Origin of the sequence: Saccharopolyspora karakumensis, assembly GCF_004349225.1 — a bacterium.
GTDB lineage: Bacteria > Actinomycetota > Actinomycetes > Mycobacteriales > Pseudonocardiaceae > Saccharopolyspora > Saccharopolyspora endophytica.
Genome location: NZ_SMLA01000009.1, coordinates 1 through 56,799 on the forward strand (window position 1 = coordinate 1; position 56,799 = coordinate 56,799).

Below are 56,799 nucleotides of genomic sequence, written 5' to 3' on the forward strand. Positions count from 1 at the left end.
ACTGCCCAAGACCCGCTCCGGCAAGATCATGCGCCGCCTGCTGCGCGACGTCGCCGAGAACCGCGAAGTCGGCGACGTCTCCACGCTCGCCGACTCCTCCGTCATGGACCTCATCTCCCAGGGCCTCAAGTCCGGCGACGACTGATCGTCCACGCAGTTCGCGGGAGGGCGTCCGCATCGCGCGGGCGCCCTCCCATTTTTTTGCGCACCTTCCCTGAGCTGCAGATACAGCAGTGCGGAGGTGATTGAACGGGCAAGTGATCGTCCGAACGGATGTTAGGCTCGGCTACTGGTGTGCCGGGAAGTCTGGTCGGCGACGGAATCGTGCTGTCCACGAACGGAGCCGCTTTGTCCGACGCCCGCAACCGCGCCCGCACCTTCGACTTCGGGGCCTACCTGCGCACCGAGACCGTCGGTGGCATGGTGCTGCTCGCCGCCGCGGCCATCGCGCTGCTGCTGGCGAACTCCCCCGCGAGCGCCTTCTACACCGCGATCCGCGACTTCGAGGTCGGGCCGCACCTGCTGCACCTCGACCTCAGCATCGGCGAGTGGGCCAAGGACGGCCTGCTCGCGATCTTCTTCTTCGTCGCCGGTCTGGAGCTCAAGCGCGAGCTGGTGATCGGCGAGCTGTCCAACATCCGCAGCGCGCTGCTGCCGGTGATCGCCGCGGTCGGCGGGATGGTCGTGCCCGCAGGGTTGGCGTTCGCGGTCAGCGTCGGCGCCCCCGGTCACGAGACCGCGTGGGCGATCCCGGTGGCCACCGACATCGCCTTCGCGCTCGGCGTCCTCGCGCTGACCGGGTCCTGGATGCCGACCGCAGCCCGCGTGTTCCTGCTCAGCCTGGCCGTGGTCGACGACCTAGGCGGCATCATCGTGATCGCCGTCGTGTTCACCTCCGGCCTGAACCTGCTGGCGCTGCTGGCCGCCGTCGCGCTGTGCGCGCTGTACTGGTTCCTGCAGCACAAGCGCATCCGCTCGCCGTGGATCTACGTCCCGCTGGCCATCGCGACCTGGATCGCGGTGCACAGCTGCGGCATCCACGCCACGATCGCCGGCGTCGCGCTGGGCCTGCTCACCCGCGTCCGCACCGACCCCGACGAGGGGGCGTCCCCGGCGATGCGGCTGGAACACCGGTTGCAGCCGTGGTCGGCGGGCCTGGTGGTGCCGGTGTTCGCGTTCTTCGCGGCCGGGGTCCCCGTCGACGGCGAGGCGCTGACCTCGATGTTCGAGGACCGGGTGGCGATCGGCGTGATGGTCGGCCTGGTGGTCGGCAAGTTCGTCGGCATCTTCGTCACCTCGTTCATCGCGGTGAAGCTGCGCATCGGCGACAAACCGAGCTCGGTGTCCTGGACGGACATGGGCGCGCTGGCGATGCTCGGCGGCGTCGGGTTCACGGTCAGCCTGCTCATCACCGAACTCGCGCTGGAGGGCGCGGCCGCCGAGCGCGCCAAGGCCGCGGTGCTCATCGCCTCCGCGATCGCCTCGCTGCTGGCCGCCGCGGTACTGCTCCGCAGGGGGCGCAAGCTCAACGGTGAAGCCGCTGATGAGCCCGGTGGGAATGTCACTCACGGGTAACGCATCGCGAGTCGCTGGGCGAGGGTGTGATCTCCCGTGGCACGATGGTTCGCGTGAACAGCGCCCAGAAGAGCACCAACGGCAGCCGCGAAGGTGCGGAGTGGAGTTCGGTCAACTCCATCCCGTTGTCCGAGGAGGGCACAGCTCCCGACGGGCAGTCCATCGGCGCGTTGGTCAAAGACGCAACGACTCACCTGTCCACGCTGGTCCGCTCCGAGGTGGAGCTCGCCAAGTCCGAGATCGCCGGTGAGGTCAAGAAGGCGCTCAAGGGCAGCGTCTTCTTCATCCTGGCGCTGTGCGTGCTGGGCTTCAGCCTGTTCTTCCTGTTCTTCACCGCCGCGGAGGGCCTGCACGCGCTCGGCCTGTGGCGCTGGGCCGCGTTCGGCATCGTCTTCCTGGCGATGCTGCTGGTCGCCGGTCTCTTCGGGCTGCTCGGCTACCTGAAGGTCCGCAAGCTCCGCGCGCCGAAGCGCACGATGGCCTCCCTCAAGGAGACCAAGAACATCACCAAGCGCCGCCAGGCCGAGGAGCCTGCCCAGGGCTGACGGATCGGGCGCTCACACCCACGTCGAAAAACCGCGGCGGACCCAGGTCCGTCGCGGTTTTTCGCACCTCGGGGCCCTGCTCCGGAGTGCGGGAACCTCGTCGGCGGGCGTTCCGGTCCGAACTGTCCGGACAAAAAGGACATCGATCGTGGACGGTTCGGGCCAAGACCGCCCCCGGGCGAACTCCCGCTCCCGGATCAGTTCGTGCAGTTGCCCGTGGAGACCGGGGTGCGCAGCTGCGGAGCCGCCTCCACCTCGTCGGCGACCTCGTCGGCCGTGAGGGCGAAACCCGTCTCCGGGTCGTCGACGGCGGCGCCGAAGACGACACCGACCACGTCCCCCTCGGGGTTGATCAGCGGTCCACCGGAGTTGCCGCTCTGCACCCGCCCGCGCACCGTGTAGACGTCGCGGACCACGGTCGCGTTGTCGTAGATGTCCGGACCGCGCAACCGGATGCGCTCCCGGATGCGACCGGCCGAAGCCGTGTAGGGCCCGTCGAGCGGATAGCCGAGGGCGATCGTGTCGTCACCGGGGTGAGCCGACTGCGACGCGAACGTCATCGCCTCGGCGTCGAGGTCCGGGACCTCCAGGATCGCCAAATCGACGTCCGGCTTGTACATCACGACCTCGGCGTCGAAGTCGCCGCGACCGATCTCGATGGCCACCCGGTCGGTGCCCGCCACGACGTGCGCGTTGGTCATCACCCGGTGCGGCGCCACGACGAAACCGGTGCCCTCCAGCGCACGGGCGCAGGACGTCGCCCTGCCGCGGATCTTGACCACGCTGAGCTGCGCGTTGCGCACCACGTCGCTGCCGGCCAGCGCCGGGTCGGGCGGTGCGATCTCGGCGACCGGGGTCTCCGAGAACGGCTCCAGGGCCTCCGGGAAGCCCGACATGCCGAGCATCTTGCGCAGGTCGTTGGGCAGCGCCCTGGCCTGCGGGGGCATCACCGAGTTGACCGCGCCGAGCACCTGCGAACGGCTCAACGCCGCCGCCAGACCGGGCAGCGCGGTCGCCGAGGTGAACGGCAGCGCCACCAGCCAGGCCACCACCAGCACGGCGATGAACTGCAGCACCGAGCCCAGCGCGTTGTCGACCCCTGCTATCCGTGGCGAGGTGATCCGGTCCCGCAGCTCGCGGCCGGCCCACATCCCGAAGGTCTCACCGAAGGCGACCAGCAGGACCACGATGCCGACGCCGAAGGCCAGCCGGGCGACCGGGCTGTCCAGGGTGTCCAGCAGCAGCGGCGCCACCTTCAGCCCCACCACGGCTCCGACGAACACGCCCACGAAGGACAGCAGCGCGGTGACCAGACCGCTCCGAGCCCCGGAGACCGCGGCGAGCAGTGCCAGCAGCACCACCAGCAGGTCGACCCAGTTCACCCACTCACCCCTCGCGATGGACGATCAGCCGCACCACCGTCTCATGGTTCGACAACAGAACGGCCAAGCCGGGCTTCCAAGGAGGTCTTCGCCACCCCTCAGGAACGCCCCAGGCCGATGTCGTCGGACTCCTCGGCCGCCCGCCAGGCCTCGTCCAGCTCGCGCACGTCAGCCCGGTTCCAGCTGCGCGACCAACCGGCCAGTTCCAGCAGTCCGGCCAGCAGCCCGCCGGTGAAGCCCCAGACGAGCATGCCCGGGACCAGGAACGCCGGACCGGCCATTCCGCTGGTCAGCCGCACCCTCACCCGGTTCTCGGGGTCGGTGAGCCAGGAGATCGGCACCCGGGCCACGGCCGCGGTCTCACCCGGGTCGACCGCCGCGACCGGCGACGGCTCGACCCAGTGCGCGAGCACCGGGGTCACCCGGAACCCGCTGTGCGGAACGTGCAGTTCCGGCAGGGTCGCGACGGGCCGGACGCCCTCGACCCGCACCCCCACCTCCTCGACGGCCTCACGCAGCGCGGCGTCCACCGGGCCGGAATCGACATCGTCGAGCGCGCCTCCCGGGAAGGCAACCTGACCGGGGTGCGAGTTGAGCCCGTCGGCGCGGCGCAGCAGCAGCACCTCGGGCCCCTGCTCGCCTTCGCCGAGCAGGATCAGCACCGCGGCGGCGCGGGCGGAGGACGGCGGCGCGTCCTTCGGCCAGCCGAAGTGCCCGGGGTCGAGGTCGGCGGTGCGCTTGACCAGCGTCCGCATCCATTCGGGCAGGTCAGCAGGATCGACCAGCGGTCCGTTGTCGCTCACTGACCCCCCAGGGTTCGTTCGACGGCGGCCCGAACCTCGTGCGGGGATTCGAACGCGACCGGTGGATCGATGCGCCGGACCTCGCCGGAGGCGGTCACCACGTAGCTGACCGGCAGCACGTTGGGAGACCGCAGCGCAGCCCGCGCGCGGTTGTCGCCGTCATGCACGTTCGGGAAGTGAACGCCGAGCGCGCGCAGTAGGTCAAGACCTTCCGCCGCGCCGCTGTCGACCTGCACTCCCAGCACCCGGACGGCTCCGGGCTCGGTGCTGTAGGCCTGCAGCGCGGGCAGCTCGGTGCGGCACGGAACGCACCAGGTGGCCCAGAGGTTGATCAGCGTCGGTCCACCCGAGGCGGCCGCGGCCAGGTCGACGGGCTGCCCGTCGGCCAGGCACTGCAACGTCGTGCCGGCCAGTTCGGCGGGTCCGCCGGTCCCGGCCGGGCACGGCTGCAGCGCGGCGGCGGCGCGCTGCTGCGGATCGATGCGCTCCGCCGGTGGTGGTGGCGCCGCGGTGGGGCCCTGCTGCTCGTGGTCGCGCGGCCAGAGCGCGACCGCCGCGAGGACGGCGAGCACGACGACCACCACGGTCCACTGGATCTCGGACCGGTAGGCACGGAGGTTCACGCCACCGGCTCCTTGGCCGCCTGGCTCTCGATGGTCTTGTCCGGGACCTCGTCGACGATGCCCGCCAGCTCCAGCAGTCGCGGCGTCTCCGGACCCCTGACCAGCTTCGCGGCCTCCACGTGGTCGATCGGACCGGCGCCGTAGGAGGGGCAGTCCTTGGCCAGCAGGCACGCGCCGCAGGCCGGTTTGCGGGAGTGGCAGACCCGGCGGCCGTGGAAGATCACCCGGTGCGACAGCATCGTCCACTCCTTGCGGGGGATCAGCTCGCCGATCGCGTGCTCGACCTTGACCGCGTCCTCCAGCTCGGTCCAGCCCCACCGGCGCACCAGGCGTCCGAAGTGGGTGTCCACGGTGATGCCCGGGACGTCGAAGGCGTTGCCGAGGATCACGTTGGCGGTCTTGCGCCCGATCCCGGGCAGCTTGACCAGCTGGTCGAGCTTCCGCGGGACCTCGCCGCCGTGCTTGTCGACGAGCGCGGCGCCCAGCCCCATCAGCGACGACGCCTTGTTCCGGTAGAAGCCGGTGGACCGGATCATCTCCTCCAGCTCGGTCCGCTCGGCTCCGGCGTAGGCCTCGGCCGTCGGGTACCGGCGGAACAGCGCGGGCGTGACCTCGTTGACCCGCTTGTCGGTGCACTGGGCGGACAGGATGGTCGCGACCGCCAGCTCCAGGGGCGTGTTGAAATCAAGCTCGCAATGCGCGTCCGGATAGGCTTCGTCGAGGGCGCGCAGCATGCGCCTCGCTCGCCGGACGAGCCCCAACCGGGTCTCCTCCTTCTTCCTGGACCGGGATACGACCTGGTCAGGAGATGGTCCAGCGGACTTGGCGCGGGTGTTTCGGGCAGGCTCCGGCACCCCACCAGACTACGGAGGAGCACGGACACGGAAAGTGGCGGTACTGTCACCGGCCCTGCGAATCGACCCCCGGGTGAACCGGCGTCGAAGGTATGAGCGAGGATTCACACCATGATGGCTGCCTGGTTCGTCATCGTCGTACCGCTCGTGATCATGTTCTTCACGCTCTTCATGGAGCGCGTGGAAGCCCGCCTGCGGCATGTGGCGGTGCAAGAGAACGAGGTGGAGGAGTTGCTGGAGAACGCCCGGCCTGATGAGGTGCGGGCGCTGTTCCGGCAAGGTATTGGACGTGCGCTGGAGCTTTTCCAGCTACGCAGGGTGGGACGCGCCGGTAGGCTGCGTACTCGCCGTTCGCGCGACCAGTCTTAGAATCACTGGTAGTGATCGGCGGCACATCGCCAGACACGCTGACGCGGGTCCGGCACCACAGACAGCCGCCGCGTCTCAACATGGAGGGACGAGGTGGACGAGACCCTGGCCCGAGCCGGCATCTTCCAAGGCGTGGAGCCGGCCGCGGCGGAGGCACTGGCACAGTCGCTGGAACCGATCGAGTTCCCGCGCGGACACGTGATTTTCGCCGAGGGCGAGCCGGGTGACCGGCTCTACATCATTCAGTCCGGCAAGGTGAAGCTCGGACGCAAATCCCCGGACGGCAGGGAGAACCTGCTGGCGATCATGGGGCCGTCGGACATGTTCGGCGAGCTGTCCATCTTCGACCCCGGGCCGCGGACTTCGACCGCGACCACGGTCACCGAGGTGCGCGCGTTGAGCATGGACCGCGGCGCTCTGCGGCAGTGGATCGCCACTCGCCCGGAGATCGCCGAACAGCTGCTGCGCGTGGTGGCTCGCCGCCTGCGCCGCACGAACGGCATGCTCGCCGACCTGATCTTCACCGACGTCCCGGGACGCGTCGCCAAGGCGCTGCTGCAGCTCGCGCAGCGCTTCGGCAGCCAGGAAGCGGGTCTGCTTCGGGTCACCCACGACCTGACGCAGGAAGAGATCGCGCAGTACGTCGGCGCCTCGCGGGAGACCGTGAACAAGGCGCTCGCGGACTTCGCGCACCGCGGCTGGCTGCGTCTCGAGGGCAAGAGCGTGCTGATCCTGGATCCGGAGCGCTTGGCCCGCCGCGCTCGCTGAGCGGCGACGTCACACATATCGCGAAGCTGACGCGCGTCGGCCGAAGAGTCCGGGGCTCCTTCCCGGGTTCTTCAGCCGACGCGCGTCCTTTGCGTGCGCGCGGCCCGGTCGGAGCGCGTCCGTGAATTTCACGTTGAGCCTCGAGCGCAACGCACGTCACCCCCGCCACGTCCAACGGTCGGACGCAGAGGCGAAAGGGGACTGGGGATGAATTCCGCGATGGTGATCGCGCTGGTGGCGGCGGTCCTGGTGGTCGTATTCCTGATGACGGTGCGGACCGCGATGAGCAAGTCGAACCGGATCGACGGCCGTCGCCGCAAGCGGACCGGCGGCTCGTTCGTCGGCATCACCAGCAGCCACGACGGCGGCTGGGGCGGCTTCGACGGCGGCGGCTCCGGCGGTGACGGCGGCGGAGGCTCCGGAGGGGGCGACGGCGGAGGAGGCGGCGGAGGCTGCTGACCGCTTCTGCGCACCGCCCGATGAGCTGGTGCATGTGAAGGGGCTGGGCGCCACCCCCGACGTGGCGCTCCAGCCCCTTCACATTTCGCGTGGTTCGTCCCCCGACGACTAACCACGCTTCCCCGATCCCCCGATGCTTCGGCCCCGAATCCTCGGCACCGGAGGCGTCTGTGTGGAGTTGTCTCCCCTTCGAAGATGCTGGAAGTCCGTGCTGTCCAGCAACCCCCTTTCACCAACCAAGACGTGCGTCCCGAGGGGACGGTTGCACACATCACCCGTTCTGAGTAACGAACGTCACTCAGCCAGCACCTAGCAGGCGAAAAACAGGTTGGTACCGGCGTACCACAATCGGCATACTGGTACGCGTGTCCACATCCACGTCGCTGGCCGACTACCGCGCCGCCCTGACCACCCCCGGAGCCCGCACGCCCGTCGTGACCTCGCTGCTGGGCCGGTTGCCGATCGCGATGATCGGCATGGCCCTGCTGCTGTACATGCAGCGGGAGAGCTCGTCGTTCGCGATCGCGGGAGCGGTCTCGGCCGCCGAGCTGATCGGCGTGGCGATGGGCTCGGTCGTGCAGGGCAGGATCGTCGACCGGATCGGCCCGTCGAAGCCGCTGTACATCACCTCAGCGCTGTTCACGGCCTCGGTGGTGGCGACGCTGGCCGCGATCGAGCTGGGCGCCTCGACACCGCTGGTGGTGGCGGGGGCGTTCGCGATGGGCCTGCTGCAGCCCAACATCGGTTCGGCCTCGCGCGCCCTGTGGGGGCACCTGCTGCCGGCCGGCCGCGTCCGCGAGGCGGCGTTCTCCTACGAGGCGATCAGCCTCGAGGTCTTCTTCATCCTCGGACCGGGCCTGGCGGGCCTGCTGGTGGCGATGCCGTGGGCGGGCACCGGCGTCGTGGTCGGCTCGGCGTGCATGGTCCTGGGCAGCGTCGGCTTCGCCTCGACGCGCGCGGCCCGCACGCAGCGACCGGACCCGAGCGAGCACGCGGGCGCGATGCTGGGAGCGATCGCGGCCCCGGGGATGCGCACGGTCGCGCTGGCCGCGCTGGGCTTCGGCATGGTGATCGGCTTCATCGAGGTCGCCGTCCCGGCCGCCGCCGTCGACGCGGGTCAGCCCACGATGGGCGGGCTGCTGATGAGCCTCGCCTCGGTCAGTTCGGTCGCGGTCGGCGTGGTCTACGGCGTGCACCCCTGGCCGCGGCCGATGCACCTGCGGTTGCCCGCGCTGCTGCTGGGCTTCGCGGGCCTGGTCGCGCTGCTCGCCCTCCCGACGACGCTGCTGGGCCTGGCACTGATGCTGCTGGTCGCGGGCTGCCTGATCACCCCGCAGTCGACGGCCCACTCGGTCGCGGTCGAGTTCGCGGCCCCACCCGGCACGGCCGCGGAGGCGTTCGGCTGGGTGGTCACCTCGGTGACGCTGGGCTCGGCCATCGGCCAGTCCGTCAGCGGTCAGCTCGTCGAGCTCGCCGGGCCCCCGACCGCGTTCCTGGTCGCCGGAGCAGCAGGAGCCGCCCTCGCCGCGGTCCTCTACGTCCGCCGCAACACCCTCCTCCCCACCCGGACCAACCTCACCCTCGCCGGCAGCTGATCCGGCTGCGCCGAACAGCGTCAGATACGTTCTCGCGCCCGAGCAGGCGTGAGTCCGAACGGGTGGCCTCGTTTCGATTACACAATCAGCGGTGACGCGGATGAATACCGTCGGAACACCATGAAACGGTGCTGCGGTGCCAAACCGGCGGCACGGTGTTGACACATCCGAACGCCCTGGGGAGGAGGACGGTCGTCCACGACCGACCGCCGGTGCTTGAAGTTGCACATTGGCCTGCGCACACTCTGCTCGGTTCGCTCGATCAACGTGGCCGCTCCCTGGTGAGCGAGCTCGGTGCACCAAAGAGCTACCAGCCGGGCGACACGATTCTGGCGCAAGGCGACTGCCCATCCCATGTTGTGCTGCTGCTCAGCGGAGTCGCCAAGGTGACCGTTCGGGACACGAACGGCGACCTGACTCTGCTGGCCTTGCGGTTCGGCGGCGACCTCCTCGGCGAAATGGGCGTGCTCGAACACCGACTCCGGTATGCGGATGTCACGGCGTTCGGCCATGTTCGCGCGAGACGGATCGAAGCGACCCTCTTCGCCAACCTCCTGCGCGAGCACTCGTCGGTGACCTTGAAGCTGTTGCAGGTCCTCGGACACCGGCTCCGGTGGGCCGACGAACGCCGTCTCGACTTCTCGAACCACGACGCGAAAACGCGCGTAGCGCGGGTCCTGGAGCAGATCGCGGAGTCCTACGGCGGTCTCCGCGAACTCGATCGGTACGAGATACCGCTAGGGCAGGAAGAGCTCGCACAACTCGCCGGAGCCGGGAAGCGAGTCACCCAGGACGCGCTCAAGGAGCTCGATCGAATCGGGGCGATCACCCAAGGCTACCGGAAAGTAACCATCACAAACCGCCCTGAATTACAGAGAGTCGCAAAAAAGGAGAGCTGAAGCCGCACTAGTGCGTCTTCTTCATCCCTATGTCGTAGCAACATCTCCTTTACGTAGCTGACTGTGTCTCCCGGCTACGTGAAAGGGGCTTTTGAGTGATGACGGAACTAGTTCGCCGCCGACTCTGCCTAGCCGTAGACGCTGAGAAGTACGGCAGCCAGGATGACCAACGGCAGCATGCCATCCAGAAGGGCCTGCACGCCGTGCTCGACTTCGCAGCGCAGCGCTGCGGACTCGACCGCAGCCGTTGGGATCGGCAGCCGCAGGGTGACGGAGAGTTCGCCGTCCTACCCGATGACCAGCCCGAAACCGTGGTCGTCGACGACTTCGTCCGCGAATTGGCGCGTGCCCTCACTCGCCACAACAAGGATTTCAAGCCCGAAGCTCGGCTTCGGCTGCGGTTGGCGATCCATGTCGGCGTTGCGATCCCGGCCTGCAACGGCTACTCCGGCCAGGGCGCTGTGGTCGTGCACCGGATCCGCGACTGCGAGCCGCTGCGCCGAGCTCTGGCCGACATCACTGATACCGACCTGGTCGTCGCCTTGTCCGACCGCATCTACCAGGACATCGTTCAACACGGTCACACCGCGCTCGTACCGGAGGACATGCAGCCGATCGCAGTGAGGGACAAGGAGTTCAACGAGCACGCCTGGCTCTACGTTCCGATCACGCGTGCGATCCCCTCGGCGCCCGCTTCACCCACCTCTTTTCCTCAAACCTTCGTCGTCAACAGGTTCTGCGGCCCCTGTCCACGCAAACTTCGCCAACTTCGGCGTTCTGCGCTAGAGCCGAGGAGCCTGGATGTCATCTGGAGAGCCCCGGCCAACGCAACACGAATCCGAGACCGACACCCACGCGCACGCACCGGCGAACCCACAGGCCATCGCTGTGAACATCTTCTGCAGCGCGGTCAACGCAGCGAGCTCGACCTTCGGCATCAAGGGGCGGCTGGACCGCCCAGATGAGCCCGGAACTCAGTGGCCCGTCGATGGACCTCCAGGAGATTTCAATGACTGGCAGCGGGAGTTCGCCCGCCTCACCCAACAGCTGGGTGACGCTGTCAGCGCGATCGCTCGCTTTCTCGCCAAATCCAACGATGACGAGCAGACCCCCCGAAACTGACACGGTGACCGAGGATGCCTGGAAGGCGTTGCAACAGGTCAACGAATGGATCAAGGTCGCCGACGCGAAGGCGGCCGCCACAACCACAGGAGCAGGGGTGTTGGGCGGGCTGCTGCTGCGCGGCTTCCCGCCGCCGGCGAACTGGCCCGAAGACCCGTGGCGAGCCGGGTTTGCGGTGGCCAGTCTCGCCCTGGTCGGCACGAGTGCCCTGCTCGCGTTGCACGCCTTCGTCCCCCGCCTACGAGCTACTCGGGGACATGGCCCCTCCCTCTACTTCAGACACATTGCCGATCGATACCCCAGCTCACGAACGTTCCGCAAGGCAATCCAAGGAGCACTACATCAAGAAGCCCGATTGCGGAAACTGGTCCTCGAACAGCTCTGGGAGAACAGCCGCATCGCCGAACGAAAGCTCCGGACGGTGCGGTGGGCGATATATCTCCTCAGCTGCGCGTTGCCGAGCTCGGCGTTGACCGCCCTGCTCATCTGAGCGACGTGTGCTGTATCAACCGATATCTCCCCGTCGGAGGTCTTCGCGGTCCTCGAGGTAGGTGAGTTGGGCTTGGACCGTGAGGTCTGCTGCGGGCCAGACGGCGGGGTCGACGTCGGCGTAGACGAGTTCGACCACCTGGCGCGGGGTGGCTCCGGGGCCGAGGTCGCCGAGGGCCTGGCGGACCTGGGCGAGGCGTTGCCTGCGGTGGTCGAGGTAGTGCTCGGCCGCCGCGCGGGCGTCGTCGAGTTCCGGGCCGTGGCCCGGCAGCGCGCGGACGCCCGGCGGCAGGGACGCGATCTTGCGCAGCGAGTCCAGGTAGGAGCCCAGGTGGCCGTCGGGGTGAGCGACGACCGTGGTGCCTCGGCCCAGGATGCTGTCGCCGGTGAACACCGCCGGTTCGTCGTGCTCGGCGACGAAGCAGACCGAGTCCGCGGTGTGGCCCGCCGTGGCCAGCACCCGCAGCTGCAGGCCCGCCGCGTCGATCGGCTCCCCGTCGGTGATCGGCTCGGCGTCGTGGCACAACGTCGGGTCGAGCGCGCGCACCGGAGCCCCGGTGCGCTGCACGAAATCCGCCACGCCCGCGGTGTGGTCCTCGTGGTGGTGGGTGAGCAGCACCAGCGACACCGGCCCGTGGCCGGCGACCCGGCTCAGGTGCACGGCGTCGTCCGGGCCCGGGTCGATGACCACGCACTCGCGCGAGTCCGGGTCGCGCAGCACCCACGTGTTGGTGCCGTCGAGCGTCATCGGGTTCGGGTTGTCGGCCAGCAGCACCGACGCGTAGGAGGTGACCGGGCGGAGCTCGCCGTAGGCGGGGTGCTGCATCACGCCTCCTCGAATCCGGGCTCGCCGGGCAGCACCGCGTGCCAGCGACCGTTGCGCTCGATCAGCTTCGGCATGATCTTGTTCAGCGTCCGCTCGGCGCTCAGCGCGGCCGCGAGGTCGTCGGCCTCGGCGAGCTCGGTGAGCGTGACCTCGGTCGGCGGGAGCAGGTGGCAGCGGCCCTCGCGGAAGTCGCTCAGCGCCTGCTGCGGCGTCGCCCAGTAGGCCTCGGCGGCCTCGGTGGTGATGGCGTCCGCGCGTTGCCCGGCCGGCATCGCGGCCAGGAAGAACCTCGTGTCGTAGCGGCGCGGCTCCTGCTCGGGCGTCAGCCAGTTCGCCCACGGGCGCAGCAGATCGGCGCGCAGCACCAGACCTTCCTCGGCGAGGAAGCCGGCGAGCGAGACGTCCCTGGTCACCAGGGCCTGGCGGGCTGCGGAATAGCCGCCGGTGTCCTCGACGACCGTCGACGAATCGGGTCCGGCCAGCAGCACGCCCGACTCCTCGAACGTCTCCCGGACCGCCGCGCACACCAGCGCGCGGGCCACCTCCGGCGTGCAGCCGAAGCGCTGCGCCCACCACTCGGGCCCCGGTCCGCTCCAGGCGACGGAGGCGTCCGCGTCGCGCTGGTCGACACCGCCTCCGGGGAACACCGTCATCCCGCCCGCGAAGGCCATGCCCTTCACCCTGCGCTGCAGGAACACCTCAGGTCCCGAAGGGCCGTCGCGCAGCAGCATCACGGTGGCCGCGTCCTTGGGGCGCACGGGCTTGTCCGGCCGGTCCTCCGGCACGAATCCCGTTGGCAGCGAACGATCCATGCCCGCCACCCTATGTCGGCGACCGGCGGTCGAACACCGTCTGAGGGATCAGCGCTGCTGCTGCGAGGTGTACACCTGCTGGTTCGCCGAGATCGGCGGGAACCCACCGGTGCCGCCGGGCATGGTGGAGGTCCGGCCGTCCTCGGCCTTGGGCTGGCGCTTGGCCGGCCCGTCCTGCTCGCGGTGCGCGAGCTCCTCGTGCAGCTTGCGCAGCAGGTTGCGCTCCCGATCGGTCAACTTGGCGTCGACCGCGGCGGGGACGCGCATCATCACACCCGTCTGCTCGGCCGCTGTCTCGGGGTGTGCGTCCTCGGGTGGCTCACCGGGAAACTCGTGCTGCGGCTCGGCCACAGCGTGCGACACCCCCTCCGGCCGGGGTTCTTCCACCGGGGCCGGCTGCGCGGGCGGTGGTGGAGCCGGGGGCTCTTCGGCTTGTCTGCGCTCGACGACCTGCTCGGGGAGCGGAACAGCCGGAGGAGCCGCCCTCTCCACGGGCGCTACCTCTAACCGCACGCGCCGAGCCGTCGACAGCGCGTCGCGGTGGTACTCGGGCAGGTCGGCGCCGGTGGCGAAGACGTCGACCGCGTAGCGAAGACCGGCCCGGCGCAGGGCCGAGACGAGCTGGAAGGCGACAGCGGGACCCGAACCGTCGGGGCCGACCTCGGCCAGCAGAACGCCCTGCGGCACCGCCCCGTAGCTGGTGCCCGCGGGCGTGGTCCGGCCGGTGATCCACATGCCTCGCAGACCGGCAAGACGTCCGCCGATCTGCTTGAGCGCGAGCTCGAGATCGGTGTCGTCGGTGTGCGGGGCGCTGAACTTGTGGCTCTCCGGCAGCAGCGACTCGACCACCTTGAGCCGGTCGGCGAGCTGGCGGTTGGACCGCGTCTCGTCGAGCACCCGGCGCAGGTGGTACTGCTCCGCGGCGGTCACCTCGATCTGCCCGGCCAGCAGGCACCCGGCCAGGTACTCCGCACCGGCATCGGGCAAGCCCATGCCGAGCAGCTCGCGAGCGCCGTCGATGCCGTCGTCATCGACGCGCCCGGTCATGGCCAGCAAGAGGCTGTGCAGCCGGTCGACCGGTCCGGCGGCCTCTGCAACGTCCACCACGAATGCCTCCTTTAGCTGCCGACCGCTCAGCCGCGGCGACCGGCGAATTCTTCAGCTCCCACGCACACCAGCGCCGACTCTTCGATCGCCATCCGGTGGTACGGGGTGGGTTCCAGGTCCTTGGGCACGACCTCGACGCAGGGCGCGGAATCGCCGAGCGCCCGCAGCACCCGCTGGATCTCCCCGGCGAGCTCGACGCAGTCGTCCGACGCGGACACCAGCACGACGAGCTTCGGGGCGCCCGAGTCGCGGCGCCGCCAGGTGTTGCGCACCTCGCGCACACCGGCGCGGCCGCGCAGCGTCGCGCCGAGCACCAGCACCGCCGAGTCGCCGACGTTCTCGGCCGGGCGTTCGGTGGTGAACGAGTAGTGCGGCGTGGTGTCCACGACCGCGGGCAGGATCGCGTTGACCATCGCCGGGTCGGCGCCCAGCGGCAGCAGCGCGTCCGAGAGCAGCCGGTGCTCGTCGTCGTCGAGCGCGATGCGCTCGCGGACCAGCGTGCCCGGCAGAAGCCTCGCCACGACCTCGGCGGCACCGCCTGCCAGCCAGTCGCGGTATCGCCACAGGTGCCGGTCGGGCAGCCTGCCGGCCAACCGAAGCAACAGTTCGTGGCACAGCAGATCGGTTTCACGCACTGCCACGGCGCCCCTCCATGCCTAGTACTCCGGTTCCGGATCCAGCCGCCGCTCCCCCGAACGCAGCTGCACCCTTCCAGGTGAACTTTGGCGCTACTGACCGGGTCGAACAATCACCTGAACGACCCAAACGCAACGCGTTGGAATCAACACCCCCCATCTGGGCTACACCAGATCTGGCGAACGAAGATCGAGGATGGTCGCAGCGTACTTGTCGTAGTCGGCCTCCGGATGCCCACCACCGAAAAAATCACGACTCCGCTCCGGGCGAACACGTCGCGCTCACGGAACGAAAACGCGGCGTCACCCCGTGTAGGGCGACGCCGCGCATCAGGTCCGAAATGCCGACTTCACTCGACCTCGACGACCAACTCGACCTCGACCGGCACGCCGAGCGGCAGCTCCGCGACACCCACGGCCGAGCGAGCGTGCTGCCCCGCCTCGCCGAAGACCTCGCCCAGCAGCTCCGAAGCACCGTTGACCACACCGGGTTGCCCGGTGAAGCCCTCAGCGGAGGCCACGAAACCGACGACCTTGACCACTCGGACGATCGAGTCCAGTCCGACCAGCGAATCGACCGCGGCCAGCGCGTTCAGCGCGCAGATCCGGGCGTGCTGCTGGGCCTCCTCGGCGCTGACCTCAGCACCCACCTTGCCCAGGCCCGCCGGCGAACCGGCCACCATCGGGATCTGGCCCGCGGTGAACACCAGCGAACCCGTCCGCACGGCAGGCACGTAAGCCGCCACGGGCTTGACGACCTCGGGCAGCGGAATGCCCAGCTCCGCCAGGCGATCCGTCCACCGACCCATGTCAGGCCTCCTTCGGCCGCTTCAGGTAAGCCACCATCTGCTCACCGGTCGGACCCGGCAGCACGGCGACGAGCTCCCAACCGTCCTCGCCCCACTGGTCGAGGATCTGCTTGGTCGCGTGACTCAACAACGGAACGGTGGCGTACTCCCACTTCTGCATGGGGTTGAGCCTAATTCCTGTGGTGCTGGTCGTCTTGGGTGGCAGTCGTGTCCGCCTCGGCCGGTAGTCAGGTCGTAGTGACAAGGCTCTGTGGTCGTTGTGCTCGGCGGTGCCAGAAGCGGAACCTGAGCGGCGCTGTGGACTCCGCGCGCCACGACTGATGTACGTCCAATACACGGCGTCGAGGCGTGCTCGCCACAGCACCGCTCAGAGCCGCGGCGGTGCCGGTTGCTCAGGTGGGGTGAGGAGAAAGCACCTTCGGCGCTTGCCTGACCGTGGTGGGTTGGACGACGGCGGTCACAGGTGCGGAGACATTTCTGGAAACGGGGACTTACGCTGATCGCGTGACCTCATGGGACGGGGAGCTGAACCAGGCGCGGTTGCACGTGGTCAGCGGGAAGGGCGGGACCGGGAAGACCACGGTCGCCGCCGCGCTCGCGCTGGCGCTGGCCACCGGCGGCAAGAAGGTGCTGCTCATCGAGGTCGAGGGGCGGCAGGGCATCGCGCAGCTCTTCGACAGCGCACCGCTGCCCTACTCCGAGGAGTGGATCGCCGCGGCTCCCGGTGGCGGTGAGCTGCGGGCGCTGGCCATCGACGCCGAGCCTGCGCTGCTGGAGTACCTGTCGATGTTCTACAACCTCGGGTTCGCCGGCCGGACGCTGCGCAAGATGGGCGCCATCGAGTTCGCCACCACGCTCGCGCCCGGGCTCCGGGACGTGCTGTTCACCGGCAAGATCAAGGAGTGCGTCGGTCGCACCGACGAACGGGGCCGCTACGTCTACGACGCGGTCGTCGTGGACGCCCCGCCGACCGGGCGGGTGGTGAAGTTCCTCGACGTCACCCGCGCCATGGCCGACCTCGCCAAGGTCGGGCCGATCCGCGACCACAGCGACGGCGTGGTGCGCCTGGTCCACTCCGCCGACACCGTGGTCCACGTCGTCACGCTGCTCGAAGAGCTCCCGGTGCGCGAAACCCTCGAAGCCGTCGAGGAGCTCGACGCCGCCGACCTGCGGCCGGGAGCGGTCGTGCTCAACCGGGTCCGCCCCGGCAGGCTGCCCGCGCGATCGGTGTCGGCCGCCGCCGACGGCCGCGTCGACGCCGACCGGGTGCGCGCCGGCCTCGAATCCGCCGGGCTGAAGGTCGATGACGACACCCTCGACGGGCTGGTCCACGAGACGATCGAGCACGCCATCCGGCACCGGGCCGAGGACGCCGCGCGCGCCCAGCTCGCCGCCACCGATCTGCCCACCGTCTCGCTGCCGGACCTCACCGCGGGGATCGACGTCGCCGAGCTCTACGAGCTCGCCGAGATATTCACCGAACACGGCATCCGGAGCCACCGATGAGCGAACCGCTGCGGCCGTCCCAGGTCGACGTCGACGCCCTGCTGGACGACCCCGACACCCACGTCGTCGTCTGCTGCGGCTCCGGCGGCGTCGGCAAGACGACCACGGCGGCGGCGCTTTCGGTGCGGGCCGCCGAGCGCGGGCGCAAGACGGTGGTGCTCACCATCGACCCCGCCCGGCGACTCGCCCAAGCGCTGGGCCTGCGGGAACTCGGCAACACGCCCAAGCAGGTGTCGCTGGAGGGCTTCGAGCCCGCAGGCGACCTGAACGCGATGATGCTGGACATGCGCCGCACCTTCGACGACATGGTGCAGATGCACGCCGGGCCGGAACGAGCCGAGCAGATCCTGAACAACCCCTTCTACCAGACCATTTCGACCTCGTTCTCCGGAACGCAGGAGTACATGGCGATGGAGAAGCTCGGGCAGCTCGCCGCCTCCGGCGAATGGGACCTGATCGTCGTCGACACCCCGCCCAGCCGTTCCGCGCTGGACTTCCTGGACGCGCCGCAGCGGTTGTCGACCGTGCTGGACGGGCGGCTCATCAAGATGCTGTCCAGTCCCGCGCGCGCGGGCGGGCGCGGGCTGCGCAAGATCGTCGGAGCCTCGTTCGGCATGTTCGCCAAGGCCGTCTCGACGATCATCGGCGGGCAGCTGCTCAACGACGCAGCGAACTTCGTGCAGGCCTTCGACTCGACCTTCGGCGGCTTCCGGCAGCGCGCCGAGCAGACCTACCGCCTGCTGCGCTCGCCGGGAACGGCGTTCCTGGTGGTCGCCGCGCCGGAGCCGGACGCGCTGCGGGAGGCGTCCTACTTCGTGGAGCGGCTGGCCGGGGAATCGATGCCGCTGGTCGGACTGGTCGCCAACCGGACGCACCCGGTGGTCGCCGAGCTGGCGGGCAACCGCGCCGCGGCGGTGGCCGACGAGATCGAGGCCGGCGGTTCGGCCCCGCTGGCGGCGGCGGTGCTGCGAGTGCACGCGGACCGCGTGGCGATCGCCGACCGGGAGAAGCGGATGCTCGCACGGTTCACCCGAGCGCACCCGGAGGTGTCACTCGTCGGTGTACCGGCTTTGCCGTCCGATGTGCACGATTTGGCCGGTTTGCGGGAGATCGGCCGGCGGCTCGCCGGGGAATAATCCAAAAATCAGGCCGGGCATTAACGTTTTCAACGTTCACGCCCGGCCTGATCATTTTTCGGGGATCAGCTCACCTGAAACTCGGCGATATCGGAGTAATCCTGACGCGCTGCCTCAAGCAATTCGCGCCAGTTACGAACATCCGGACGACGGCGCAGCAGCGCCCGGCGTTCGCGTTCGGTCATTCCACCCCACACACCGAATTCGATCTTGTTGTCTAGCGCCTCGCTGAGGCACTCCGTCCGCACTGGGCAGCCAAAACAAACCATTCGCGCTTTGCGCTGCTCAGCCCCGCGGACGAACAATTGATCCGGGTTCTGGTCTCGACATGCGGCGTTAACCCGCCAGTCCCCCTGCTCGAACATAGAGTTCCCCCAGCTCCTCACTGGATCGTCGGCGACTGTATTTCGTCCGGAGCCCCCCGGCACCGGATGCCGTGGTTCGGAAGTCGGGAGCCGAACCACAACAGTGCTGTCGCTGGACGTAGACGGACTGTAGAGCCCAGCGGTTCCACAACCAACCGACGGTTGTCGTCCCGTTATCTTTCACGCTCACTACATCGGATGGACTTGGGGCGTAACGCTCCGTCACGGCTCGTGTGCGATTTACGGTGGGTGCGTGCGTGCCCGAGACGGCTTGTTGAAGCTTTTCGGTCTGTGTGTGCTGGCTGGCGTGTTGGTCGCGGGGTTGCTCTTCCCGGCTGCGGGGTCACTCGGAGTGGTCTCCAACCGTGCTGGAGACGCCGTCAACAGCATTTCCACGGACATGATGACCAAGGAACCGCCACTTGTGACGACGATCACAGACAAGGATCGGAGGCCGATCGCCTACCTGTTCAACCAAGATCGGACGCCCGCCGCTCCGGACCAGATCGCCGACACGATGAAGGCGGCGATCGTGGCCATCGAGGACCGGCGGTTCTTCGACCACCACGGGGTGGACTGGGCAGGCACCGCGCGCGCCGCCGTGACCAACCAGATGTCCGGCGAGATCGCGCAGGGCGGTTCCACCCTCACCCAGCAGTACGTGAAGAACTACCTGGTGCACGTGGTGGCCGCCGACGACCCGGTCAAGCAGGCCAAGGCGATCGAGCAGACCCCCGGCCGCAAGCTGCGGGAGATCCGCATCGCGCTGCAGGTGGAGAAGCAGCTCAGCAAGGAGCAGATCCTCGCCCGGTACCTCAACGTCGTGCCCTACGGCAACCAGGCGCACGGGATCGCCGCCGCCGCGCGCACCTACTTCGGCACCACGCCGGACAAGCTGACCATCGCCCAGTCGGCCCTGCTGGCGGGCATGGTCAACAGCCCCAGCGCGCTGAACCCGGAGAGCAACCCCGAGGAGGCGCTCGAGCGGCGCAACCTGGTGATCAAGGCGATGGAGGACCAGCGCCGGATCACCCCGGAAGCCGCCAACGAGGCCCGCAACGCACCGCTCGGCCTGGTCACCCCGCTGCAGAACATCCCCAACGGCTGCGTCGGAGCCGGCCCGTCCGACGGGTTCTTCTGCCGCTACGTCATCGACTACCTCGAGCGCGCCGGGTTCACCGAGGAGCAGCTCAAGACCGGCGGTTACACGATCCACACGTCGATGGACAAGCGCGCCACCGACGCCGCCAAGGCCGCCGCCGAGCGCGGCGTGCCGAAGACGACCAAGGGCATCGCGAACGTGATGAGCGTCGTCGAGCCCGGCAAGGACAAGCACAAGGTCCGCGCGCTGGTCGCCAACCGCGACTTCGGCATCGACGCGTCGAAGGGCCAGACCTCCTACGCGCTGCCCAGCGGGGTGGCGAAGTTCGGTGCCGGGTCGATCTACAAGGTGTTCACGGCAGCGGCGGCGCTGGAGAAGGGGATGGGGATCTACAACACCATCCAGTCGCCCGGGTCCTACACCTCGCAGGTCTACCGCAACGGTTCCCGGCCCTACACGGTCGGCAACGCCGAAGGCGTCGCGCCGGGACCGCGCACGCTGCAGATGGCGCTGGCGACCTCGCCGAACACCGCGTTCGTCGCGCTGCAGGAGCGGGCCGGGCTGAATTCCACGGTGGACATGGCGGTCCGGCTGGGCATGCGGCAGACGCTGCTGCACAACACCGCCACCGGTGATCCGGTCACGCCCAACGGCTCCGGCGGCTTGTCGCAGGCGGAGTTCATGAAGCAGAAAAACATGGGTGCGTTCACGCTCGGGTTCGCGCCGACCAGTCCGCTGGAGCTCAGCAACGTCGGGGCCACGATCATGAGCGGCGGCACCTGGTGCCCGCCGACGCCGATCGAGCAGATCCAGGACCGCAACGGCAATCCGGTGTCGATCACCGAAGATCCGTGCGAGCAGGCCGTCGATGAGCCGCTGGCCAACGCCATGGCGGTCGGGATGAGCAAGGACGACACCGGCGGCGGCACGGCTGCTGCGGCGGCCAGCGGCGCGGGCTGGACCCGTCCGGTGGCGTCCAAGACCGGTACCACCGAGGCCCACCAGTCGGCCGGGTTCCTCGGCGCGACACCGCAGTACGCGGGTTCGGTGCTGACCTTCAGCGACGGCACGTCGCCGCAGGGCATCTGCGACAGCGACCCGCCACGGCTCTGCGGCGCCAACGGCGGCAACATCTACGGCGGCAAGGTCCCCGCGCGGACCTGGTTCGACGCGATGAACGTGATCCACGAGGGACTGCCGGTCGCTCCGCTGCCACCGACCACCGACCGCTACGAGAACGGCGGCGACGAGTTCCACGTGCCCAACGTGGTCGGCCTGACCGACGAGCGCGCCAAGGAAACCCTGGAGAAGGCCGGTTACAAGGTCTCGGAGCGCTCGGTGAACAGCCAGCGCAAGAAGGGCACGGTGACCAGCCAGACGCCGCGCGGCTTCGCGCTGCCGGGCGAGACGGTGACGCTGTCGGTGAGCACCGGTTACGTGCCGCCGCCGTCGACGGAACGGCCCAAGCCGACGGAGACCCCGCCGCCGGTCGCGGGTGAGCCACCGGCACCGCCGGGGCAACGACCGGGCGGCCCACCGGGTTCACCGCCGGGCCGGTGACCGGGTGAATCGGGTTTTCGTAAACTCGCCTGCGTGACGAGAGCGCAGGCGAGCACCCGACGTGCCCGGTCCCGCTACCGCCTGGTGGAGGTGCGGTCGACCGAGCGGATCACGCCGCGCGTGGTGCGGCTGGTCCTCGGCGGGAACGAGCTGGCCGACTTCGTCAGCAACGGCAGCGACCAGCGGATCAAGCTCTGCCTGCCGCAACCGGGCAAGCCGATGCCGCTGGGCCGCACCCGCGAGGAGGTCTTCGCCCTCCCCCGCGACGAGCAGCCCCGCCAGCGCACCTACACGGTCCGCAGCTTCGACGCCGAGCGGCTGGAGCTGGCGATCGACTTCGTGGTCCACGACCACGACGGCCCGGGCAGCAAGTGGGCGTCGGAGGCCGAACCGGGCGACCAGATCGTCACGGTCGGCCCCAGCCCGGCCTACCAGCCGAATCCCGATGCGGACCCGCTGGTGCTGATCGGCGACGAGACGGCGCTGCCGGCGATCGCCGCGATCCTCGAAGAGCTGCCGGCCGGAGCCCGGGCGCGGGTCTTCGCCGAGGTCGCCGATCAATCCGAGGAGCAGCGGATCGACTCGGCGGCCGAGGTCACCTGGCACTGGCTCCACCGCGACGGCACCCCGGCGGGCGAGGGCACCCTGCTCCTCGACGCCGTCCGCGGCGCCGACCTGGGCGCGGACCCCTACGTGTGGATCGGTGCGGAGGCCGAGGCGGTCCACCAGCTGCGCGAGCACTTCCAGCACGAGCTCGGCCTAGACCGCCGCCACCTCTACGCCCTCGCCTACTGGCGCCAGAACGCCTCCGACGACTGAGCCGGCGGCTCAGCCCTGGAGCTGGGCCTTGACGATCCCGGCGACCTTGCCGCCCTCGGCACGGCCCGCGGCCTTGGCGTTGGCGGCCTTCATGACCTGGCCCATCTGCTTCATGCCCGGGCGCTCGCCCAACTCGGCCTCGACCTCGGCGATGGCCTCGGCGACCAGCGAGGACAGCTCGTCGTCGGAGAGCTGCTGGGGCAGGTAGCGGCGCAGGATCTCGGCTTCGGAGGCTTCGGAGTCGGCCTGCTCGTCACGACCGGCCGAGCGGAACGCCTCCGACGCCTCGTCGCGCTTCTTGGCCTCCTTCGACAGCACCTTGAGCACCTCGTCGTCGGAGAGCTCCCGCTGCTGCTTGCCGGACACCTCCTCCTTGCCCACGGCGGCCAGCGCCATGCGCAGGACTCCGGTGACGGCGGTGTCGCGTTGCTTCATCGCGGCGGACAGGTCCGCGCGCAGCTTTTCCTTGAGCTCTGCCATGCGCCGATTATCGCGCCAGGCACGCGGGCGGCGGGCCGCCGACCCCTGTCGAGACGTAGGCTTGTGAGGGTGAACAAGTTCGGGCGGATTCTGCTCAGCGCGGGCGCGGTCGGCGCCGCGACGCTCACCTACTCGGCGGCCATCGAACGGCGGCACTGGACGCTGCGCCAGGCGACGGTTCCGGTCCTGACCGAGGGCACACCCCCGCTGCGGGTGCTGCACATCTCTGACCTGCACATGACGCCGAACCAGCGGTCGAAGCAGCGCTGGGTCGCCGAGCTCGCCGACCTCGACCCCGACTTCGTGGTCAACACCGGCGACAACCTCGCGCACCCGCAGGCGGTCCCGGCGGCGCTGCGCGCGATGGGTCCGCTGCTGTCCAAGCCCGGGGTGTTCATCTTCGGCAGCAACGACTACTACGGCCCGAAGCCGAAGAACCCGGCCCGCTACCTGCTGCCCTCGGCGAAGACCAAGCGCATCCACGGTGAGCCGCTGCCGTGGCGGGACCTGCGCGCGGCGATGACCGAGCACGGCTGGCTCGACGCCACCCACCGCCGCCACGACATCGACGTCAACGGCACGAAGATCCACGTCGCCGGCCTGGACGACCCGCACCTGCACCTGGACCGCTACGAGGAGATCGCGGGCCAACCCCCGGCGGACGCGGGCCTCAAGCTCGGCATCACCCACTCGCCCGAGCCCCGGGTGCTGGACAGCTTCGCCGAGGACGGCTACGACCTGGTGATGGCCGGGCACACCCACGGCGGCCAGCTGCGCGTGCCGGGCTACGGCGCCCTGACGACCAACTGCGACATCGATCGCACCCGCGCCCGCGGCGCCTCCACGTGGGGCGAGCGGATGCACCTGCACGTCTCGGCCGGCCTGGGCACTTCGCCCTACGCCCCGGTCCGCTTCGCGTGCCCGCCGGAGGCGACGCTGCTGACCTTGCTGCCCCGGACCGAAAACCCGGCCGCGACCAGGGAGAACGCCGAAAGCAGGACCCCGTACGGAGCGGGCGAGGGCATCCGCTAAGCTATATCCAGCGCTGAGGCGAGCACCCGAGATGCCTCAGAGCTGGAGATCGGGGTGTGGCGCAGCTTGGGAGCGCGCTTCGTTCGGGTCGAAGAGGTCGTGGGTTCAAATCCCGCCACCCCGACAAGGAAAAGGGCCTGGTCAGGACTCCACAAGGAGTTCCGACCAGGCCCTTTTCCTATGCCCGGATGTCCAGCGGGAGAGACCGGGGAGAAGATCCCGCTCCCGGCTGACCTTCCGAAAGCCCACGGCGTCGCAACGATTTCGGCCTACAGGAGCCGATGCCTGTGCTCGTCGCGCTCGCCCCCGCCGGTGGCCACGGCACAGCGGCGGTCATCGCTGATGATCGCCTGACATCGCACCGCCGGGTCGTGATCTCGCTGCGGCGCTCACCCCAGGCCGGTGGCCTGGCGTGCGCGGAGCGGGTTGGTGGTTGTTGGGTGAGAATCGCTGGATGCGGTGGCGTGCGTTGGCGGGGAGTGGGGTTGCGGTCACGGCGGCTGCGGTCGTCGGGGCGAGTGCGGTGGATGCCGATGGCGTGTGGTTCCGGGAGTTGCGCAAGCCCCGGTGGCAGCCGCCTCCGCAGGTGTTCGGGCCGGTGTGGACCGCGCTGTACGCCGACATCGCCGTGTCCTCGGCCGTCGCGCTGTCCGAGCTCCCCCGGCGTTCTGGTTTCGTGCCCGCCCTGACCGCGAACCTGCTGCTCAACGCCGGGTGGACCTGGGTCTTCTGGGGCGCGCGGCGTCCCTCGTGGGCCGCGGCGGAGGCCGCTGCGCTGACCGCGAGCTCGGTCGACCTGCTCGCGCGGGCGGCACGAGCCGATGCGCGGGCCGGAGCCGCCCTGGCGCCCTACGTGGCGTGGTGCGCCTTCGCCACCGCGCTGTCGACGGCGATCGCCCGCCGCAACCCCTGAACGGCGCGATGGCCGATTACCGCCGGATTCGGGTGCCTCCGGCGACGACGATCGGAGCATGGATCTTCGAGTGCTGCCGATCGCCGAGGGAGTCCTGGCCGAGCTGCGGACCGTCGACGACGCCGGTCGTGGGATCGAGCCGTACGTCGATGAGGCCGGAGGCGCGCCGCTGCGGTGCTGCCTGCGGCGGGTGCGCGCCGGCGAGCGGGTGGCCCTGGTGAGCTACGCGCCGCTGCGGCGGTGGGCCGCCGAGAGCGGGGTCGCGCCCGGGGCTTACGACGAGGTCGGGCCGGTGTTCATCCACGCGGACACCTGCGCCGGGCCGGACGATCCGGGCTGGCCGGAGGAGATCCGCGGGTCGCGGCGGGTTCTGCGCGCCTACTCCGGCGAGGGCCGGATCCTCGGTGGCTGCCTGCGCGACGGCAGGACCGGGCTTTCCGAGCAGACCGCTTCCGACCTGCTGATGGATCCGGCCGTGGCGTTCGTGCACGTCCGCGCGGTGGAGTTCGGGTGCTTCCTGTTCGAGGTGCGGCGGTGATCAGGCCGCGTCGCGGTCTCCGAGGCGGACGAGGACGACTCCGGTGATGATCAGCAGGCCGCCGACGATCACCGCCGGGCCCGGTCGCTGGTCGAGGAGAAGCCAGGCGAACAGGGCGCTGGCGACGACCTCGATGAGGGCGACGAAGGAGGCCAGGCGGGAACCGAGACGTCGGGTGGCCGCCGTTCCCGTCGTGTAGGCGATGGCGGCGGCGATCACGCCGAGCGCCACGAGCGGTGCCCACCAGGGGGTTTCGCCGATCGCGTAGACGGCAGGGTCGAAGTTCGCGTGCATGGGCAGGACTCCGATCGCGCCGAGGACCGCGAGGACGATCGCGGACAGGACCAGGCCCGCGCCCGCAAGGGCGACCGGCGGGAGGACGCCGTCGGTCTCGCCCGAGACCAGGAAGTACGCGGCGTTGCCGATCATCGCCGCGAACGCCCACGCCGCGCCCGTCCACGCGATGTCCGCGCCCGAGGCCAGGTCCAGTGCGAACACCAGTCCGGCGATGGCCGAGCACGCGCCCAGGACCGTCAGCGGTCGTGGCCGCTGGCCTCGCCGCAGCCACAACCAGCCCACGATGGCCACCGGTGCCGTGAACTCGATGAGCAGCGCGGGAGCCACGTCCATCGTGCTCACCGCGGAGAAGTAGCAGAACTGCGTGCCCGCCATGCCGAGGGCGCCGTAGATCAGCACCGGGCGGGCCTGCGCGCGAAGCAGCCACCACCTGCCGCGCAGCGCGATCAGCGCGAACGGGGCCATGGCCAGCGCACCGACGCTCAGCCGCGCCAGCACCACCGCGCCCGGGCTCCACCCGGCTTCGAGCAGACCGCGCGCCAGCGCACCCGCCATGCCGAACGAGGCCGCCGAGAGCAGTGCGAGCAGCAGCCCGCCGCCGAGCCTCGAAGGAGCGCGCACACCAGCGCTGTCATCTGCTAATCGAGTCATGGCAAATGACGCTATGGATGGGGGTGTAATATGTCAACATGATTTTTGGCCATGACACGGAGGCGGCGCTGCAAGCCGCGGTCTCACTGGTCAACAGCGCCGAGGACCCCGACTCGCTGACCACCGTGCAGGCCGTCGACGCCTGGTTCGCCGAACACCGCTACACCGGGCGCCACGACCGCGACGAGGCCGAGCTCGACGAGCTCCGCGCGCTGCGACCGGTCCTGCGCGACCTGCTCACCACCGACCGCGACCGGGCGGCGGAGCTGGTCAACGCCATGCTCACCGAGGCGGGAGCGCTCCCCCAGCTCGTGCGGCACGGCGGCGAGGACTGGCACCTGCACGCGATCGACACCGACGCCCCGCTGGCCCGCCGGGTGGTCGTGGAGGTCGCGATGGCGATGGTCGACGTCGTGCGGCTCGACGAGATGTCCCGGCTGTCGCTGTGCGCCGACGAGAACTGCCGGGGCGTGGTCATCGACCTCACCCGCAACCGCTCCCGCCGCTTCTGCACCACCGCCTGCGCCAACCGCAACGCGGTCGCCGCCTACCGGGCCCGGAGCAAGAACCGCTGAGACCGGGTGCACGCACCCGCGGAGCCGATCGGGCAGTATCGGGGACGTGAGCACCTATCCCGAGGCGAAGATCCCCAGCGCGCTGTTCGACGACCCGGAGCGCGAGGCCCGGTGGCGGACGCGGTTCACCGCTCCGCGCGTGTCCCTGCCCGACTGGGCCCGGGACGCGCCGCAGCGCAGCCTGTACGTGTCGAACTTCAGCGGCACCTGGGAGATCTACGCCTGGGACCGCGACTCCGACGAGCACCGCCAGGTCACCGACCGTCCACAAGGGACTTTCCACGGGACGGTGTCGGTCGACGGCGGCCAGATCTGGTGGTTCGACGACACCGACGGCGACGAGTTCGGCACCTGGAAGGTCCAGCCGTTCGAGGCCGGTGACCCCGAGCCCGCCGTTCCCGGAACCCACCCCGGCTACCCGGCCGGACTGGAGCTGGGCAGCTCGGTGACCGGGCTCGGCATGTCCACCGACGACGGCGTCACCGTGTGGGTGGTGCGCGACGGCGGCGCGCCCGAGGTGCTCTACGAGCACGAGCAGGACGGCGGCCTGTCGGCGATGTCCTGGGACGAGACCATGCTCGTCATCTCGCACTCCGAGCACGGCGACTCCCGGCACCCCGCGCTGCGGGTGCTGCGCACCGACGGCTCCGAGGTCGCCGAGAAGTGGGACGGTCCCGGCAAGTCGCTGGACGCGCTGGAGTTCGCGCCGGTCACCGGCGACCCGCGGCTGCTGGTGCTGCACGAGCGCCGCGGCAAGGAAGAGCTGCTGATCTGGGACGTCGTCGCCGACACCGAGACCGAGATCGAGCTGGACCTTCCCGGCGAGGTCTCCGCCGACTGGTACCCCGACGGCAAGGCGCTGCTGATCGCGCACACCCAGCACGCGCGCACCACCATGCACCGCTACGACCTGGACTCCGGTGAGCTCACCGAGCTCGCCACTCCCCCCGGCACCGTCGCGGGCGCTTCGGTGCGGCCCGATCACGCCGTGGAGTACGTGTGGTCCTCGGCGGCGACCCCGTCGCTGGTGCGCACGGTGTCGTCCACCGGCGACGACCGGGTGCTGCTGACCCCGCCCGGTGAGCGGCCGCCGGGAACGGCACCCGTGACCGACGTGTTCGTCGAGATCCCCCACGGTCCGAACGACGCGGTGCACGCGCTGGTCGCGCGGCCGGAGGGCGCCGGGGACGGCCCGATCCCGACGGTGTTCAGCCTGCACGGCGGCCCGCACGCGGCCGACGAGGACCGGTTCTCCGCCTACCGCGCGGCCTGGCTGGACGCCGGGTTCGCCGTCGTGGAGATCAACTACCGGGGCTCCACCGGTTACGGCTCCGCTTGGCGGGACGCCATCGAGGGCAGGCCCGGCACGACCGAGCTCGAAGACGTCGCGCTGGTGCACGACTGGGCGATCAAGTCCGGGCTGACCACCCCGGCGCTGAGCGTCGTCGCGGGCGCGTCGTGGGGCGGCTACCTCACGCTGCTGGCCCTGGGCACCCAGCCGGAGCGCTGGGCGGGCGGCGTCGCGGGCGTGCCGGTGGCCGACTACGTCTCGGCGTTCGCCGACGAGATGGAGCCGCTGCGCGCCTACGACCGCGCCCTGTTCGGCGGTTCCCCCGAGGAGATCCCGGAGGTCTACGAGAAGGCCTCGCCGATCACCTACATCGACCAGGTTCGCGCGCCGGTCCTTGTCCTGGCCGGCGACAACGACCCGCGCTGCCCGATCCAGCAGATCCTCAACTACCTGGACCGGCTGGGCGAGCGGGAGATCCCGTTCGAGTTCTACCGCTACGACGCCGGCCACGGCTCGCTGGTCGTCGCGGAGACGTTGCGGCAGGTCGCGACCGAGATCCACTTCGCCCAGCGGGCGGTCGGCCTCGCCTGAGGCCCGTGACCGTTCGGATGTCGCGCGAAGTTCGAGTGCCGAAGTTCGGACTCGAACCTCGCGCGACATCCGAATCCCTGCCTGGAGCCGCGGTGTCAGGAGGGGTTGTGAGGAAGGCCCCTCGCCGAGGCCGGAATATCTCGTTCCGCGCGGTCGTCATGCTCGGTGTGAGCCATCTTTTTGAACCGATCAAGCTGCGCGACCTGACCGTCCGCAACCGCGCGTGGGTCTCGCCCATGTGCCAGTACTCGGCCACCGACGGCGTGCCCAACGACTGGCACCTGGTCCACTTGGGCCAGTTCGCCATCGGCGGCGCCGGCCTGGTCATCGCCGAAGCCTCGGGCGTCGTGCCGGAAGGCCGCATCACCCCGCACGACACCGGCATCTACAACGACGAGCAAGTCGCGGCGTGGCGCCGGATCAACGACTTCGTGCACGCGCAGGGCGCCGCCACCGGCATCCAGCTCGCGCACGCGGGCCGCAAGGCCTCCACCGGTCAGCCGTGGGCCGGAGGCGCCAGCGTGGACGAGTCCGAGGGCGGCTGGCAGACCGTCAGCTCCACCGGCAACGCCTTCGGCGACCTGGCCGCTCCGCGAGCCCTGACCGCGGAGGAGGTCGCCGAGCTGCCCGAGAAGTTCGCCGCGGCCGCGCGTCGTGCCGACGAGGCCGACTTCGACGTCGTCGAGCTGCACTTCGCCCACGGCTACCTGGCGCACCAGTTCTACTCGCCGCTGGTCAACGACCGCACCGACTCCTACGGCGGTGCTTTCGAGAACCGGGTCCGGGTGCTGCTGGAGATCACCGACGCCGTGCGCGCCGCCTGGCCGGAGGGCAAGCCGCTGTTCGTCCGCCTGTCGGCGACCGACTGGGCCGAGGGCGGCTGGACCGGCGACGACTCGGTGCGCCTGTCCAAGCTGCTCGCCGAGCGCGGCGTCGACCTGATCGACGCCTCGACCGGTGGCGCGATCCCGGACGCGACGATCCCGGTGCGCTCCGGCTACCAGGTCCCGTTCGCCCGGCAGATCAAGCTGGAGGCCGAGGTCCCGACCGCCTCGGTCGGCCTGATCACCGCTCCGGAGCAGGCGGAGGAGATCGTCGCCTCGGGTTCGGCCGACGCGGTGCTACTCGGCCGCGAGCTGCTGCGCGACCCGCACTGGCCGCTGCACGCCGCCGACCGGCTGCGGGCCGACAACATCTGGCCCGTCCAGTACGAACGCGCTCGCTGATGCAGGCGGGTGGGGAAGCTCTGCCCGAACCTCCCCACCCGCTCCTTCAGGCGAGCTGGGCCTGCCACATCCAGTGCGCCTTCTCCAGGTCGCTGGAGATGGCGATCAGCAGGTCCTGGCTGACCAGGTCGGTCTTGTCGGTTTCGTCGATGCGCTTGCGCAAGCGCGCCACGACCTCGCCCAGGGTGTCCACGATCGCCTCGATCACCTGCCCGTCGGTGCGCCAGTCCGCGGGGAAGTCCGGCAGTCCGGAGCCCTTGGCGACGGTCGACGCGCGACCGTCCGGGGAGACGCCGATCGTCACCGCTCGCTCAGCGACGTCGTCGGCGAACCCCCGCGCCGAGGTGACCAGCTCGTCGAGCTGGAGGTGCACGTCGCGGAAGAACTTGCCGACGACGTTCCAGTGGGCCTGCTTGGCGACCAGGTGCAGGTCGATCAGGTCCAGCAGCGTGTCCTGCAGCACCCGACCGGTGATGTCGCGGTCGGAGTTGCTGAGCGGACTGGTGATCGGCGCCGCGCTCTTCGCGGAGCTCTTCTTCGGCGCGCTCTTCTTCGGAGCGGCCTTGGGTGCACTCTTCTGAGCCATGGGTTCGCACAACCTCCTCGACGAGAACGTGCAGACCGGAATCAGGGTGCTGCCCAGGAGGTACCCGCGCACTTCGGGCGACTACACCCGCTGCTCGGCGAACTCCACCACTTGTCGCCCGATGGTGCGCAACGTGGCGCCGACCTTCTCGTCGTCGCACGCTCCGCCGGGGCCGAACCGGGTCTCGGCCGAGTTCACCGCGCCGCCCAGCGGCGTCGGCCAGCCGCGCAACGCGTGCACGACCGAGCGCAGCGCCTGCAGAGTCGTGACGGTGGCCTGCCAGCCGTAGGCGACGCCGATGCAGCCGACGGCTCGTCCGTCGAAGTAGGGGCGGGAGTCGCCGCGCAGGTCCTCGACGTAGTCGAGGGCGTTCTTGACCAGGCCTGACACCGTTCCGTGGTAGCCGGGCGAGGAGATCAGCACCCCGTCGGCGCCGCGCAGCGCTTCGACCAGCTCGATGGCCAGCGGGGACCGATCGGTCACGTGCGGGTCGTAGAACGGCAGGGCCAGGTCGGCACCGGTGATCGCCCGGACCTTCGCCCCCGACTCCCTGGCGCCCTCCAGCGCGGCGTGCAGCACGCGCTCGGACTGCGAGTCGGGGCGGACCGAGCCACCGATCCCCACCACGGTCACCGTCATGTGCCGATCCTTTCACCCGAACCTGGGAACTGTCGCCCCCGATGTGCCTGTGCGGGTCACGCTAGAACCTCCAGTCCGCTGGAGGTCAAGATCGGCGAGCTGACGCCGAGATCTTGGCTACTTGCGGGTAACCTACTAGCCGTCCACCACCTTCGCGGGAAGGTCACGCCCATGCCCAACGTCATCGAAGCGCTGCAACCGACGCTCGAAGGCGCCGCGATGCGCGCCGTTTTCGCACTGCCCCAGCCCATTCGCCGCCTCATCGCAGGGGCGCCGATCCGGATCGACGGACAGGAACTCGCGCTCGACGCGCAGCTGCTGCTGAAGCTGCAGAAGCTGACCGGCCAGACCGGGCTTGCCGCCTCGACGGCCGAGAAGGCCCGCGCCGGCATGGCGCACGCGACGAAGATCACCTCGGTGGCTCCGCTGGGCGGCGTGGTCGTCGCCGAGCGGGCCATCCCGACCGACAACGGCGACCTGCCCGCGCGGCTCTACCGGCCCCAGGACCTCACCGACACGGGTCCGCTGCTGGTCTTCTACCACGGCGGCGGCTGGGTGATCGGCGACCTCGACAGCCACGACGACCTGTGCCGATTCCTCGCCAAGCACGCCGGGCTCCGGGTGCTGTCGGTGGACTACCGGCTGGCCCCGGAGTACCCGTTCCCCGCCGCGCTGGACGACGCGCTCGCGGCCTACTCCTACGCCGTGAACAACGCCGCGGACCTCGGCTCCTCCAGCGACGCGATCGCCGTCGGCGGCGACTCGGCGGGCGGCAACCTCGCCGCCGCGGTCGCGCTGCAAACGACCCGATCGGGTGCGCAGAAGCCGGTGCTGCAGCTGCTGCTCTACCCGGCGGTCGACGCGACCCGGCGCCGCCGCTCGCGGGAGCTGTTCGGCAACGGATTCCTGCTCACCGACCACGACATGACCTGGTTCATGGACCAGTACTCGCCCGTCGAGTCCGAGCGCGGCGACCCGAGGCTGTCGGTGCTGCTGGCCGACGACCTCGCGGAGCTGCCCACGGCCTACGTCGTGACCTGCGGGTTCGACCCGCTGCGCGATGAGGGCGAGGCGTACGCCAAGGCGCTGTCCGACGCGGGCGTGCCGGTGGTGGCGCGGCGCTTCCCGGACCTCATCCACGGGTTCGCCAACATCCGCCCGGTGGGTCACCGCTTCGAGGAAGCGCTCTTCGAGATCGTCGGCACGGTCCGGGCGGCCCTGGACCTCCGCAAGGTCTGATCCGGGGAGCGCCTCGTCACCACGGGGCAGTTCTGGTCCGCACCGTCCACGGGACGTCCGGTCGGTTCGGACCGGAACTGCTCGCCGGTGAACGCTCCACCCCGCCGGACCGCCGCAACCGGCTCACTCGGGGTTGGCGAGGAGTTCTCGGAGGCGGGTGAGGAGTTCCTCGCGGTTCGCCGAGCCGAGCCGCTGCTTGATCCGGCTGATGTGGTGCTCGACCGTCTTCGCCGAGATGAACAGGCGCTTGCCCACCTGCTTGTAGGTCAGGCCCGCGACCACCAGTTCGGCGACTTCCTTCTCGCGCTCGGAGAGCAGCTCCGAATCCGCGCCGCCGGCGTTGACGGCCCGCGGGCGCGGCGGCTTGCCCTGCAGCGCCCGGGCGCACTCCAGGAGCGCGAGCATCGCGCGGCGGTCGTGCGTGCGGATGGCTGCCTGCCCGGCGAGACGAGCGCCGTCCCAGGCCAGCCCCGCGCCGTGCAGGCCGCGAGCGATGCGTTCGACCTCGTCCTGATCGACCACACCACCGAGGACCCGCAGCCACATCCGGGCGGCCTCGGCCATCGCGGCGGCCAGCGCGTTGTGGTGCGCGAGGGCGTCGAGCTGGTCGGCGAGGCGGCCCGCGGCGTCGTTCTCCTCCAGGACGATGGCCGCCTGCAACCGCTTCCACAGCAGCATCGCCGTCCACAGCGGAGGGTTGCCGAGCCGGTCCAGCAGCGCCTCGGCCTCGTTCAGGTACGGGGCGATCCACTCCTGGTCGCGCAACCGGGCCGCGGCCACCACCAGCTCGCCCAGCGGCAGCAGCGAGAACAGGTCCACCGAGTGCTCGGCGGCGACCTGCCTGGCCTGCGCGCGAGCGGTGGCCAGTGCGGTCATGTCGTTGTCCCGGCTGGCGATCCCGGCCTCGATCGCGGTGGCCATCAGCCGGTCGCGGGCCGCCATCTCGCTCGCCTCGGGCAGTTTCGCGCGTGCGGTGACGGTGTCGCCCTTGACCAGCGGCAACCAGGCCGCGAGCAGCCGGTGCCGGTTGTGCAGCAGGGCGCCGCCCGATCCGGTCTCCACCGCGCGGTCCAGGGTGGACTGCGCGACGTCGAGCTCACCGCAGTGCAGCGCGACCAGCGCGGCCACCGCCGCCGGGGTGTCCGGCACGAACACGCCGCGACCCAGCGGTTCGGACAGCGAGGCCGCGCGCACCAGCGTGGACAGCGCGGTCGTGGCCGATCCGACGACGGATTCGCGCACGCCCGCGGCCATCTGGGCCGCCGCACCGGTCATCGAGGTCGGCGGTCCCGCGTCGTCGCCGGTCTTGAGCAGCTCTTCGGCATCGGCCAGCCGGCCCGCGCCGATCAGACCGACGGCCGCGAACGCCCGGTCCCCGGGCCAGCGCAGCTTCGCCGCCGACCAGCGGCACAGCTCCGCCGAGCGCTCCAGCAGTCCGCGGTGCGCCAGCACGCCCGCCGCGACCTGGACGCCCAGTTCCCGGTCCGGCGCGTTCTCGTCGACGATCACCCGGTCGGCCAGCCGCAGCGCCTCGTCGAGGTTCCCGGCCACGGCAGCTGCCCGGGCCTGGCGCGCGACCACCGAAGCCGCGGGCACACCGGCCGACACCGCCGCCGCGAGCAACCTCCCGGCCAGGTGCGGGGCGACCTGCACGGCCTCCTCACCGGCGCGTTCGAAGGCCGTCGCCAGCGTCGCTTCCGGCAACAGCGCCATCGGCGCCTCCAGCAGCGGCGCGACCAGCGGCAGCACCGGGCCGCCCCGGGAGAGCTGGAGTTCCACCAGTTTTCGCGTGATGCGCAGCCGGAGTTCCCACGACGTCAACCTCAGGACCGCGGCGCGCACGATCGGCAGCAGCACGTCCTCGGAGCCGAGCATCGCGCCGGAGCGCATGGCCGCCAGCACGGCGCCGACCGCCGAGCTGTCGGTGCCGACGACGACGGCGAGCAGGTCCGGGTGCGGGGTGGCGCCGATGGCCATCGCCGTCGCGCACCCCCAGCCGACCTCGCCGAGCTGGTCCAGGTCGTGCTGGAAGCGGTCGAGCGCGCGGGCGGGCAGTTCGGCGCGTCCGGGCACGGCCTCGGCCAGCAGCCGGGAGACGTAGCGCGGGACACCGCCGGTCTGGGTCTGCACCCAGCCGACCCAGTCCAGCGCGCTGCCCTCGGTCCGCTCGGCGATCTCGTCCAGCCCGAGGGCCGCCAGCAGCACGGGAGCGCCGAGTTCGGCGATCAGCTCGCCGAGGGCCGCGCGGCGCGGGCCGGGCCGGTAAGCGACCAGCAGCCGGATCCCCGGGCGGCGGGCGATCTCGCTGAGCCGCAGCAGCAGTCCGTCGTCGAGCCGGTGCGCGTCGTCGACCAGCAGCGCGCCGTCCTCGGCGCGGTCGAGGTCCCGGACGCCGAGCACCGGCACGTCGGCCTCGCGGTAGGCGGCGGCGATGGCGTCGAGCAGCGTGGTCTTGCCGAACCCGCCTGCGCCCTGGATGCCGGCCACGATCGGCGAGCCCGGGGAGGCCTCGATGGCCGACCGCAATCCGGCCGCGTGCCCGTCCGTGACCAGGGCGGCGCGGGATGTCGTCGGGTGATTCACGCCTGCCTTCCTTGTCGTCCGGTCACCTGGGTCGAGCGGTCCTGATCAGTTGGCTGACGGTGGTGGGGGCGGTTCCCGTTGCGCGGTATGCCGTTCCGTTAACGAAATCGCGATCACGGAGCTACTTCAGGAGGTCCATCACGCCGGTGATCGAGTGGTCCTTGGTCATGAAGGTGATCACGACGCCGACGGCGATCAGCAGCGCCGCGACCACGAGCTTGATGATCTTCATGCGCTTCGCCCGCGCTTCATCGGGGGGCTCGATCGGCATCGGCTCGACGTCGATCGGCGGGCGTTCGACGGGTTCGGGCTCGTCATCGACGTCGTCGTCGGTGTCGAAGCCCTCGACGCGCATCAGCACGCTGGTCTCGGCGACCGAGCCCCTGTCGGTGTCGGTGGACAGCACCTGCTGCGCCGCCAGCGCGGCTCCGCTGGCGGCGGTGAGCTCGGGGGCCACGTCGACCAGCGGCGGGGTCTGCAACCGCTCGGCGACCAGCTGCTTGAGCATCGGGGTGCGCGCGGTCCCGCCCGCCAGCACCACGGTCTCGACGTCGTCGGGGCGCAACGACGCCGACTGCACGGCCTGCGAGATCAGCTCGGGCACCCGCTCCAGGTGCGGGCGCGCCAGCTGCTCGTAGCGGGCGCGGGAGATGCCGAACTCGGTGCGCACGCCGGGCAGGTCGACCCACATCGACACACCGGCCTGGTGCGACAGCGCCTCCTTGGCCCGCACGCACTCGCCGCGCAGCTTGGCCAGCGCCGCCCGGTGGTTGACGTCGGAGGGGTCGAGCTCGCTGATCTGCGCCGGGAACTGCTCACCGATCAGCCCGAACAGCGCGTCGTCGAGGTCCTGGCCGGAGGGGTGGTCGGTGCTCAGCGGCGAGCCGACGACCTCGAAGGTGGGGTGGCGGCGGCGCAGCACGGTGGCGTCGAAGCCGCTGCCGCCGACGTTGGCGACCACGAGCGGATGCTGTTCCTCCACCCGCTGCTTGCTCGCGTAGTCGAGGGCGACGGCGATCGGTTCGGGGATCAGGGTGACCTCGGTGATCCCGAGCTGGGCCAGCGCCTGCTGCACCAGGTGCACCCGGTGCGGGCCCCAGCTGGAGCTGTGGGCCACGGCGATGTGCTCGGGCGGGTGCCCCTGCCGCTGGGCGACCGCGTCGGAGACCCACTCGATCATCGAGGCGACCAGGCGCTGCGCCGGGACGAACTCGCTGCCGACCACCAGCGGCAGGTCGTCGCCGAGCCTGCTGGTGAAGCCGCGCGCGACCCACTCGTGGTGGCTGATCTCCTGGCGGGCGGCGGCCTCCCCGGCCACGAAAGATCCGTCCTGGACCCTGCACAGCACCGTCGGCACCACCGGTCCGTTGGTCGCCAAGGGCACGGGAACGGTCGCCGTCCAGCGGCCACCGTCGCGCCTGGCCGTGGCGGCGGTCGTCACCGTCGCGCCCAGGTGAACGCCCAGGACGTAAGGCATGCAATCCCTTCGTGTCACCGACTCGCGTGTGCGCCTGCCAGGTTCCCCGATCGAGGGTCTTGCGCGCGGCCGGGGTGCCCACAATTTAGCGGCTTTCGATTACGGAGCGGTTCCGGACTCCCCTAGCTACCCCCCAACGGCCTACCTAACCCATCCCCTAATAGAGCTCTCGATAACTAGGAGTCGTACCCGATGGCTGGGGGGTGCCCCGCCCCTACTGTGATCAACACAGGAGTGAGGGAACGGCACGACCTCACTCGGTCCACCTAGCCGAGTACCGCTGAGCATCGGGAGGTCCGACGATGGCGAACCCTCAGCACCCCTCTGGTCAGGCCGAGTCCCCCATCTCCGACCCCGGGACGCACTCCAACTCCGGCCTGTCCGCGGAACCGACGCTGCACGAGTTCCTCACGCGCCTCGTCAGCGATCCGGCCGCACGGTCGGCCTTCGACGCTGATCCGCAAGCCACGCTGGATCAGGTCGGACTCGGGGAAATGAGCGCGACAGACGTGCTGCAAGCCACGTCGCTGGTCCTCGACTACGCGCCGGTCGAGGTGGTCAACGCGTACGACCGCTCGCTTTCGAGCAGCGTCGAGAAGTTCGCCGCGAGCACCCAGCATGTCGCGATCAGCGAACTGCATCCCGCACATCCACACGAGCAGGAAGAACTCAGCATGCTGCAGAACACCCCCTCTGACGACTTCGGCCCCGGCGGCGACGTCGACGCTCAGCTGCCGACCCCGGCTCCGGCCACGAGCGGCGACACCAACGTCGAGATCGAGCACAACGACATCGACTCGCACAACGTCGTCAACGTGCACGACGTGCTCTCGGGCAACCAGATCCTGTCGGGCAACACCGTCAACATCGGTGACAACCTCGACCTGTCCTCCACCGTCGGTTCGGTCACCAGCACCGCCACCCACGTGTTCGACAGCTCGCTGAACGTCACGTCGGCCGCCGGTTCGCTGGTGCACGGTGACGTCACCAACGTGGTCGGCGACGTGGCCTCGGGCAACGTCACCGACGTGGTCACCAACGCCCCGGTCGTGGGCGACGTGGCCGCCAACGTCACCCAGGTCGTGGGCGACGCCCCGGTCGTGGGCGACGTCGTCGGCGACGTGACCTCGGGCGACATCACCGGCGTTGCCGGTGACCTGACCTCCACCGTTTCCGAGGCCCCCGTCGTGGGCGACGTCGTCGGCAACGTGACCTCGGGCGACGTGACCGGCATCGCCGGTGACCTCACCTCCACCATCTCCGGCGCCCCGGTCGTCGGCGACGTGGTCGGCGCTGCCACCGGTGCCGTGGCCGGCGGGGACGCGCTGGGCGTCGTGGCCGGTGCCCCGGTCGTGGGCGACCTCGCGATGACCGCCACCAGCACCATCGGCTCCGTCCCGGTCGTCGGCGACGTGGCCGCCAGCGTGACCTCGGGCGACGTGACCGGTGTGGCCGGCACGCTGACCGACGCCGGCGCGAACGTGCCGGTCGTGGGCGACGCCCTGGGCGACGTGACCTCGGGTGACGTCACCGGCGCCGTCTCCAACGTCCCGGTCGTCGGCGAGGTCGCCGACACCGCCACCGGCGCGCTGAGCAACGTCCCGGTCGTGGGCGACGTGGCCGGGGGTGCCGCTGGCGGCGACCTGGTCAACAACGTTCCGGTCGGCACCGAGGCCCTCGGCGACGTCACCGGCACGGTCACCGACGCCGTGGCCAACGTCCCGGTCGCCGGCGACCTCGCCAGCTCCGTGACCGACACCGTTGCCGGTGGCGACGTCACCGCGCTGCCGGTCGACGACCTGTCCTCCGCGCTGCCCACCGACGCGCTGCCGGTCGAGGACGTCACCTCGGCGCTGCCGCTGGACGCCGCTCCGCTGGCCCCGGTCGGCGACGTGGCCTCGCACCTGCCGGCCCCGAGCGACCTGCCGGTCGCGGGCCCGGTCGTCGGCGAGCCGCTGGAGGACCTGACCAGCACCGCCACGGACGCGCTGCCGCTGGACGGCCTGCTCTGATCGCTCTCCGCGACTGAGCTCTGAAGATGCCGGGATCCGCTCCCTGAGTGGATCCCGGCATTTTTCACACTCCGGAAAATCTCGCGTGCCTCATCAACACGGGGAGTGCGCGCCAGCAATGTGAGTTCAACCGATTGGGTTTCTCTAACCGCCGCGGCACGACACAATGGCCGCCGTGATCGAGACGGCGTTGGTAGAACTGATCGATCGCGCTACTGCCGAGTGCGCCGAGCAGCAGCGCGCCGATCTGCATGGCCGCCTGCGCCAGATCAGGACCAGGGTCCTCGACCCGACCCAGCTCGTGCTGGTCGTGGGGGAGTCGAAGCAGGGAAAGTCCGCGCTGGTCAACGCCATCGTGAACGCTCCCGTGTGCCCGTCCGGCGACGACGTCACCACGACCGTGCCGACCCTGGTGCGCTACGCCGACGAACCCACGGCCCTGCTGATCGAGCAGGAACCCGCGCGCGGACCGATCGCGCTGGACCGCACACCGGTACCCATCGACCAGGTCCGCGAGCACATGGAACGCGCCGTGGCGAACGGCCGTCCGGTGACGCGGGGTGAGATCGGCATCCCCCGAGCGGTCCTGCAGAACGGCCTGGCTCTGATGGACACCCCCGGTGTGGGAAGCGTCTCATCTTTTCTCACCAGCACGACACTCTCCGTGGTCGCCGAAGCCGACGCGCTGCTGATGGTGTCCGATTCGACCCAGGAACTGACCACCAACGAGCTCGCGTTCCTCAAGCAGGCCACCGCGCTGTGCCCGAACATCGCTCTGGTGATGCCCAAGATCGACCGGACCCCGCACTGGCGGAAGGTCCTGGAGGTCAACCGCAAGCACCTGAGCAACGCGGGCGTCTCGGCGAAGCTGTTCCCGGTCTCGGCCGACATCCGGATGCGCGCCATGCAGTCGCGCAACACCAACCTCAACGCCGAGTCCGGATTCCCGCAGCTGCTGGAGTTCCTGCAGACCGAGCTCGCCGGTCAGCACGAGCAGTTCACGCGAAGGCTGGTGGCGCACAACGTCTCCGAGGCGCTGACCCAGATCAACGACTCGCTGCGCGCCGAGCTCGCCGCGCAGAACCCGCGCACCGCCGCCGAAACGCTGGTCGAGCTGGAGACCGCGCAGCGCCGGGCCGAGGACCTGCGCCGCATGTCGCAGCACTGGCAGAAGACGCTCAACGACGGCATCTCCGAGCTGTTCACCGACATCGAGTACGACTTCCGGGAACGCACCTGGGCGGTGCTGCACGAGGTCAACGAGATCTTCGAGGTCGCCGACCCGCTGATGATCTGGGACGACTTCATCCGGTGGATGCAGGCCCGGCTCACCGATGCGATCAGCGAGACCTTCGGCTGGCTGGAGCAGCGCCAGCAGCGGCTCGCCGAGATGGTCGCCGAGCAGATGCCGCCGCAGCAGCTCAGCTGCCCGCCCGAGCTGAACCCGGTGCTGGCACCGGACCCGCTCGACGAGGTCCCCGGCCCGAAGTTGCCGACCGGCGCCGACTACAAGAACTCCGACAAGGTCCTCACCGGTCTGCGCGGTTCCTACGGCGGCGTGCTGATGTTCGGCCTGATCACCACGATGGCCGGGCTGCCGCTGATGAACGTCGTGTCGATCTCGGCCGGTGTGCTGCTGGGGTCCAAGAGCCTCAAGGAAGAGAAGGACATGCGGCTGCGCCGCCGCCAGACCGAGGCCAAGAGCAACGTGCAGCGGCACATCGAGCAGGTGATCTTCCAGGTCAACAAGGACTCGAAGGACACCATCCGCGCGATCCACAAGGCGCTGCACAAGCACTTCACCCGGATCACCGAGGACGCCCAGATGGAGATCAGCCAGTCCATCCAGGCGATCAAGCGCTCCGCGGAGCGCAGCGCGGTGGACCGCGACCAGCGGGCGCGGGAGATCAAGCAGAAGCTGGAGGAGATCACCGTGCTCCGCCGGCGGGTCACCCAGCTCACGCAGAACCGGATCACCGCCGCATGAGCACCGAAGCGCTGCTGGAGCGGGCCAAGGGCCTGCTGATGCGGACGATGACGTTCTACCGCGACGATCCGCGCACGTCGACGTGGCTGCGCGACCGCCTGGAACGGCTCGACCAGCCCCTGCGGATCGCGGTCAGCGGACGGGTGAAGTCGGGCAAGTCGACGCTGATCAACGCGCTGATCGGCACCGCCCTGGCGCCCACCGACGCCGAGGAGCGCACCCAGGTCACGACGTTCTACCAGTACGGGCCGGAACCGAAGATCCTGGTGCACACCCCGCACGGCGCGGTGCAGAACGTGCCGGTGTCCACACTGGACTCCGCGACGATCCGGGATCTGCAGCACTGGCGCCCGGACGAGGTCTCCCGACTGGTCATCGAGTCGCCGACACCGGGTCTGCAGGCCATCACGCTGATCGAGACGCCCGGCGTGGCCTCGGCGGCCGTGCAGGAGACCGGCCGCTCCGCGCTCGCGCAGATCCTCTCCGAGTCCGACGCGGTGCTCTACCTGACCCGCTACCCGCGCCAGACCGACCTGCAGTTCCTGCAATCGGTCAACGAGCTGCAGACCGCGCGCTCCGTGCCGATCAACACCATCGTCGCGTTCTCCCGCGCCGACGAGACCGGCGACGGCGGCGCCGACGCGCTGGCCGCCGCCGAGCGGATCGCCGACCGCTACCGCGCCGACCCGACGCTGAGCGCGTTCGCCCAGCACTTCATCCCGGTCGTCGGCCTGCTCGGGCAGGCGTCGTCGACGATGACCGAGGACGACTTCAAGATCCTCGCCTACCTGGCGCGGCTCTCCGACACCGACCGGGACACGCTGCTGCTGTCGGCGGAGCGGTTCGTCAAGGCAGGGCTGGAGGCCGTGCCGTCGGAGATCCGGCAGCGGCTGCTGGAGCGCTTCGGCCACTACGGCATCGCGCGCTCGCTGGACCTGCTGCGCGGCGGGGCCGGCACGGCCCAGCAGCTGCAGCAGCAGCTGCTGGAGACCAGTGGGCTCACGACCCTGCAGGAGACGCTGCACTCGCAGTTCGTGGAACGCCAGGACGCGCTGCGCGCCCGGTCCGCGCTGCTGGCGGTGGACATGGTGCTGCGCGCCAACCCGCGTCCGGGGGTGCAGCAGCTGCTCGGCGAGTTCGAGCGGGTGCTCACCAACGCCCACGAGTGGAACGAGCTGCGCGCTCTGTCGGCGTTGGACTCCGGGCAGATCCGCTTCGCCCGCCCCTTGCAGGCCGAGGCCAAGCGGCTGCTCGGCGCCTCCGGGCACTCACCGCACGCGCGGCTCGGCCTGGACGAGACGGCGATGATGACCGACGTGGCCGACGAGGCCACCGCCACGCTCTCCCGCTGGCGCGAGCAGGCCGTCAACCCGATGCTCGACCGCGCTCACCGCGACGCGGTCCGCACCGTCCTGCGCAGTGCGGAACGCGTGATCCTGCACCAGATCCAGGCCCAGGGGAAGCCGCAGCAAGCCGCCCAGGCCCAAGCTCAGCAACAAGCCCGCGCCGCCCAGGCCCAGGCGCAGGCGCAGGCTGAGCAGGCCCGGCAGGCCGCCGAGGCCGAGCAGGCCCGGCGCGCAGCGGAGGCCGAGCAGGCCCGGCGCGCAGCGGAGGCCGAGCAGGCCCGCCAAGCCGCCGAAGCGGAACAGGCCCGCCAGGCCGCGGAGGCCGAACGAGCCCGTCAGGCGGCCGAAGCCGAGCGCGCCCGGCAGGCCGCCGAGGCCGAGCAAGCCCGGCGCGCAGCGGAGGCCGAGCAGGCCCGCCAAGCCGCCGAAGCGGAACGAGCCCGCCAGGAGCACGCGGCCGCCCAAGCCCGCCAGGGCGAGTGGTCGCCCTCGGCGCGCAGCACCAACGCCCCCGGGAAGACCCCCGCCACCCAGTTCCTGCAGCAGAACGACCAACCGACCGGGCGCCGAGCGCTCCGCGAGGTGGGCACCAGCACGGGCCGCCGGCGCCGGGCCGAGCCGGAGCAGGGCGAGTCCCGCTCCGCGGTCAACCAGCCCACCGGCAGCCACGCCAAACCGGACCCCGACGAGTCCTCCCACTACGTCGATCCGACCCCCTCGGGCCGGCACTCCCGCGGCTGATCCGCCTCAGGAGCGGGCCGAAGTCAGAGGGACAGGTCGCGGAGGGTTCGGTGGAGCTGGTCGATGAGGGGCCGGCGGCGGGCCAGGAGCTCCGCAGCGGCCGCATCCGGGGCGACCTGGGACTCGACGGCGACCAGTTCCGCGGCGTGGGCCAAGGAGTCGATCTCGCCCAGAGCCCGCCAGGCCAGCAGGACCGCGCCCAGACCCGATCCGCCGCTGCCTTCGGCCAGGTCGAGGTTCGTGTTCAGCGCGGAGGCGATGGTCCCGGCCCAGATGCGGCTGCGGAAACCCCCGCCGGTCGCGCGCACCGCGCGGACCTCGGCGCCGGATTCGGTGACCGCGTCGCGGACCAGGGCGAGCTGCTGGGCGACGCCCTCGATGACGGCGCGGGTCATCTCGGCGCGGCCGTGCGAGCGGCGCAAGCCGAGGAAGGCCCCGGTCAGACCCGGTTCCCACCAGGGGGCGCGCTCGCCGAGCAGGTACGGCAGGGCCATCAGGCCGTCGGCCCCGGCCGGGACCTGGGCGGCCTCGTCGAGCAGGTCCGCGACGTCCACGCCGAACGCCTCCGCGGCCCACTGGCCGGCGACGCCGCCGTTGCTCACCGCGCCACCGATCACCCACAGGCCGTCGGCGATCGCGTAGCTGAAGGTGCGGCAGCGGTCGTCCACGCCCGGCTTGTCCCGGGTCACCCGCAGCGCGCCGCTGGTGCCCAGCGACAACGCCGCCACGCCGGGAGCCACAGCGCCCACACCCAGGTTGGCCAGCGGCCCGTCACCGCCGCCGAGCACGACCGGCAACCCCGCTGGGAGCCCGACGGCCTCGGCGACCTGCGGCGCGAGCGGGACGGAGGCGGTCGGCTCGCGGAGTTCGGGCAGCTGCTCGGCGCGGATGCCCGCCACCTCCAGCGCGGGTTCGTGCCAGGTCAGCGAGTGCATGTCCTGCAGGCCGCTGCCGGAGCTCAGCGAGTGCTCGGTGACGAACTCGCCGGTGAAGGCGGTGACGACGAAATCCTTGAGCGCGCACCAGCGCTCGACCTCGCCGATGTCGGCTCCGCCCGAGGTCAGCCAGGCCAGCTTCACCATGACCGACTGGGTGTGCACGGGAGTTCCGGTCGCCCGGTGCAGCGCCGAGGACGTCTCCGGCTCGGCGCGCAGCCGCGCGGCGATCTCGGCGGCCCGCGTGTCGGCCCAGTTGAACGCGCGCGTGGCGGGTTCGCCTCGGGAGTCCAGCCCGACCAGGGTGTGCATCGCGCTGCTGAACGACAGCCCGGCGACCTCGTGCCCCTGCTCCCGCGCCCACGCCGCGCAGTCGGCCAGCGCCTCGATCGCGGCCCGCAGCACCTCCGCGGCGTCCTGGGTGGCCTCACCCGGCTCATCGGTGCGCAGCGGGTAGCCGCGCTCGGTGGTGTGCAGCACCCGCGCATCGGTGCCTGCGGCGACGACCTTGGTGGCGGTGGTGCCGAGATCGACACCCAGAACGACCGGGACAGAGCTCATGCCACGAACCTATCCGTCCGATTCGCACCCGTTCGGCCCAGGCGGGGTGCCCAGGATCACTCCCGCTTCGGCACGATCCGGGTCCTCAAGGCGCCGAGATCGATCCGCAGGTCGAAGGGCTCCCCAGTCATGAACACACCGGTGCCGTTGAAGTCCTCCTTGTCAACACCGTCGACCAGGCGATGCGCAGCGAACCTCGGCTGGTCCGCGATGTCGAGAATCCAGTAGAAGGGAATCCCCGCCTCGGCATACTCGGATCGTTTGACGAGGTTGTCCACGCGCCGCGAACCTGGAGACAGCACCTCGACCGCGACCGCGACGTCCTGTGCGTGGAACCGCGTCGGCTGTTCCAGGATCCGATCCAATCCCAGCACGATCACGTCTGGAACCCGGACCGCGGGCGGATAAGTCCGGGTGATCACGACTTCCGGCTCGCTGACCACCGCCCAGCCTTCCGGCAGGATCCTATCGAGCACAGCGGAGAGCCGAGTGAGAACGAACTGGTGGTAGCCGGCTGCTTTCGGGGTCGCGTGGAGGACGCCTTCCTGGAGCTCGTAGCGCCGCGAGTTGTCCTCGGGGAGTTGCTCGAACTCCTCCAAGGTCATCAGGTGGTCGGGCCAGGTCATCACGGACATGCCTCCACCAATAGCCGCGCCGATCACGCGCTCCACGCTCCACGGAGGACAAACGCACGTTCGAGTGCTCTTCGAATCCACCGCACAGCAACGATAAGGGCGCCCACCCCCTGTGACCAGGAGGAAGGCGCCCTTGTCGTGCCGGTGATCAGATCACTTGGCGAGGGTTTCGGCGATCTCGTAGGTGTTGAGGGCCGCACCCTTGCGGAGGTTGTCGCCGCAGACGAAGAAGTCCAGCGTGTTCGGGAAGTCCAGCGCCTGGCGGACGCGACCGACGTGGGTCGGGTCGCCGCCGACGACGGCCGCCGGGGTCGGGAACACGCCGTTGTCGTGGTCGTCGTCCAGCACGATCGTCGGCTGCTCGGAGAAGAGCTTGTGCGCCTGCTCCAACGACACCTCGCGCTCGAAGGTGGCGTGCACCGCCAGCGAGTGCGTGGTCAGCACGGGGACGCGGACGCAGGTCGCGGAGACCTTCAGCTCCGGGATCCCCAGGATCTTGCGGGACTCGTTGCGGACCTTGAGCTCCTCGGAGGTCCAGCCGTCGTCCTTGCGGGAACCCGCCCACGGGACCACGTTGAGCGCCAGCGGCGCCTTGAACGGAGTCTCGGCGGACAGACCGGCCTCGGCCAGGGCCTCGGCGACGTCACCGGCGCGGACGCCGAGCTGCTTGCCGGCCACCGCCTCCAGCTCCGCGTAGAGCCGGTCGATGCCGTCCTGGCCAGCACCGGAAGCGGCCTGGTAGGAGGAGACGACCAGTTCGCGCAGACCGAACTCGCGGTGCAGCGCACCGAGCGCCGCCATCATCGACAGCGTCGTGCAGTTCGGGTTGGCGATGATGCCCTTGGGGCGCTCGTGCACCTTCTCCGCGTTGACCTCGGGCACCACCAGCGGCACCTCGGGGTCCATCCGGAAGGCGCCGGAGTTGTCGACCGCGACGGCACCGCGCGAGGCGGCCACCGGGGCCCACTCGGCGGAGATCTCGTCCGGCACGTCGAACAGCGCGATGTCCACGCCGTCGAACGCCTCGGGGGCCAGCGCGACCACGGTGTTGTCCTCGCCGCGGACGGTGATCTTCTTGCCCGCCGAGCGCTGCGAGGCGATCAGCCGGATCTCACCCCACGGCACCGAGTCGCGGTTGTTGATGATGTCGATCATGACCGTGCCGACGGCACCGGTGGCGCCGACGATCGCGAGCGTGGGTGCCATCAGCGACCACTCCCCGCGTACACGACCGCTTCCTCGTCGCCACCGAGCTCGAAGGCCGCGTGCAGGGCCTGCACGGCGGTGTCGAGCTGGGTGTCCTGGATCAGCACCGAGATGCGGATCTCCGAGGTGTTGATGATGTCGATGTTGACGCCCGCGTTGGACAGCGCCTCGCAGAACGTGGCCGTCACGCCGGGGTGCGAGCGCATGCCCGCGCCGACCAGCGAGACCTTGCCGACCTGGTCGTCGTAGACGACCTCCTCGAAGCCGACCTCACCGGAGATCTTCTCCAGCTCCGCCACGGCGACCGCGCCGTTGCTGCGGGCCACGGTGAAGGTGATGTCGGTCTTGCCGGACGCGGTGCCGGAGATGTTCTGCAGCACCATGTCGATGTCGATCTCGGCGTCGGCGACCACGCGGAAGATGCGGCCCGCGACGCCCGGGTTGTCCGGCACACCGCGCACGGTGACCTTGGCCTCCGACCGGTCGTGCGAGACGCCGGTGATCATCGCCTGTTCCACGGAAAGGTCCTCCACTGAACCGGACACTGTCGTGCCGGGCTTGGGCGAGTAAGACGAGCGGACGTGCAGCGGCACGCCGTAGCGGCGGGCGTACTCCACCGCGCGCAGGTGCAGCACCTTCGCGCCGGTCGCCGCCATCTCCAGCATCTCCTCGTAGGTGATGTGGTCGAGGTGCTTCGCGTCGGGCACGATGCGCGGATCGGCCGTGTAGATGCCGTCCACGTCGGTGTAGATCTCGCACACGTCGGCGTTCATGGCAGCCGCCACCGCGACCGCGGTGGTGTCCGAGCCACCACGACCGAGCGTCGTGATGTCCTTGGTGTCCTGCGAAACGCCCTGGAACCCGGCGACGAGCGCGACCTGGCCCTCGGCCAGCGCCTCCTGGATGCGGCCCGGCGTGACGTCGACGATCCTCGCGTTCTGGTGCGCCGAGGTGGTGATCATGCCGGCCTGCGAGCCGGTGAACGACTGGGCTTCCACGCCGAGCGACTCGACGGCCATCGCGACCAGCGCGTTGGAGATCCGCTCCCCCGCGGTCAGCAGCATGTCGAGTTCCCGCTCCGGCGGTGCCGGGTTGACCTGTTTGGCGAGGTCGAGCAGCTCGTCAGTGGTGTCACCCATCGCGGAGCAGACGACCACGACGTCGTTGCCCGCTTTGCGGGTCTCGACGATGCGTTCGGCGACCCGCTTGATGCGATCAGCACTCTCGAGTGAGGAACCGCCGTACTTCTGGACGACGAGCGCCACGTGAAACAAACCTCCTCGACCGCTGCGGCCGTCCCGGGCACGGGTTGTCCCCGTGCTGACACCGGGTGGACGAAGAGCAGTGGGACATCCGCTGATGGGATGCGCCCTCCGCCCCGCGACCGGCGGGAGACAGCGTCGGTCGATCACGACCGAAACGGCCTTCTACCAGGTCGCTCCGCTGCCGGACTAGCCTACCGACCACTGGGGGTGAACCCCAATCACGAAGGCCACGTCTACCCTGTTGGACGCGATTGTCGACAAGAGCGGAGCGTAGTGTTGTCCACCACGCAGGGCGCGCTGGAACCACCCCTGGGGGATACCGGAAACACTGCGGCTACGCAGCGGAAACAGCAGGCGTCGCGAGCGAGCTCCGGCACGCGACCGGGTACACCGCAGCAGCGCCGGATGATCATCGCGCTGACCCCGGCTGTGGTCTACCTCGCAATTCGGCTGGTGGGACTGCTCGTACTAGCTTGGCTCTCCGCAGTCAACGACGAATCCCTGCTGGACAACCTCAACGCCTGGGACGGGCAGTGGTACACCGAGATCGCCGCCCACGGCTACGGCGGCGTGAACCCGAGCATGGTGGACGGCTTCGGGCACCGGTACCCGGAGACCCCGCTGGCCTTCTTCCCCGGTTACCCGCTGCTGATCATGGCGATCGCGCTGGTCCCGGGCGTGAGCACGATCGGCGCGGCGATCACCGCGAGCCTGATCTGCGGCGTCGTCGCCGCCTACGGCCTGGCGCGGCTGGGTGAGCGGCTCGGCGGCACCCGCCGGGTCGGGCTGCTGCTGGTGGTGCTGTTCGCCGCGGCGCCCATGTCGGTGGTGCTGTCGATGGCCTACTCGGAGGCGCTGTTCTGCGCGCTGTCGATCTGGGCGCTGATCGGCGTGGTCGAGCGCAACTGGCCGCTGGCCGGGCTGTGCTGCGCGGCCGCCGGGCTGATCCGGCCGACCGCCGCCGCCCTCGTCGGTGTGATCGGGCTGGCCGCGGTGATCGCGATCGTCCAGCGCCGGGACTCCTGGCGGCCGTGGCTCGCCGTGCTGCTCGCACCGCTGGGCATGATCGCCTACATCGGCTGGGTGGGGCTGCAGACCGGCAAGATCAACGGCTACTTCGAGCTGCAGGCCCGCGGCTGGTCGTCGGCGTTCGACGGCGGCGCGAAGACCGCGCAGTTCGTGGTCGAGGCGCTGACCGAGGACAAGTCGGTCTTCGAGACCTTCACGGTCTGGGTGGTGCTGGCGGCGATCGTGCTGCTGGCGCTGTGCGTCTGGCACCGGCTGCCGTGGCCGCTCGTGCTGTTCGCCGCCGCCGTCCTGGTGCTGGACCTGGGCTCGGACGGCCTGATGTACTCCAAGGTGCGGTTGATGTTGCCCGCGTTCCCGCTGCTCATCCCGGTCGCGATCGGCCTGAGCAAGAGGACGCCGGCCACGGCCGTCACCACGGCGGTGCTGCTGGTCTTCTTCGGCTCCTGGCTCGGCGCCTACTCGCTGACGGCCTGGCAGTACGCCATCTGACTCGTCCCGCCGGCGACGCGGGTGGTGGAACCTCGGCGGCTGAGCTGCGAGGGTGGTCCTCGCGGCTGCGACGTGCGCACTCCGCTGTCGGGAGGTTTTCGGTGACCGAACTGGACAAGACCGCGGACACCTCGGTTCCGCTGCACCCGCTGCTGGCCGAGCGCTGGAGCCCGCGCGCGCTGAACCCGGCGGCGACGATCGACGACGCGCAGTTCACCGCGTTGTTCGAGGCCGCCCGGTGGGCTCCGTCGTGGGGCAACTCGCAGCCCGCGCGGTTCATCGCCGCCCGCCGCGGCGAGTCGACCTTCGACCGCATCCACGGCACGCTCTCGCGCGGCAACAAGGGCTGGGCGGGTGACGCGGCCGCGCTGGCGATCGGCGTCGCGCAGTCGGTCAACTCCGACGGCGAACCGATGCCCTACGGCGAGTACGGGCTCGCGCTGGCCGCCCAGAACTTGGTCCTGCAGGCCGTTGCGGAGGGCTTGCACGCGCACCAGATGGCCGGTTTCGACCGCGAGGCGGCCCGCGTGGAGTTCTCGGTCCCGGACGACTTCGAGCCGATGGTGGCGATCGCGATCGGCGACCTCGGCAACCTCGACGACATGCCGGAGCGCCTCGTGGACAAGGAGCTCCGCCCCCGAGTCCGCAAGCCCCTCACCGACCTCGTCTTCACCGACTCCTGGGGCACTCCCCTCTTCTGACCTGCGGTTTCGAGGCGGGGATTCGAATTCCTCACCCGGCCGGGTGGCGCGAGAGAGCCAGGAGGCCTCCCACTCCGGGGATGATGGAGAGCCAGCGGGCTCGGGTCGGGATGGTCGTGAGCGCCATCGCGATCGTGATCAGGTAGGCCGTGCCGTGCAGCGGGCCGACCAGGGAGCTGACGCCCCGCGCGTGGATCGTGGCCAGGTTGAGCAGGAGGAGCGCCAGGGTCAGGACCTCGGCGGTCGCGGCGATCTTGAGCGCGCGCACGCCTCAGGCCCCGGTCGACGAGCCGGGGCGGACGATCATGAGCACGACCACGGCCGCCCACAGCAGGTTGAAGACGCCGGTGGTCGCGGTCAGCCGCTTGGCGACCGCGGCCGCCGGTTCGGTGAGCATCGCGGCCTGCGCGGGCAGGATCACCAGCGCCAGCAGGGCCGCCGCGATCACCGTCAGGACGATCGAGATCAGCAACCACGGGTCTCCCAGGACACCCATCTGCAGGCCGGTGGCCAGGCCGAACACCGGGACCGCGATGCCGGCCAGCGCGTAACCGCGGCAGATCCGGTGCAGCAGCCGGGCGACGCCGGCGTCCGGTTCGGTGCGGGCGTGGCGCGGGAACAGCGAGGCGGCGACGGCGATCGGACCGATCAGCACGATCGCCGCCAGGACGTGCACCGACAGCAGCAGCGCGGTCATCTCAGGACCTCCGTGGGTCATCGCGCACCAATAAGTTGGCAGCCAATATATACCCTGCCTACCTTCACCCGATATGATGAGACGCATGAAGGCGGACGCGGTTCGAGGACACCTGGACGGCCTGCTGCTCGCCGTGCTCGAACCCGGCCCGCTGCACGGCTACGCGATCATCACCGCGGTCATGAACCGCAGCGGCGGTGCGCTCGAACTGCGCACCGGGACCATCTACCCCGCCCTGAAGCGCCTCGAACGACTCGGCCTGCTGGCCAGCCGCTGGGAATCGATCGGCGAACGGCGTCGGCGTTGCTACCGGCTCACCGACGAAGGCAGGCGCAGCCTGGCCGGTGAGCGCGCCGACTGGCGGCAGTTCACCGCCGCGATCGGCGCCGTGCTCAACCCCGGGAGCAACGCGTGAACGCGATCGAGAGCTACGCCGACGAGCTCGCCGCCGAACTGCGCGGGCCCGCGCGCGTGAAAGCGCGCATGGTGCAGGAGATCCGCGACGGCCTGGCCGACACCGCCGCCGCGCGCGTCGAAGCCGGGCTGCCCCCCGAGGAAGCCGTGCGGGACGCCGTGCGCGAGTTCGGCACGCCCGCCGAGGTCGCGCCCAGCTGCCAGCGGGAGCTCACCGTCGCCCAGACCCGGCACACCGCGTTCGCGCTGCTGGTGACCGTGCCGGCGCTGCTCGGCTGCTGGCACCTGGCGTGGACGATCGGCCGCGATCAGGGCATCCCGCCGTCGCAGACCGCGCAGCTGCTGGCCACCATCGCCGGCACCGCCGCGATCGTCGGTTGCGCCGCGCTGCTGATCACCCGGCGGCTCTCGGTGCCCGACCGGCTACCGCTGATCATGGCCTGGACGGGCACCGCCGCCAGCATCGCGATGCCGCTGACCACGATCGCCCTGGCCACCGCACTACCGCTGGCCGACAACTGGCCGCTGCTGCTGATCATCGCCGCGGGCACCGCGGCCGCGCATTCCGCGCTGGCGAACTCGGCGAAGACGTGCCGGGAGTGCGCGGAGCAAGCGCGCTGAACCGGTGGCGAATTCCCGGAATCGGCGGGAGTGCACCGAGAACATCCCCCACCGCACCTGCCCGGAGCTGAACGGACCACAACGATGGTCCGGTCGCATTACGCCGACTTCCCATTTTCGGCAATTGATCACCACTTCGGTTACATGTGGTTCTCTGATGCGGTATGACTTCACTCGTGTGGACGAGTATCAGAACGACCGCGGAAGCGCTTGATGACGCCGACGTGCTCGCTGGACTGCGCCTGCGCTACGACCTCGTCCCCGGAGTCATCCGCCTCGACGGCCACAGCGGTGGTCCGATGCCCCGCACCTCGCCCGCGCGACTGCGCCGGTTCGTCCAGCACCGCTGGGAACCGCGCAGCGGCCGCACCTCCGGCGAGCCGGAGTGGCGCCGCGAGGCGCGGCTCGCGGCAGACGCCCTGGCCCCGCTGGTCGGCTCGGCCGCCGGGGAGCTCACCGTCGCCGAATCGACCTCGATCAACCTGTTCAAGGCACTGGTCGCGGCCGCCGAACTCCGTCCCGGACGGCCGGTGCTGGCCGTCGGGCGCGACTGCTTCGGCATCGACCGCTGCCTCGCCCAGTCCGCCGCCGACCACATCGGCGGCCGGTTGCAGCTGATCGACGGCGTCGACGACCTCGCCTCGCTGCCGCTGGAGAAGATCGCGGTGGTCGCGCTCTCGCACGTGGACCTGCGCACCGGCGCCGTGCGCGACGCTGAATCGATCACCGCCCGGATCCACGGCGGCGGAGCGCTGACGCTGTGGGACCTCAGCCACTCGGCGGGAGCGCTGGACGTCGACCTGCACGGGTGGGGCGCGGACTTCGCGATCGGATGCGGGCACAAGTTCCTGGGCGGGAGCACGACCGCGCCGTCCTTCGGCTTCGTCGCCGAACGGCACATGGCGTCCTCCCCGACCGGCGGCCTGCGGCACCCGCTTGCCGACGGCTTCGCCGGACCGGCCGCGACCCTCGCGGCGGCCGAACTGCGGGACGTGCTGGCCAACCTCGACGGTGTCCCGGTCGGAGCGCTCGCGGCGAAGACGTCGGGCCTGGTGGAGCTGTTCCTGGAGCGCGTCGGCGGGTTCTGCCCGGATGCCGCGATCGAGGTGCGCACGGCCGGTTCCCCGCGCGGTGCCCAGGTCTGCCTCCGGCACGAGCAGGCGCAGCGCATCGCCGATCTGCTGTCGGACCGCAGCGTGCTGGTGGAGTTCGTCGAGCCCGACCTGATCCGCTTCAACTTCGCCCCGGCCTGGCTCTCCCACGTCGACGTCTGGCAAGCCGCGGAACGCCTGCACGCCACCCTCCACGAGATCGCCTGACGCCGATCACCTGGCCGCCATGTGGTGGTAGATCGCGTCGATCTCGGCGTGCAGGGAGTCCGGGCGGACCTCGGGATCAGCGCGCAGGCGGCGGTTGACCGTGCGCATCGTGGACACCAGGCGCTGCGCCTGCTGCAGGTCGGAGTCGCCGGCTCGGACGGCCTGCTCGGTGGCCGCGTCGACGACCCGCTCCAGCACGGCGATCGTCGGCCACCAGGCCTCGGCCTCGGCGTGGCGGTCCGGGCTCATCAGCAGCTGCTGCAAGCGAGAGCGCAGGTCGGCGAGCTGCCGGTAGGTGCGGCGGCGCAGCGCCGGACGCCCGTGCTCGGCGCCGGACAGCGAGCGGGAGAGGTAATCGGCCACCGACTCGACCGCGTCGGCGACACCGTCCCGCAGCGACGGTCCGCCCCGCACGCCGCGCAGCAGGAACCCGACGACCAGCACGATCGCGCAGCCTACGAAGGTGTCCACCAGCCGCGCCGCGGGGTAGAACTGCGCCTGCTGGCTCATCTGCAGCAGCACCAGCGCCGTCACCACCGCGCTGAACAGCCCGTAGTGCCTGCTCAGCGCGACCGGCAGCTTCCCGGCCAAGGCGACGATGAACGGCACCAGCCACCAGCCGGGCGGCAGCAGCGCCAGCAGCGCCCACGCCACCAGCACGCCGAGGATCGTGCCGAGCGCGCGCAGCACGGTCCGGGCGAACACCGAACCGGAGTTGGGACGCAGCACCAGCGCGACCGTCAGCGCGATCCAGTAGCCCTGCTCCAGGCCCGCGAGCAGGGCGAACCCCTCGGCCAGCGCCAAGCACAGCAGCATCCGCAGCACCTGCCACCAGGTCGTGGCGCCGATGCTCAACCGCTTCCGCTGCCCACCCGGGGCCGGGGCGAGCTTGGCGTCGCGGAACGCGTCGACGAGCGCGGCGATCCCCTCGTCCAGCGCCCTGACCAGCGCGGAGTCGGTCGGACCCGGTTGGAATCGGGGCGGGAGCTCGCCGGTGCGGACGCAGCGGGCCAGCTCCGCCAGCGCCTCGCGGGTGCGCAGCGGCGGGGTGATCCCGGCGTGCGCGACCGACACGGCCGCCTCCACCACCGGGGTCGCGCGCAGGTAGATCAGGTGCAGCCGGTCGCGGACCCGGCTGCGCGACATCGACGCACCACCGATGAGCACGTCGTGCGCGGTGTCGAGCGCCTTGGTCAGCCGCTGCCGAGCGGTGATCGTCTCGCCGGGCCCGAACATCCGCAGGATCGCGGTGAAGATCTCCGCGACCGCGTCCCTGGCCGGGGCCGTTCCGCGCACCGGCCAGGTCGCCGCCGCCAGCGCCAGGACCAGCAGCTCACCGGCCAGGAACCAGGCGACCTGCTCGTGCAGAGCGAGCACCGGGGAGCGCTGTCCGGTCGCCACCACGCAGAAGGTCAGCATGTGCGCGCCGCCGGAGGACCACAGCTCCCCCAACCTGCTGGCCAGCACCGACGGAACCGACACCGCCAGCACGGCCACCACCGCCCACAGCGGATCGGGGGCGAGCGCTCCCGCGGCGAAGCCGATCGCGCCGAGCACCACGGCGATCGCCAGGCGCCGCAGCCGGAACCGGTAGGAGCCGGTGACGTCGGAGAAGCTCGCGCACAGCGCGCCGACCGAGGCCAGCACGGCTTCGTCGGTGCGTCCGGTGAGCAGACCGACGACCTGCGGAGCCCCGACTCCGACGGCGGCCGCGACGACGCGGGTCCAGTCAGTCGGGATGGCGATCGGGCGCAGCATCCGCCGCAGCCAGGCAGGTGCTTCGAGTCTCGGGAGCGCGCCGCTGGTCAACCGCTATCCCTTCGGGTCGCCGTGGCCTGCGCTCCACGCCGAGCGACCGGGGGTCACCCCGATCCTGCCAAGCCGAGCTGCCGCGGCGGTCTCCGCGAAGACGGGATCACACGACGGTGTGCGTCACACCGAAGCGCGGATCAGCGCAGGGCCGCGAGGATCCGCCGGGCGATGGAGGTGATGACCAGCCAGAAAATGGCCGCGATGCCGTAGTTGAGCAGGACCGCCAGCTGCGGGTCGGCCGGGGTGAACAGGTCCTGGAAGCCGAGGGCGAGCGGATCGGCGACGGAGGCCACGAACTGGGTGATGCCGTTGTCCGGGTTCGCGGAGCCGATGGTGAGGATCACATGGATCGCCAGCAGCGAGGCGCACACCAACCCCGCCCAGCGCACCACCAGGATCAGCACGTCGACAAAACGGCCCCACCCGCGTCGCAGGTCAGCGCGGCGCACACCACTCTCGTGGGCGCCGGTACGAACTTCCTCGGTCACGATCACAGTGTTGCACGAGAACCGGCGAAATCGGCAGGGTTGTTCGCCCGCGACCGGCCACCTGGTCCCACGATCTGGAAAGGCCGCTTGCGTTGCAGGCCCTTGTTGCGGTTAGCCTTGCTCCGTGGCTCGCGTTCTCCTGCTTCGCCGCCGCGACGGGGTCTCCTAGACCGGCCCCTCGTCGCGGGGTACGAACGCGCCGGTCTCCCATGCAGTCCGAGAACCGGTAAGCGACCAGGAGAACGCCTCTCATGAGCAGCAACAACCCCGACGCGCAGGCCCCGTTCACCGGCCGTGTGCGCAAGCCGTCCAAGCCCGCGCCCGCCGGTCAGCCGTCGTGGAACCCGCAGCGGGGCAGCTCGATGCCCTCCCACCGGTACAAGCCGTTCCACGAGCTCGTCGAGGACGTGTCGCTGCCCGACCGCACCTGGCCGGACAAGCGGATCACCCAGGCCCCGCTGTGGTGCGCCGTCGACCTGCGCGACGGCAACCAGGCGCTGATCGACCCGATGTCGCCCGCCCGCAAGCGCCGCATGTTCGAGCTGCTCGTGCAGATGGGCTACAAGGAGATCGAGGTCGGGTTCCCGGCGGCCAGCCAGACCGACTTCGACTTCGTCCGCGAGATCATCGAGGACGGCGCCATCCCCGAGGACGTGCGCATCCAGGTGCTGACCCAGTGCCGGCCGGAGCTGATCGAGCGCACCTTCCAGGCTCTGGAGGGCGCGCCGAAGGCCATCGTCCACATCTACAACTCGACCTCGATCCTGCAGCGCCGCGTGGTGTTCCGCGAGGAGCGCGAAGGCATCAAGAAGATCGCCAAGATGGGTGCCGAACTGGCCCTGGAGCTGGCGGGCAAGTACCCGGACACCGACTTCCGGTTCCAGTACTCGCCGGAGTCCTACACCGGCACCGAGCTGTCCTACGCCGTCGAGGTGTGCGACGCGGTCACCGAGATCTGGCAGCCCACCCCGGAGCGGCCGGTCATCCTGAACCTGCCCGCCACCGTCGAGATGGCCACCCCGAACGTCTACGCGGACTCCATCGAGTGGATGCACCGCAACCTGGCCCGCCGCGACTCGGTGATCCTGTCGCTGCACCCGCACAACGACCGCGGCACCGGCATCGCCGCCGCGGAGCTGGGCTACCAGGCCGGCGCCGACCGCATCGAGGGCTGCCTGTTCGGCAACGGTGAGCGCACCGGCAACGTCGACCTGGTCGCGCTGGGCATGAACCTGTTCAGCCAGGGCATCGACCCGCAGATCGACTTCTCCGACATCGACTACGTCAAGCGCACCGTCGAGCACTGCAACCAGCTGCCGGTCGCCGAGCGGCACCCGTGGGGCGGCGAGCTCGTCTACACGGCGTTCTCCGGCAGCCACCAGGACGCCATCAACAAGGGCCTGAACGCGCTGAGCGCCGAGGCCGAGAAGGCGGGCCGCTCCGTCGACGAGCACCCGTGGGAGGTCCCGTACCTGCCCATCGACCCCAAGGACGTGGGCCGCAGCTACGAGGCCGTCATCCGGGTCAACTCGCAGTCCGGCAAGGGCGGCGTGGCGTACGTGATGAAGACCGAGCACCAGCTGGAGCTGCCGCGCAAGCTGCAGATCGAGTTCTCCAAGGCCGTGCAGGCCCACACCGACGGCGAGGGCGGCGAGGTCAGCCCGGCCGACATGTGGACGGCGTTCTCCGCCGAGTACCTGGAGGCCGACGCGCCGCTGAAGCTGGTCCGGCAGAGCTCGTCGGGTGAGTCCGGCGACGAGACGATCACCGCGTCGGTGGTCGTGGACGGCGAGCAGCGCGAGATCACCGGTCGCGGCAACGGGCCGGTATCGGCCTTCGTCGACGCCTTGAGCACCGTGGGCTACGACATCCGCGTCCTGGACTACCACCAGCACGCGCTCACCTCGGGCGACGACGCCCGTGCGGCGGCCTACCTGGAGTGCGCCGTCGGCGACGACGTCTTCTGGGGCGTCGGCGTGGACACCTCGACGATCGCGGCCATGCTCCGCGCGGTCGTGTCGGCCGCCAATCGGGCCTCCCGCTGACCCGACCCAGCCGTCCCCGGCTCTAACCCGATTACCGCCGTGATCCGGCACCCGATTACGGCGGTATCCCGGGTCCTGATTACGGCGGTATTCCGTTCACCACCCGGATCACCGCCGTAATCGGGAGACCGATTACCGCCGTGTTCCGGTCGCCACCGTGCCGGGGTGAGGTGGTTCAACCCCGAGGGGCAGTTGTCGCCCGGGGGCGTTCTGGCCGG

At 70.5% G+C, this 56,799-nt stretch carries 54 protein-coding genes and 1 tRNA gene; 30 read left to right on the forward strand and 25 right to left on the reverse strand.

Translation table 11 applies throughout. The features are described 5' to 3' along the window. Positions 1-321 precede the first annotated feature (321 nt). Positions 322-1,575: a Na+/H+ antiporter NhaA gene (gene nhaA, locus E1202_RS08505; RefSeq protein ID WP_268952309.1), complete on the forward strand. Its 1,254-nt coding sequence runs from the start codon at positions 322-324 to the stop codon at positions 1,573-1,575. A gap of 44 nt (positions 1,576-1,619) precedes the next feature. Further along, the gene (locus tag E1202_RS08510) at positions 1,620-2,120 is read left to right on the forward strand and encodes a phage holin family protein (RefSeq protein ID WP_132682028.1); all 501 of its coding nucleotides are present in this window, start codon (positions 1,620-1,622) and stop codon (positions 2,118-2,120) included. A 197-nt stretch (positions 2,121-2,317) separates the two neighbouring features. On the opposite strand, the gene E1202_RS08515 is transcribed toward E1202_RS08510, so the two are convergent. From E1202_RS08515 to nth, 4 genes are all read right to left on the reverse strand, one after another. Continuing rightward, positions 2,318-3,502 carry a MarP family serine protease gene (locus E1202_RS08515; RefSeq protein ID WP_132682029.1) on the reverse strand — a complete coding sequence of 395 codons (1,185 nt, stop codon included), beginning with the start codon at positions 3,500-3,502 and terminating at the stop codon, positions 2,318-2,320. A 98-nt stretch (positions 3,503-3,600) separates the two neighbouring features. Beyond that, the gene (locus E1202_RS08520; protein WP_132682219.1) at positions 3,601-4,257 is read right to left on the reverse strand and encodes an NUDIX hydrolase; all 657 of its coding nucleotides are present in this window, start codon (positions 4,255-4,257) and stop codon (positions 3,601-3,603) included. A gap of 44 nt (positions 4,258-4,301) precedes the next feature. Continuing rightward, positions 4,302-4,928 carry a TlpA family protein disulfide reductase gene (locus tag E1202_RS08525; protein ID WP_132682030.1) on the reverse strand — a complete coding sequence of 209 codons (627 nt, stop codon included), beginning with the start codon at positions 4,926-4,928 and terminating at the stop codon, positions 4,302-4,304. Further along, a complete protein-coding gene (gene nth, locus E1202_RS08530; RefSeq protein WP_132682221.1) occupies positions 4,925-5,662 on the reverse strand; it encodes an endonuclease III in 738 nt (245 codons plus the stop codon). Before nth ends, E1202_RS08525 begins: the two co-directional genes overlap by 4 nt. Before the next feature lie 234 nt (positions 5,663-5,896). Between nth and E1202_RS08535 the strand changes: the two genes are divergently transcribed. From E1202_RS08535 to E1202_RS08565, 7 genes are all read left to right on the forward strand, one after another. Further along, the gene (locus E1202_RS08535) at positions 5,897-6,151 is read left to right on the forward strand and encodes a hypothetical protein (protein WP_029535541.1); all 255 of its coding nucleotides are present in this window, start codon (positions 5,897-5,899) and stop codon (positions 6,149-6,151) included. A gap of 93 nt (positions 6,152-6,244) precedes the next feature. Then, a complete protein-coding gene (locus tag E1202_RS08540) occupies positions 6,245-6,919 on the forward strand; it encodes a Crp/Fnr family transcriptional regulator (protein ID WP_093422841.1) in 675 nt (224 codons plus the stop codon). Between the two features lie 207 nt (positions 6,920-7,126). Next, complete coding sequence (locus tag E1202_RS31335) at positions 7,127-7,378, forward strand: hypothetical protein (RefSeq protein WP_165943790.1); 252 nt, start codon at positions 7,127-7,129, stop codon at positions 7,376-7,378. A 365-nt stretch (positions 7,379-7,743) separates the two neighbouring features. After that, positions 7,744-8,973, forward strand: coding sequence for an MFS transporter (locus E1202_RS08550; protein ID WP_132682031.1), 1,230 nt, complete (start codon positions 7,744-7,746; stop codon positions 8,971-8,973). Between the two features lie 281 nt (positions 8,974-9,254). Beyond that, entirely contained in the window at positions 9,255-9,872 is a 618-nt protein-coding gene (locus E1202_RS08555) for a Crp/Fnr family transcriptional regulator (protein WP_132682032.1), read from the forward strand. A gap of 98 nt (positions 9,873-9,970) precedes the next feature. Beyond that, complete coding sequence (locus E1202_RS08560; protein WP_132682033.1) at positions 9,971-10,837, forward strand: hypothetical protein; 867 nt, start codon at positions 9,971-9,973, stop codon at positions 10,835-10,837. 161 nt (positions 10,838-10,998) lie between these two features. Further along, positions 10,999-11,484 (forward strand): Pycsar system effector family protein, encoded by a 486-nt coding sequence (locus E1202_RS08565; RefSeq protein ID WP_132682034.1) that lies wholly within the window; start codon positions 10,999-11,001, stop codon positions 11,482-11,484. A gap of 15 nt (positions 11,485-11,499) precedes the next feature. On the opposite strand, the gene E1202_RS08570 is transcribed toward E1202_RS08565, so the two are convergent. The 6 genes from E1202_RS08570 to E1202_RS08595 form a co-directional block, all read right to left on the reverse strand. Next, positions 11,500-12,309 carry an MBL fold metallo-hydrolase gene (locus E1202_RS08570; RefSeq protein WP_132682035.1) on the reverse strand — a complete coding sequence of 270 codons (810 nt, stop codon included), beginning with the start codon at positions 12,307-12,309 and terminating at the stop codon, positions 11,500-11,502. Further along, positions 12,309-13,121 (reverse strand): NUDIX hydrolase, encoded by an 813-nt coding sequence (locus E1202_RS08575; RefSeq protein WP_132682036.1) that lies wholly within the window; start codon positions 13,119-13,121, stop codon positions 12,309-12,311. The genes E1202_RS08570 and E1202_RS08575 overlap by 1 nt, the downstream gene beginning before the upstream one ends. A 48-nt stretch (positions 13,122-13,169) precedes the next feature. Then, the gene (locus E1202_RS08580) at positions 13,170-14,228 is read right to left on the reverse strand and encodes a hypothetical protein (protein WP_235877872.1); all 1,059 of its coding nucleotides are present in this window, start codon (positions 14,226-14,228) and stop codon (positions 13,170-13,172) included. A 26-nt stretch (positions 14,229-14,254) separates the two neighbouring features. Continuing rightward, entirely contained in the window at positions 14,255-14,869 is a 615-nt protein-coding gene (locus E1202_RS08585) for a hypothetical protein (RefSeq protein WP_132682037.1), read from the reverse strand. 344 nt (positions 14,870-15,213) lie between these two features. After that, positions 15,214-15,672, reverse strand: coding sequence for a RidA family protein (locus tag E1202_RS08590; RefSeq protein WP_132678161.1), 459 nt, complete (start codon positions 15,670-15,672; stop codon positions 15,214-15,216). Position 15,673: 1 nt separating this feature from the next. Continuing rightward, on the reverse strand, positions 15,674-15,832 hold the full coding sequence (locus tag E1202_RS08595) for a DUF4177 domain-containing protein (RefSeq protein ID WP_132623662.1): 159 nt from the start codon (positions 15,830-15,832) through the stop codon (positions 15,674-15,676). Positions 15,833-16,176: 344 nt separating this feature from the next. On the opposite strand from E1202_RS08595, the gene E1202_RS08600 reads away from it, so the two are divergent. Further along, a complete protein-coding gene (locus tag E1202_RS08600; protein WP_132682038.1) occupies positions 16,177-17,178 on the forward strand; it encodes an ArsA-related P-loop ATPase in 1,002 nt (333 codons plus the stop codon). Further along, positions 17,175-18,314 (forward strand): ArsA family ATPase, encoded by a 1,140-nt coding sequence (locus tag E1202_RS08605; RefSeq protein ID WP_132682040.1) that lies wholly within the window; start codon positions 17,175-17,177, stop codon positions 18,312-18,314. The genes E1202_RS08600 and E1202_RS08605 overlap by 4 nt, the downstream gene beginning before the upstream one ends. 65 nt (positions 18,315-18,379) lie before the next feature. On the opposite strand, the gene E1202_RS08610 is transcribed toward E1202_RS08605, so the two are convergent. After that, positions 18,380-18,679: a WhiB family transcriptional regulator gene (locus E1202_RS08610; protein ID WP_132678156.1), complete on the reverse strand. Its 300-nt coding sequence runs from the start codon at positions 18,677-18,679 to the stop codon at positions 18,380-18,382. A gap of 253 nt (positions 18,680-18,932) precedes the next feature. Here E1202_RS08610 and E1202_RS08615 point away from each other — a divergent pair, with 253 nt between their 5' ends. Next, a complete protein-coding gene (locus E1202_RS08615) occupies positions 18,933-21,341 on the forward strand; it encodes a penicillin-binding protein (RefSeq protein WP_165943791.1) in 2,409 nt (802 codons plus the stop codon). Positions 21,342-21,374: 33 nt separating this feature from the next. Next, entirely contained in the window at positions 21,375-22,160 is a 786-nt protein-coding gene (locus E1202_RS08620) for a siderophore-interacting protein (protein WP_132682043.1), read from the forward strand. A gap of 9 nt (positions 22,161-22,169) precedes the next feature. Here the strand turns inward: E1202_RS08620 and E1202_RS08625 are convergent, their stop codons facing one another. Beyond that, complete coding sequence (locus E1202_RS08625; protein ID WP_132682045.1) at positions 22,170-22,640, reverse strand: GatB/YqeY domain-containing protein; 471 nt, start codon at positions 22,638-22,640, stop codon at positions 22,170-22,172. Between the two features lie 69 nt (positions 22,641-22,709). Between E1202_RS08625 and E1202_RS08630 the strand changes: the two genes are divergently transcribed. The 4 genes from E1202_RS08630 (at position 22,710) to E1202_RS08645 (ending at position 25,123) form a co-directional block, all read left to right on the forward strand. After that, positions 22,710-23,672 (forward strand): metallophosphoesterase, encoded by a 963-nt coding sequence (locus E1202_RS08630; RefSeq protein ID WP_132682047.1) that lies wholly within the window; start codon positions 22,710-22,712, stop codon positions 23,670-23,672. 50 nt (positions 23,673-23,722) lie between these two features. Beyond that, positions 23,723-23,796, forward strand: a tRNA-Pro gene (locus E1202_RS08635). Between the two features lie 330 nt (positions 23,797-24,126). Further along, entirely contained in the window at positions 24,127-24,585 is a 459-nt protein-coding gene (locus E1202_RS08640; protein WP_132682049.1) for a TspO/MBR family protein, read from the forward strand. 58 nt (positions 24,586-24,643) lie between these two features. Next, positions 24,644-25,123 (forward strand): DUF1203 domain-containing protein, encoded by a 480-nt coding sequence (locus E1202_RS08645; RefSeq protein ID WP_132682051.1) that lies wholly within the window; start codon positions 24,644-24,646, stop codon positions 25,121-25,123. On the opposite strand, the gene E1202_RS08650 is transcribed toward E1202_RS08645, so the two are convergent. Beyond that, positions 25,124-26,071 (reverse strand): EamA family transporter, encoded by a 948-nt coding sequence (locus E1202_RS08650; RefSeq protein ID WP_132682052.1) that lies wholly within the window; start codon positions 26,069-26,071, stop codon positions 25,124-25,126. A 38-nt stretch (positions 26,072-26,109) separates the two neighbouring features. Between E1202_RS08650 and E1202_RS08655 the strand changes: the two genes are divergently transcribed. From E1202_RS08655 to E1202_RS08665, 3 genes are all read left to right on the forward strand, one after another. Beyond that, positions 26,110-26,646 (forward strand): CGNR zinc finger domain-containing protein, encoded by a 537-nt coding sequence (locus tag E1202_RS08655; RefSeq protein WP_132682054.1) that lies wholly within the window; start codon positions 26,110-26,112, stop codon positions 26,644-26,646. A 46-nt stretch (positions 26,647-26,692) separates the two neighbouring features. Continuing rightward, positions 26,693-28,528 carry a S9 family peptidase gene (locus E1202_RS08660; protein WP_132682056.1) on the forward strand — a complete coding sequence of 612 codons (1,836 nt, stop codon included), beginning with the start codon at positions 26,693-26,695 and terminating at the stop codon, positions 28,526-28,528. A 158-nt stretch (positions 28,529-28,686) separates the two neighbouring features. Then, on the forward strand, positions 28,687-29,754 hold the full coding sequence (locus tag E1202_RS08665; RefSeq protein WP_132682224.1) for an NADH:flavin oxidoreductase/NADH oxidase: 1,068 nt from the start codon (positions 28,687-28,689) through the stop codon (positions 29,752-29,754). A 46-nt stretch (positions 29,755-29,800) separates the two neighbouring features. Here the strand turns inward: E1202_RS08665 and E1202_RS08670 are convergent, their stop codons facing one another. Further along, positions 29,801-30,340: a Dps family protein gene (locus E1202_RS08670; protein WP_132682058.1), complete on the reverse strand. Its 540-nt coding sequence runs from the start codon at positions 30,338-30,340 to the stop codon at positions 29,801-29,803. Between the two features lie 81 nt (positions 30,341-30,421). Then, complete coding sequence (locus E1202_RS08675; protein WP_132682060.1) at positions 30,422-30,979, reverse strand: NADPH-dependent FMN reductase; 558 nt, start codon at positions 30,977-30,979, stop codon at positions 30,422-30,424. A 171-nt stretch (positions 30,980-31,150) separates the two neighbouring features. Here E1202_RS08675 and E1202_RS08680 point away from each other — a divergent pair, with 171 nt between their 5' ends. Continuing rightward, positions 31,151-32,218: an alpha/beta hydrolase gene (locus E1202_RS08680; protein WP_132682062.1), complete on the forward strand. Its 1,068-nt coding sequence runs from the start codon at positions 31,151-31,153 to the stop codon at positions 32,216-32,218. A gap of 123 nt (positions 32,219-32,341) precedes the next feature. Here E1202_RS08680 and E1202_RS08685 read toward each other — a convergent pair whose 3' ends face one another. Together E1202_RS08685 and E1202_RS08690 are read right to left on the reverse strand one after the other, a co-directional pair. After that, a complete protein-coding gene (locus tag E1202_RS08685; RefSeq protein ID WP_132682064.1) occupies positions 32,342-34,801 on the reverse strand; it encodes a helix-turn-helix transcriptional regulator in 2,460 nt (819 codons plus the stop codon). A gap of 121 nt (positions 34,802-34,922) precedes the next feature. Further along, positions 34,923-36,278 carry an Hsp70 family protein gene (locus E1202_RS08690; protein ID WP_132682066.1) on the reverse strand — a complete coding sequence of 452 codons (1,356 nt, stop codon included), beginning with the start codon at positions 36,276-36,278 and terminating at the stop codon, positions 34,923-34,925. Positions 36,279-36,580: 302 nt separating this feature from the next. Between E1202_RS08690 and E1202_RS08695 the strand changes: the two genes are divergently transcribed. From E1202_RS08695 to E1202_RS08705, 3 genes are all read left to right on the forward strand, one after another. Next, entirely contained in the window at positions 36,581-38,290 is a 1,710-nt protein-coding gene (locus E1202_RS08695; RefSeq protein ID WP_132682068.1) for an IniB N-terminal domain-containing protein, read from the forward strand. 166 nt (positions 38,291-38,456) lie between these two features. Then, a complete protein-coding gene (locus tag E1202_RS08700; protein ID WP_235877878.1) occupies positions 38,457-40,277 on the forward strand; it encodes a dynamin family protein in 1,821 nt (606 codons plus the stop codon). Beyond that, on the forward strand, positions 40,274-42,364 hold the full coding sequence (locus E1202_RS08705; RefSeq protein ID WP_132682072.1) for a dynamin family protein: 2,091 nt from the start codon (positions 40,274-40,276) through the stop codon (positions 42,362-42,364). The genes E1202_RS08700 and E1202_RS08705 overlap by 4 nt, the downstream gene beginning before the upstream one ends. Positions 42,365-42,387: 23 nt before the next feature. On the opposite strand, the gene E1202_RS08710 is transcribed toward E1202_RS08705, so the two are convergent. From E1202_RS08710 to E1202_RS08725, 4 genes are all read right to left on the reverse strand, one after another. Beyond that, positions 42,388-43,860, reverse strand: a complete 1,473-nt coding sequence (locus E1202_RS08710; RefSeq protein WP_132682073.1) for a gluconokinase — start codon at positions 43,858-43,860, stop codon at positions 42,388-42,390. A gap of 56 nt (positions 43,861-43,916) precedes the next feature. After that, positions 43,917-44,531, reverse strand: a complete 615-nt coding sequence (locus tag E1202_RS08715; RefSeq protein WP_235877880.1) for a Uma2 family endonuclease — start codon at positions 44,529-44,531, stop codon at positions 43,917-43,919. A gap of 117 nt (positions 44,532-44,648) precedes the next feature. Further along, positions 44,649-45,701: an aspartate-semialdehyde dehydrogenase gene (locus tag E1202_RS08720; protein ID WP_132682075.1), complete on the reverse strand. Its 1,053-nt coding sequence runs from the start codon at positions 45,699-45,701 to the stop codon at positions 44,649-44,651. Further along, a complete protein-coding gene (locus E1202_RS08725; RefSeq protein ID WP_132682077.1) occupies positions 45,701-46,966 on the reverse strand; it encodes an aspartate kinase in 1,266 nt (421 codons plus the stop codon). Before E1202_RS08725 ends, E1202_RS08720 begins: the two co-directional genes overlap by 1 nt. A 405-nt stretch (positions 46,967-47,371) precedes the next feature. Between E1202_RS08725 and E1202_RS08730 the strand changes: the two genes are divergently transcribed. Both E1202_RS08730 and E1202_RS08735 read left to right on the forward strand, forming a co-directional pair. Further along, positions 47,372-48,484 carry a glycosyltransferase family protein gene (locus tag E1202_RS08730; RefSeq protein WP_235877882.1) on the forward strand — a complete coding sequence of 371 codons (1,113 nt, stop codon included), beginning with the start codon at positions 47,372-47,374 and terminating at the stop codon, positions 48,482-48,484. Between the two features lie 110 nt (positions 48,485-48,594). Next, complete coding sequence (locus E1202_RS08735; protein WP_132682228.1) at positions 48,595-49,185, forward strand: nitroreductase family protein; 591 nt, start codon at positions 48,595-48,597, stop codon at positions 49,183-49,185. Between the two features lie 31 nt (positions 49,186-49,216). Here the strand turns inward: E1202_RS08735 and E1202_RS08740 are convergent, their stop codons facing one another. After that, on the reverse strand, positions 49,217-49,453 hold the full coding sequence (locus E1202_RS08740) for a hypothetical protein (RefSeq protein ID WP_132682080.1): 237 nt from the start codon (positions 49,451-49,453) through the stop codon (positions 49,217-49,219). A gap of 3 nt (positions 49,454-49,456) precedes the next feature. Beyond that, positions 49,457-49,882 carry a DUF2269 family protein gene (locus E1202_RS08745; protein WP_132682082.1) on the reverse strand — a complete coding sequence of 142 codons (426 nt, stop codon included), beginning with the start codon at positions 49,880-49,882 and terminating at the stop codon, positions 49,457-49,459. Between the two features lie 85 nt (positions 49,883-49,967). Between E1202_RS08745 and E1202_RS08750 the strand changes: the two genes are divergently transcribed. The 3 genes from E1202_RS08750 to E1202_RS08760 all read left to right on the forward strand — a co-directional run bounded on the left by E1202_RS08750 (position 49,968) and on the right by E1202_RS08760 (position 52,236). Continuing rightward, positions 49,968-50,297, forward strand: coding sequence for a PadR family transcriptional regulator (locus tag E1202_RS08750; protein ID WP_132682083.1), 330 nt, complete (start codon positions 49,968-49,970; stop codon positions 50,295-50,297). Beyond that, positions 50,294-50,917 carry a permease prefix domain 1-containing protein gene (locus E1202_RS08755; RefSeq protein WP_132682084.1) on the forward strand — a complete coding sequence of 208 codons (624 nt, stop codon included), beginning with the start codon at positions 50,294-50,296 and terminating at the stop codon, positions 50,915-50,917. Before E1202_RS08750 ends, E1202_RS08755 begins: the two co-directional genes overlap by 4 nt. Positions 50,918-51,141: 224 nt before the next feature. Beyond that, a complete protein-coding gene (locus tag E1202_RS08760) occupies positions 51,142-52,236 on the forward strand; it encodes an aminotransferase class V-fold PLP-dependent enzyme (protein WP_235877891.1) in 1,095 nt (364 codons plus the stop codon). A 6-nt stretch (positions 52,237-52,242) separates the two neighbouring features. Here E1202_RS08760 and E1202_RS08765 read toward each other — a convergent pair whose 3' ends face one another. Together E1202_RS08765 and E1202_RS08770 are read right to left on the reverse strand one after the other, a co-directional pair. Beyond that, positions 52,243-54,045, reverse strand: coding sequence for an FUSC family protein (locus E1202_RS08765; protein ID WP_132682087.1), 1,803 nt, complete (start codon positions 54,043-54,045; stop codon positions 52,243-52,245). Between the two features lie 140 nt (positions 54,046-54,185). Next, a complete protein-coding gene (locus tag E1202_RS08770) occupies positions 54,186-54,536 on the reverse strand; it encodes a hypothetical protein (RefSeq protein ID WP_132682088.1) in 351 nt (116 codons plus the stop codon). Positions 54,537-54,787: 251 nt separating this feature from the next. Between E1202_RS08770 and leuA the strand changes: the two genes are divergently transcribed. After that, entirely contained in the window at positions 54,788-56,581 is a 1,794-nt protein-coding gene (gene leuA / locus E1202_RS08775; protein WP_132682090.1) for a 2-isopropylmalate synthase, read from the forward strand. The last annotated feature ends 218 nt before the right edge of the window (positions 56,582-56,799 follow it).

Coding starts and splice junctions, on each gene's coding strand:
- E1202_RS08655 (WP_132682054.1), top strand. CDS start 26,110: ATGATTTTTGGCCATGACACGGAGGCGGCGCTGCAAGCCGCGGTCTCA.
- E1202_RS08745 (WP_132682082.1), bottom strand. CDS start 49,882: ATGACCGCGCTGCTGCTGTCGGTGCACGTCCTGGCGGCGATCGTGCTG.
- E1202_RS08710 (WP_132682073.1), bottom strand. CDS start 43,860: ATGAGCTCTGTCCCGGTCGTTCTGGGTGTCGATCTCGGCACCACCGCC.
- E1202_RS08590 (WP_132678161.1), bottom strand. CDS start 15,672: ATGGGTCGGTGGACGGATCGCCTGGCGGAGCTGGGCATTCCGCTGCCC.
- E1202_RS08750 (WP_132682083.1), top strand. CDS start 49,968: ATGAAGGCGGACGCGGTTCGAGGACACCTGGACGGCCTGCTGCTCGCC.
- E1202_RS08640 (WP_132682049.1), top strand. CDS start 24,127: ATGCGGTGGCGTGCGTTGGCGGGGAGTGGGGTTGCGGTCACGGCGGCT.
- E1202_RS08650 (WP_132682052.1), bottom strand. CDS start 26,071: ATGACTCGATTAGCAGATGACAGCGCTGGTGTGCGCGCTCCTTCGAGG.
- E1202_RS08575 (WP_132682036.1), bottom strand. CDS start 13,121: ATGGATCGTTCGCTGCCAACGGGATTCGTGCCGGAGGACCGGCCGGAC.
- E1202_RS08680 (WP_132682062.1), top strand. CDS start 31,151: ATGCCCAACGTCATCGAAGCGCTGCAACCGACGCTCGAAGGCGCCGCG.
- E1202_RS08700 (WP_235877878.1), top strand. CDS start 38,457: ATGGCCGCCGTGATCGAGACGGCGTTGGTAGAACTGATCGATCGCGCT.
- E1202_RS08705 (WP_132682072.1), top strand. CDS start 40,274: ATGAGCACCGAAGCGCTGCTGGAGCGGGCCAAGGGCCTGCTGATGCGG.
- E1202_RS08605 (WP_132682040.1), top strand. CDS start 17,175: ATGAGCGAACCGCTGCGGCCGTCCCAGGTCGACGTCGACGCCCTGCTG.
- E1202_RS08720 (WP_132682075.1), bottom strand. CDS start 45,701: ATGGCACCCACGCTCGCGATCGTCGGCGCCACCGGTGCCGTCGGCACG.
- E1202_RS08690 (WP_132682066.1), bottom strand. CDS start 36,278: ATGCCTTACGTCCTGGGCGTTCACCTGGGCGCGACGGTGACGACCGCC.
- E1202_RS08675 (WP_132682060.1), bottom strand. CDS start 30,979: ATGACGGTGACCGTGGTGGGGATCGGTGGCTCGGTCCGCCCCGACTCG.
- E1202_RS08670 (WP_132682058.1), bottom strand. CDS start 30,340: ATGGCTCAGAAGAGTGCACCCAAGGCCGCTCCGAAGAAGAGCGCGCCG.
- E1202_RS31335 (WP_165943790.1), top strand. CDS start 7,127: ATGAATTCCGCGATGGTGATCGCGCTGGTGGCGGCGGTCCTGGTGGTC.
- E1202_RS08625 (WP_132682045.1), bottom strand. CDS start 22,640: ATGGCAGAGCTCAAGGAAAAGCTGCGCGCGGACCTGTCCGCCGCGATG.
- E1202_RS08535 (WP_029535541.1), top strand. CDS start 5,897: ATGGCTGCCTGGTTCGTCATCGTCGTACCGCTCGTGATCATGTTCTTC.
- E1202_RS08665 (WP_132682224.1), top strand. CDS start 28,687: ATGCTCGGTGTGAGCCATCTTTTTGAACCGATCAAGCTGCGCGACCTG.
- leuA (WP_132682090.1), top strand. CDS start 54,788: ATGAGCAGCAACAACCCCGACGCGCAGGCCCCGTTCACCGGCCGTGTG.
- E1202_RS08520 (WP_132682219.1), bottom strand. CDS start 4,257: ATGCGGACGCTGGTCAAGCGCACCGCCGACCTCGACCCCGGGCACTTC.
- nth (WP_132682221.1), bottom strand. CDS start 5,662: ATGCTGCGCGCCCTCGACGAAGCCTATCCGGACGCGCATTGCGAGCTT.
- E1202_RS08595 (WP_132623662.1), bottom strand. CDS start 15,832: ATGCAGAAGTGGGAGTACGCCACCGTTCCGTTGTTGAGTCACGCGACC.
- E1202_RS08510 (WP_132682028.1), top strand. CDS start 1,620: ATGGTTCGCGTGAACAGCGCCCAGAAGAGCACCAACGGCAGCCGCGAA.
- E1202_RS08560 (WP_132682033.1), top strand. CDS start 9,971: ATGACGGAACTAGTTCGCCGCCGACTCTGCCTAGCCGTAGACGCTGAG.
- E1202_RS08645 (WP_132682051.1), top strand. CDS start 24,644: ATGGATCTTCGAGTGCTGCCGATCGCCGAGGGAGTCCTGGCCGAGCTG.
- E1202_RS08570 (WP_132682035.1), bottom strand. CDS start 12,309: ATGCAGCACCCCGCCTACGGCGAGCTCCGCCCGGTCACCTCCTACGCG.
- E1202_RS08730 (WP_235877882.1), top strand. CDS start 47,372: ATGATCATCGCGCTGACCCCGGCTGTGGTCTACCTCGCAATTCGGCTG.
- E1202_RS08610 (WP_132678156.1), bottom strand. CDS start 18,679: ATGTTCGAGCAGGGGGACTGGCGGGTTAACGCCGCATGTCGAGACCAG.
- E1202_RS08695 (WP_132682068.1), top strand. CDS start 36,581: ATGGCGAACCCTCAGCACCCCTCTGGTCAGGCCGAGTCCCCCATCTCC.